Raw genomic sequence first — 55,364 nt, 5'->3', positions numbered from 1 at the left:
CGCAGAAGATAACATCCGCTTGATGTTGCTCGCATTCTTTGTGAACGCCGATAATCATCTTTTGCGGAACGATGTCCTGCCGAGTGGGTTTCTGTCCTGCAAGCCGCCACACGGCGCGCTGGCAAAGGATAACCCAAAGAAAGGACAGGACATGAAAACCTCCCTTACCACCGGTTTTGTTGCCGCTCTCATCGCTTCTTCTGCTTTTGCGGGCTCGGCATTTGCCCAGTCGACGCAGTACGAGCCATATGCAGAATCCCCGCCGAGCATCGATGATACCCAGGTTGATACAATGTCGACCGGCAGCATCAACGGTGACAGCAACTGGATGATCCGGGATCGCAACATGGCCAATACCGACATCGACGGTACCCAGGACCGCGGCGACTACTACGAAGGTGCGCTCCGTCCGACGAACTGATCGGTTCATTCAAGCCACCGTTCCCGCTCGGGTCGCATTCTTCGAGCGGAAATCGAAAAAGCCGGCCCAACGCCGGCTTTTTTGCGTCTTGGGTAGGAGTACCGTGGACGGAATTGCGAGCATTACTTCGCTGAACGCCAGATGAACCACCGCCTCAGGCGGAGTTCAGCGGGCATTGATACTCTCTGCTCCCAATAGGGTTTGGGGAAGAGAATGTCTGCACTTGTTCGCCACTTCATCAACGTCACGCTGATCTGCGTGAACTTCGCGATCCTCTTCGGTGCGATGGTCGGGAATGCCGGAAGCTGGGCAAGGCGCTCGGATCTCGGCTTCGCTGGCCGGTGCACCGGGTTGTCTCCCTTCTGCGGAGCCCTCCTATGAGGACAAGCGATCATCCCAAAAACTCGCGTTCCGCGCACCTGGCGCCGATGCTGCTGCGCATGACGCTTGCGGCCCTCCTTCTCGTCGGCCCGCTGGCTGCCGTGACCATTCACGCGAAGGCCGATGGTCTGGCACCCAAGCAAGGCGCGGGCTTCGTGCTGTTCGTCAGCTTGCAGCGCCAGTCGATGTCTTGACGCCTGTCGACGGGATGACGTCTTTTGCTTGTCAACGACTTCATCCTATAATGGCCCATGAGCAAGCGAATCTTTTCTCTTTCCCCTCTCCCCTTCATCAGCCCCAGCCCCTACGAGACAGTTGTCTTCGACGATCCGGCTGAAGCCGTGGACGCGCTCACAGAGCTTTATGAACGCAACACCCGCTTCCTGATCGATGCCTTTGGAGCCTTGGCCAATGGCAGTCCGGTGACCGGGCGGTACCGCGCCTGCTATCCCCAGGTCAGCATAGAGACGACGTCGTTCGGTCATGCAGACTCGCGCCTTTCCTATGGACACGTCACGTCGCCGGGGATCTACACCACCACGATCACACGGCCGAAGCTCTTCCGTCACTACCTGAAGGAACAACTCGGGCTGCTGATGAGGAACCACAATGTCCCGATTACGGTGTCGGAATCCGCCACGCCGATTCCGTTGCACTTTGCCTTCGGCGAGGGTGCCCATGTGGAGGCGTCGGCGACCGCCGGGCTTGCCGATGTCTCGCTGCGCGATCTGTTCGACACGCCAGATCTCAACAACACCGACGACCTGATCGCCAATGGCGAATACGACCAGGTAACGGGCGAGCCCGCCCCGCTCGCGCCCTTCACGGCGCAGCGCATCGACTATTCACTGGCCCGCCTCAGCCATTATACGGCGACCAGCGCCGAGCATTTCCAGAACTTCGTGCTGTTCACAAACTACCAGTTCTATATCGACGAATTCGCCGCCTGGGCACGCGAGATGATGGCCAAGGGCGGCGAAGGCTATGATGCGTTCGTCGAGCCGGGCAATCTCGTCACCTATCCGGGAGAGCCCCGCGAGGAAACCGCCCTCGTCGGGCGCCTGCCCCAGATGCCCGCCTATCACCTGAAGAAGAAGGGGCATGCCGGGATCACGCTGGTCAACATCGGCGTCGGCCCGTCAAACGCCAAGACCATTACCGACCATATCGCCGTCCTGCGTCCGCATGCCTGGCTGATGGTCGGCCACTGCGCCGGCCTGCGAAACAGCCAGCGGCTGGGTGATTACGTGCTCGCCCATGCGTATGTCCGCGAGGACCATGTGCTGGACGACGACCTGCCGGTATGGGTCCCGATCCCCGCGCTGGCAGAGGTTCAGCAGGCGCTCGAGGATGCGGTCGAGGAGGTGACGGGCTATGAGGGCTTCGAACTCAAGCGCATCATGCGCACCGGAACGGTCGCGACAATCGACAACCGCAACTGGGAACTGCGCGACCAGCGCGGCCCGGTGAAAAGGCTGTCGCAGTCGCGGGCGATCGCGCTCGACATGGAATCGGCGACGATCGCGGCCAACGGCTTCCGCTTCCGCGTGCCGTACGGCACCCTGCTCTGCGTTTCCGACAAGCCGCTGCACGGTGAGTTGAAACTGCCGGGCATGGCGACCGCCTTCTACCGCACCCAGGTCAGCCAGCACCTGCAGATCGGCATCCGCGCCGTGCAGAAGCTCGCCGCGATGCCGGTGGAACGCCTCCATTCGCGCAAGCTCAGAAGCTTCTACGAGACCGCGTTCCAGTAAATTCGACAGACGTCGAGACTATTCCCTGACCGTGTCCCGCAGGTGGTCGAGCGCCTTGCGCAGCTTGTCGACCACCTCGTCCACCTCCGAACGGCTGATGGTGAAGGCCGGCGAGGCGAGCATGCGGTCGCCGGTAGCCCGCATGATCAGGCCGTTTTCGACGCAGTGGTTGCGCACCAGCGTGCCGATGTCGTCGGGCTTGGCATAGCGCCGGCGGGCCCATTTGTCGGCCGCCAGTTGCAGGCCACCCATCAGCCCGACGCTCTCGGCCTCACCCACCACCTCATGGCTCTCCAGGCTTTTCCAGGCGGCGGCGAAATAGGGCCCGATGTCGTCGCGGATACGTTCGACCAGCCCCTCTTCCTCGATGATGCGCAGGTTTTCCAGTGCCGCCGCGGCACAGACCGGATGCCCGGAATAGGTGAAGCCGTGGTAGAAATCGCCGAGCTCCTCCACCATCACGTCCGCCACCCGGTCGCTCACCATCACGCCGCCGATGGGCAGGTAACCGGAGGAGAGCCCCTTGGCGATCGGCGCAAGATCGGGCTCCACCCCGTAGTGCTGGTATCCGAACCAGGAGCCGAGCCGTCCGAAGCCGCAGATCACCTCGTCGGAGACGAGCAGGATGTCGCGTTCGCGGCAGATGCGGGCGACCTCGGGCCAGTAGGTCTCCGGAGGTATGATCACACCGCCGGCGCCCTGGATCGGCTCGGCGACGAAGGCGGCGACACGATCTTCCCCAAGTTCGTCGATCTTCTGCTCCAGTTCGCGGGCCACCTTCAGGCCGAACTCAGCCGGCGAAAGATCGCCGCCCTCCGCATACCAGTAGGGCTGACCGATGTGGTGAATCCCTTCGATCGGCAGGTTGCCCTGCTCGTGCATCCACTTCATGCCACCGAGCGAGGCACCGGCGACCGTCGAGCCGTGATAGGCGTTGCGGCGGGCGATGACCTGCGTCTTCTCCAGCTTGCCAAGCGCCTTCCAGTAGACCCGCGCCATGCGAAACCAGGTGTCGGAGGCTTCGGAGCCGGAATTGGTGAAGAAGACGCGGTTCAGCTTGCCGCCGGCATGTGAGGCGATCTTCTGCGCAAGCAGGATCGTCGGCGGTGTCGTCGTGCCGAAGAAGCTGTTGTAATAGGGCAGCTCGCTCATCTGGCGATGAACCGCCTCGGCGATCTCTCGCCGCCCATAGCCGACATTGACGCACCAGAGGCCGGCAAAGGCATCGAGGTATTTCTTGCCGGTGCTGTCGAAGATATGCACGCCCTCGGCCCGCTCGATAACCCGCGTGCCTGCCGCATTGAGCTTCTTCATGTCCGAGAAGGGATGCAGGTGGTGGGCGGCATCGATGGCGCCGAGATTGGAGAGGACTGTGGCAGAGGTCATTGGGGTCTTCCGGAGGCAAGATTGTCTGCCCAAGTCTTATCGGCTACGAACGAAGCTTCGCAACTCCCTTCTGAAGACTTCCCATGACCGCCGAGAATGCCCCTCCCCGCATCGAAATCCTGCTCGTCGGCATGAATGGTGACCTGCGCGGCAAGCAGATCCCGCTGGAGGCGGAAAGGAAGGTTTGGGATGGCACTGTCCGGCTCCCCTCCTCGACGCAGTCGCTCGACATCTGGGGTGACGACAATGACGACATCACCGGACTGTCCCTGTCGATCGGCGACCCCGACGGTATCTGCCTTCCGGACCGTCGCAGCCTCGCGCCCATGCCGTGGGCACCGCAGGGGTCACAGCAAGTGCTGTCAACGATGCACGAGTTGGACGGCAGCCCGAGCTTCATGGACCCGCGCGCCATCCTTGCCGCCCTGCTTCAACGATATGAGGAACGCGAGCTCACGCCAGTGGTGGCCACCGAGCTGGAATTCTATGTGGTGGAGGGCGACTGGCGCGAGACCGGCAGGCCGCGTCCGCCGGAAAGCCTTGCATTCCGCGGGGAGCCGAACGGCTTTCAGCTCTACGACATGAGCGCGGTCAATGCGCTGGACAGTTACCTGCAGACCGTCCGCTCATGGGCGAAGGCGCAGGGCCTGCCTGCGGACGCCACCACGGCCGAGTTTGGCCCGGGCCAGTTCGAGATCAACCTCCTGCACCGGCCGGATGCCCTCGCCGCCGCCGACGACTGCGTCTATCTCAAGCGGATTGCCGAACAGGCGGCGAAGCGCCACGGCCTGAAATCCACCTGCATGGCAAAGCCCTATGCCGAGCATGCCGGCTCGGGCCTGCATGTCCATGCGAGCATCATCGACCGCGACGGAAACAACATCCTTGATGCCAAGGGCGGCGAGCCGGCGCTCCTCAAATCCGTCTGTGCCGGAATGCTGGACACGATGCGCGACGCGCAGCTGATCTTCGCGCCTTTTGCCAATTCCTATCGACGTTTCCAGCCGGGATCCTTCGCGCCCGTCGACATCGACTGGGGCTATGGCCACCGCGGAACGGCCGTGCGCATACCTGACAAGGACGGGCCGGCAGCGCGTATCGAGCACCGGGTCGCCGGCGCCGATGCCAATCCCTATCTGCTGCTGACTGCCATATTGGGAGGAATGCTGCTTGGAATCGAACAGACGCTCGACGCGGGCCTGCCAACCGAACCCGGCCAGCCGGCGCCGGGCAATCGCCGCCTGACGCATGACTTCCTCACCGCTGTCGAAGACTTCGCCGCATCCGCCTTCATTCGCGACGTCTTCGGCGAACGCTACCAGAAGCTCTATGCGGATACGAAGCGGAAGGAGGCGCTCACCTACCTGCGCACGGTCTCCGATTTCGACTACCGCACCTATCTGCCGCGCATCTGAAGGGTCAGATGCCGCTTCCCGCCTCTTCCTGCTCAAGTTCGCCGGGTTCGCGAGGCACGAGAACCTTGAGCTCACCGGCGTGGATGCGCAGCTTGACGTCACGGTCCATGGGCAGCAGTTCCCCGTCGATGACGCAGCGGACGTCCTTTCGTTCGCGCGGGAAGTGCAGCTCGACCTCGGTGGTGGTCATGGCCGTGACAGATTCGTTCTCCTTCAGGCGGCCCCGCAGGATGTCGTAGGCGAGTTGGGCCACGCCCGCTGGCGTCAGCGGGTCGGCAATGTAGAAGCCGAGATGGCCGCCCGTCACATCCGGCGCTACGAGCAGCGGGTCCTGGCCGAACTCGTTGTTCGACACGGAAATGGCGGAGACCTTGCGGTGCCCTAACTTCCCTTCGGCATTAAACTCCACCTCGAATTCCGGGGGATTGAACATCACCCCCAGCACGGCCCGCGTGCTGGCGCGGATCTTCCCGAGACGTGACCCAAACGTCATGGAATTCCGGTAACGGACCATGCGTGCGTGAAGACCGGCGGAAAACTGATGGATGAAGCTCCTGCCGTTGGCGCTGGCGATATCGACATTCTCGATCTTCCCCTGCGCCAGGACGTCGAGGACGTCCCAGATATCGAGCGGCAGCTTGAGGGATCGCGCGAAGAGGTTCATCGTCCCGGCCGGAACGATGCCGAGTGTCAGGCCATTGCGCCAGGCAATGTCGGCTGCCGCGGAAATGGTGCCGTCGCCGCCTCCGGCAATCAGTCCCTCCACCTCTGGGATCGCCGCCACGCGCTGCATCGTCGAAACGACATCCTTGCCGGAGACGACATGGCACTGGATCTGATGACCGGCGTTCTTGAACGTCTCGGCCGCCCGGGCGCAATAGGCGTCCATCTCGGTGGTCTTGAAGGTTCCGCCATCGCGGTTGAAGACGGCAACAAGGTTCATCTGGCGCTTTCGCTCTGCCTGCAGGTCAGCCCGCCGAACAACGAGCCATGGCAAAAATGGTTGCTCTGCTGCTCCTTCGCCAGCAGATGCCGGCAGATTTCCGGTGACTGAGGCGTTACGGAGTTGGCAAGAATATCCGCTCAGGCAGCTGCCGGCTGGGTCGCCGGCTCCGGCTTCACGACCGTCTTCTCACCGTTTCGGCAGAGGACGTGCCGTTTGCCCCAGGCGTGCAGTGCCGCCACCACAGGCTCGAGACTCTGCCCCAGCGGAGTCAGGGCGTAATCGACCCGCGGCGGCACCACCGGAAAGATGGTGCGGGTGATGAGCTCCGCCTCCTCCAGTTCCCGCAACTGCTTAGTCAGCATGCGCTGCGTGACCGAGGGAATGCGGCGGCGCAGCTCGTTGAACCGCAGCGTGCCGTCGGTGAGGAGGTGATAGAGGATCACGCCCTTCCACTTGCCGTCGAGGAAGCTCAGGGTCGATTCCACCGGACATCCGGGGAAGTTGCCGGTCAGCTTGGCGCGGGGACGGGACATCGACAGTATCCTTTTCGGTACTATGTGGCGGAAATGTGCATTCTTGCGGTTCGGGAGCATAGGCTGCAACTATGGAGCACGCAATCAACGAACAGGGAGAGCCGCATGCGCGCCGTCGCCTTCAACAAGCCCCAACCCATCGACGCGGATACCGCGCTCATCGACATCGAGCTGCCTATGCCCACAGCCACCGGCCGCGATCTCCTGGTCGAGATCAGGGCGGTTTCCGTCAACCCGGTGGATACGAAGGTCCGGGCCTCGGCAGCGGTGGAAGACGGGCAATACCGGGTGCTGGGGTATGACGCGGCGGGGGTGGTCAAGGCAGTCGGAAGCGAGGTCACCCTCTTCAAGCCCGGTGACGAGGTCTTCTATGCAGGTGCCGTCAATCGGCAGGGCACCAATGCGGAGTATCACCTCGTCGACGAGCGGATCGTCGGCAGGAAACCTGCAAGCCTCAGCTTCGAGGAGGCTGCCGCCCTGCCGCTTACCGCCATCACGGCCTATGAAGCGATGTTCCACCGCATGAAGGTGCAGGACCCGGTTCCTGGTGCGGCCAATGCAATCCTCATCATCGGCGGCGCTGGCGGCGTGGGATCCATCGCCATCCAGCTCGCCCGTCGCCTGACCGATCTCACCATCATCGCGACCGGATCACGCCCGGAGACAAAGGTCTGGATCAGCGAGCTTGGGGCTCATCATGTGATCGACCACAGCGATGCTCTGGCGCCCCAGGTGGAGGCATTGGGCATAGGTTCGCCCGCTTTCGTCTTCTCCACCACGCAGACGGAAAAGCATGTGGCCGACGTCCTGGAACTGATCGCGCCGCAAGGGCGGTTCTCGCTGATCGACGATCCGAAGGAGCCGATGGACCTGCGTCCATTCAAGCGCAAGTCGCTCTCCATCCACTGGGAGATGATGTTCGCCCGTCCGGTCTGGCAGACGGCGGACATGATCGAGCAGCACAAGCTGCTGAACCATGTGGCAGACATGGTGGATGCCGGCGATATCCGCACCACGCTGAACGAGACCTATGGTGTGATCAATGCGGCGAACCTCAAGCGCGCCCATTCGATGATCGAAAGCGGCCGGACGAAGGGCAAGATCGTCCTATCCGGCTTCTAGCCCCGTTCACGGACCGGCGGCAGCTTCAGCGCGCCGCCGGTCTTGACGGCCCGGATGGAGAAATTCGACTGGATGTCGGTGACCTGCGGCAGGACCAGCAGTTTCTCCGTCAGCAGGCGCTCATAGGCTGCAAGATTCTCGACCACGACCTCAGCCAGGAAATCCGACTGCCCGGAGATCATGTGGCAGGCAATCACTTCCGGAATGTCGATCAGCGCCTGCTCCAGCGCCTGCGCATTTTCGCGCGTATGGCGGATCACCTTGAAGGAAACGAAGACCGTCAGTTCCAACCCGATCGCCTGCCTGTCGATGTCGGCGCGGTAACCACGGATGATGCCGCCTTCCTCCAGCATGCGCGTCCGCCGCAGGCAGGGCGAAGGAGAGAGGTTTACGCGTTCGGCGACTTCTACATTGGTTGCCCGGGCGTCCTGCTGCAGGGCCTCGAGAATGCCAAGATCGAACTTGTCAATTTTTGGCATGTTCGTCCGTTTTACCCCATCTTCTTGGCGCATCATGCCAAGTTCTTGCCATTCCCGGCGCGATTTAGCAAGGACGGGCCTCCTCTAACGGAGCTATGATCCGCCGTCGTCGTTGCAGAGGAAGACCGTGATGGCAGTGATCGAACGCCCGCCTGCATCCACATCGACGATGCTCGGTGCGGGAGCAGCCCTGTCCGTCGTCGGCATCTGGGCAACCTGGCTGATTTCGATGCGCTACAGCAGGGGCGGCATGCTGACGCCGCTCGACCTCAGCCTGCTGCGCTTCGGCATCCCGGCGCTCGTACTTTCGCCATTTCTCCGCCGCACCGGGCTCTGGCCCCGCAGTGCCGGCACCCTACCGCTGGTCCTGATGATCGTCGGCGCAGGCGCGCCCTTCTTCCAGGTTGCCGCATTCGGACTGCACGCCACTCCGGCCTCCGCCGCCGGCGTCCTGTTGCCGGGCACCATGCCGCTCGCCACCGCGCTGATCGGAATGCTGGTGCTGGGGGAACGGCCAGATCGCCTGCGCAAAATCGGCATGCTGGCGATCCTTGCGGGCGGGCTGATGCTTCTCATCGGGACGGCATCCGGCGCGGCACTCACCTGGCGAAGCTATCTCGTCCTGCCGTTCGGCGCGGTGCTGTGGGCTGTCTACACGCACGCCTTCCGCCGATCTGGACTCGGCGCCTTCGAGGCCGGCGCTCTGATCTGTTTCTGGTCGACCGTGATCAACCTGCCGCTGATCCCATTGATGGGCTCGAATCTCTTGGTCGCTCCCGCCTCGGAGATTGCGCTGCAGCTCGTGCCGCAGGGCCTGCTCTCAGGTCTGCTCGCGACTGTCCTCTACGGGATCGGCGTGCGGATGCTCGGTGCGACGAAAGCGGCGGCCTATACCGCCGTCACGCCCGTCGCCGCAGCGATCGGCGGAGCCGTCTTGCTAGGCGAAGCAGTGGACGCACTGACGATCGGAGCGACATTCGTCACCGGCCTCGGCGTCCTCCTGTCGACCGGATTGCTGTCGCGGCGACGCGCGTGAAGCCACGTCGCCGCATTTAAGATCAGGCCTGCAGCACGACGACCCGGTCGCCGACCTTCACCCGTTCGTAGAGATCGATGACGTCGTGGTTCATCATCCGAACGCATCCGCTCGACATGGCGTAGCCGATCGTCTGCGGCTGGTTCGTGCCGTGGATCCGGAAGTGCGTGTCGTTGCCGTTGCGGTAGAGATAGATAGCCCGTGCGCCGAGCGGGTTGTTCGGCCCGCCCGGCACGCCCCCAGCGTATTTCAAGTTCTTTTCCGGTTCCCGGCGGATCATGTTCGGGGTCGGGGTCCAGGTTGGCCATTCCGCCTTGCGACCGACATAGGCACTGCCGGCGAGGGCGAGGCCTGCTCGACCGACGCCGACGCCGTAGCGCATCGCCTGCCCGTTCTCCATCACATGATAGAGGCGGCGGGCGGGCGTATCGACCACGATAGTTCCCGGCTTGTGGCTGGTTTCATAGGCGACGACCTGGCGGCGAAGCTCGGGCTTGATCTTGTCCAGCGGGACGCGCTTCAGCGGAAAAGCCTCATCTGGCAGAGCCGCATAATTGGCCTGGTGATCCACGCCGCTGGAGGCGCATCCGGTGACGAAAAGCGGCAGTCCGAACAGAAACCCGCGGCGGGAGATCGACATGAATCGTGTCCTCAATGTGTCGGTTTGATGGCACGAAACTACGGAGTTTATGGTTAATGAAGCGTTAGTGTCACGGCGAAGTGATACCGCCCACCGCCTGCGCGCACCCACGCGCAAGCTGCTTGTTGAGAGAAACGTCCGGCGAGTTCAGTTCCACTGCTCGCTACGCCATTCCCATGGCGTGACATTGCCGTCCTTGTCGGCATCGGCGCTGTCGTAATGGGCCTTGGCATGGGCGATGAACTCCGCCTGTGTGACGGTGCCGTTGCCATCACTGTCCATCTGGCCGAAGCGCTCTTCCTTGGCCGCCTGACGCTCAGCCTGGCGCTGCTGGTTCCACCCGTATTGCGGCCCCATGCGGACGCTCATGTACTCGTCCTTGGTCACCTCGGCATTGTCGTCGGCATCCATGGCCGCGAACACGCCTTCGGCTGCGGAGGCAGCCTCTTCGGCGCTGATCGTGCCGTTGTGGTCGGCGTCGATCATGGCGAAGCGGCCGCGGCCGGGCATCATCTGGCCACCGCCCCACCCCATCCCCATGCCCCAGCCTGACCCCATGCCCCAGCCCTGGTTCATTCCCCAGGCAGGGCCGCCGCCCCAACCGGGGCCACCGCCGCCATAAGGCTGTGCCGATGCCGCGCTCGCAAGCAACGAGACGCCAAGTACCAAAGCGATTCCTGCCTTCTTCATTTTCCTGCCTCCTGCGATAGGAATTTTCACCACTTCGATGGTCCTTGTCGGGCCATCACAAGTCTATCCTTATGCCGCTGCAGGCCAGAAACATTGAGTCAGGTCAATTGCGGTCCTGGGTTTTTCGTCGTTGGCGATCCTGCGTCTCGCAAGCAGGAAGCCTGAGACCTGGAAAACGCGGCGTAGGTGACGAGAGTAAAGGGAAGTCCTGTCACATGCTCGGATAGACCGGTCCTTCACCGCCCTGCGGCGGCACCCAGTTGATGTTCTGGTTGGGATCCTTGATGTCGCAGGTCTTGCAGTGGACGCAGTTCTGGGCGTTGATCACATAGACCTCCTCGCCATCCTTCTCGACCCACTCATAGACGCCGGCCGGACAGTAGCGGGTCGACGGACCGGCATAGACGCCGAGCTCGGAGCGCTTCTGCAGGTCCATGTCCTTCACCTGCAGGTGGACCGGCTGGTCCTCCTCATGGTTCGTGTTGGACAGGAAGACCGAGGACAGGCGATCGAAGGTCAGGACCCCATCCGGCTTAGGATAGGTGACCGGCTTGTGCTTGGCAGCCGGTTCCAGGCTCTCGGCATCGGTCTTGCCGTGCTTCAGGGTCCCGAAGAAGGAAAAGCCGAAGATCTGATTGGTCCACATGTCGATGCCGCCAAGCCCGACACCAATGGCTGTGCCGAACTTCGACCACAGCGGCTTGACGTTGCGCACCCGCTTCAGATCCTTGCCGATGTCGCCGTCGCGCCATTCGTTCTCGATCTCGACCACCTCGTCATTGGCGCGGCCGGCGGCGATCGCAGTTGCGATCTTCTCCGCCGCCAGCATGCCGGAGAGGACGGCGTTATGGCTGCCCTTGATGCGGGGCACGTTGACCATGCCGGCGGAGCAGCCGATCAGCGCACCGCCCGGGAAGGAGAGCTTCGGCACCGACTGGTAGCCCCCCTCGGTGATCGCACGGGCGCCGTAGGAGATGCGCTTGGCGCCTTCAAAGGTGCCGCGGATCGCCTCGTGCGTCTTGAAGCGCTGGAACTCCTCGAAGGGATAGAGATAGGGGTTCTTGTAGTTCAGGTGGACGACGAATCCGACCGCTACGAGATTGTCGTGCAGGTGGTAGAGGAAGGAGCCACCACCGGTCTTGAGCCCAAGCGGCCAGCCGAAGGAATGCTGGACCAGACCGGGCTTGTGGTTCTCCGGCTTCACCTCCCAGAGTTCCTTCAACCCGATGCCGTATTTCTGCGGCTCGCGGTCCTTCTGGAGATCGAACTTCGCGATCAGCTGCTTGGCGAGCGATCCGCGTACACCCTCGCCGATCAGCACGTACTTGCCGTGCAGTTCCATGCCGCGGGTGAAGGCAGGGCCGGGTTCGCCGTTGCGCTCGATACCCATGTCACCGGTCGCCACGCCACGCACAGCGCCGTTCTCGTCGTAAAGCACTTCCGTTGCGGCGAACCCCGGATAAATCTCGACGCCAAGCGCTTCCGCCTTCTCAGCAAGCCAGCGACAGACAAGACCGAGCGAGACGATGTAGTTGCCATGATTGTTCATCAGCGGCGGCATGAAGGCGTTCGGCAACCGGATCGAGCCCGCCGGCCCCAGGAAGAGGAACTGGTCGTCGGTGACAGGCGTGGTGAAGGGATGCCCCTCCTCCTCGCGCCAGCCGGGCAGAAGCCTGTCGATGCCGATCGGATCGACCACGGCGCCGGACAGGATATGGGCGCCAACTTCCGCCCCCTTCTCGAGCACGACCACGGTGAGGTCGGGATTGACCTGCTTCAGGCGGATCGCCGCCGACAGCCCCGCCGGACCGGCACCGACGATCACCACGTCGAATTCCATGCTCTCGCGCTCGGGAAGTTCCATTTGCTCGCTCATCACCTACTCCGCTTTGCCGGCTCCACTCCGGCACCTCGTTGTCTGACAACTCCATTGGCAAAAGCCACAGGGATTGTCGACCTCCAAAGCGATACGCCACCGGATTTGCGAAGGGGTGCCGCTTACCTTTACGTGAACGTAAGAATAACAAGGAGCACCCGAAAATCAAGTTGCAGGCACAGAGGCGACGATCCGATCTTGCCGAACGGAGCCGCGCTGCTAAGACGCCCCTCATGGCCTCCAACGAAGTCGACGGAATGACCCTAGCACAGTCCACAACCCTGACACCCCTCGAACTCCACCGCCACCTGAGCAAACTTCATCCGGAACTGACGGTCCTTTCCCCCCAGGATCTCCAGGGCCGGCATCCGGGCGAGCATTCTGGAAATTTCGGCGCCGGGGTGATGGTTCAGCCGGCGACGGTGGACGCGGCAGCCGCACTCGTCGGCTGGTGCGCGAAGAACGATGTCGCGATCGTCCCGCAGGGGGGCCTCACCGGGCTGGTGGGCGGCAATGTCAGCGTCGCCGGAGAGGTCATCCTGTCCACCGCGCGTCTCAACCGCATCCTGGCGATCGAGCCGGAGGAAATGACGGCGACGGTGGAAGCCGGGGTTACGCTGGAAGCCCTGCAACAGGCTGCGGCCGAACATGGGCTCACGCCCGGCATCGACCTCGGCTCGCGCGGCTCGGCGACGATCGGCGGCATGGTGTCGACCAATGCCGGCGGCATCCTCGCCTTCCGCAATGGCGTGATGCGCCATCAGGTGCTGGGGCTGGAGGCGGTCCTGCCGTCTGGGGATATCTTCTCGGACCTGACGCGTGTCGTGAAGGTCTCGGCCGGCCCGGACCTGAAACAACTCTTCATCGGTGGTGAGGGCGCCTTCGGTCTCGTCACGAAGGTGGTCCTGAAGCTGGAGCCGCAGCGCCCGTACCGGGCGACCGCGATGCTGGGCGCTGCCGATGCCCGCACTGCATTGTCGGTCATCCGCCATCTCCGGACCCTGCCGGGCGTCACCCTTGAGGCAGCCGAGATGATGTGGCCGCGCTATATTCGCGATCATGCACGTCTCAAGGGTCTCGATCTGTCATGGCTCGAAGAGGACGCCTCGGCACTGCTGGTCGAGATATCGGGAGAAAGCGTCGATGCCGCCGCGGCCACCCTGGAGGATCAGCTTGCGGAGCTTTGGGAGCCGCTTGACCTCAAAGGCGGCATCGTCGCCAAGTCGCTCGACCAGGCGCGGCGCTTCTGGGACATCCGCGAGGATTCCGGCTTCTACTATGCCGAGATCCCCGAAGCCGCCTCCTTCGACGTCTCCGTTCCGCCAACCCGTCTCGACGCCTAATGTCGCCCAGTTGGAGAGCCGGCTGAAGGCGATCGATCCCACCTATGCGGCCTATGTCTATGGCCACATCGCCGACGGCAACCTGCACCTGACTCTGATCAAGCGCGGCCCGCTGCCGGACGAGGAACTGCGTGCCGTTGAAAATGCGGTCTACACCGGCATCCGGGAAGCCGGCGGTAGTTTTTCAGCCGAGCACGGGGTGGGCCTTGAAAAGCGCTACGGCTACGAGACCTTCACCTCGAAGGAGAAGCAGGCTCTGGCCCATACGCTCAAGCAGGCGCTCGACCCGAAGGGCTTGTTCAATCCGGGCAAGGTGCCCTTCTGAGGGCACTGTTCACCGGTCACCGGGCGCGGTCGTTCCCCTTGCCGAACTTCTTGGGACCGCCACCCGCCTTGCCCTTGGAACCGAACGGCTTGCCCGCGGTATCCTTGCCGGCAGCCTTGCCCTTGAACGGCTTGTCGCCGAACGACTTGCCGGAACCCTTCTTCTGCGGCTGCCCAGTTGTATCGCCGCCACGGGCAGGCTTGCCCTTGCCGAAGCTCGCCTTCGGCTTCGGATCACCCCAGACTTCGTCATCGACGCTGCGCATGTCACGCGGCGCGTCAGCGGACCTACCCTTCGGCTTCCAGTCCCGGGCAGGCGCCTCGCCAGAAGGTCTCTCGCGGAACGGCTTCTCCCGCCGGGGCCGCTCGGCGGCATCGCCATCACCCGACTTTTTGCCCTTCCAGGGCTTGTCCATCCGCGGGCCATCACGGCGCGGGGCCTCGTCGTCGCCTCGGGTAAACTTGCTGAAGTCCGGCGCCCGCTCCAGGCGGGTGACGCGGATGCCGCGGTCCATCATCCGGTCCTTGCCGAGCTTCGCCATGAAGCGTTCGGCATGGTCGGCGGCGATCTCTACATAGGTCTCGTCCGCCTGCATCTTGATCGCGCCGATCTCGTTCTTGGAGAGATCACCGTTGCGGCAGATGGTGGGGATCAACCAGCGGGGCTCGGCGCGCTGCTTTCGGCCGACCGACAGCGAGAACCAGACGGCGGGACCGAAGTCGCCGCGCGGCGTCAGCGGACGAGATGCGGGATCACCGGCCTTTCCTTCACGACCTTTGCGGGCGCCTGGATCAAGCGAGACCGGCAAGAGGTCTTCCGGCGCGGCATTCTTTGCCCGGTGCAGGTTGACGAAAGCGGCAGCGAGCTTTTCCGCGCCATAGGTTTCCACCAGACGGGCAATCAGTTCCTGCTCTTCCTCACGCGGCGCCTCGTCGAACACCGGATCGGCCAGAAGGCGCTCCTGGTCGCGCGCAATCACCTCGTCGGCAGACGGAGGATGCGCCCAGGTTGGCGTCACATCGGCGCCTGCCAGCAGGCGCTCTGCCTTGCGACGCTGGTTGACCGGCACGATCAGCGCGCTGACGCCCTTATTGCCGGCACGGCCCGTGCGGCCGGAGCGGTGCAGCAGCGTTTCGGAATTGGTCGGCAGGTCGGCATGGATGACGAGGTCGAGGCCCGGCAGGTCGATGCCGCGGGCGGCGACGTCGGTGGCGATGCAGACACGGGCGCGGCCGTCGCGCATCGCCTGCAGCGCGTGCGTGCGTTCGTTCTGCGTCAGCTCGCCGGAGAGCGCCACGACGTCGAAGTTGCGGTTGTTGAAGCGTGCCGTCAGGTGGTTCACCGCCGCGCGGGTCGAGCAGAAGACGATGGCATTCTTCGCATCGTAGAAGCGCAGCGCGTTGATGATGGCGTTCTCGCGGTCGGACGGAGCGACGAGCAGTGCCCGATACTCGATGTCGGCATGCTGCTTCTCCTCGGCCGTGGTCGAAATGCGCACCGCATCGCGCTGGTAGCGCTTGGCAAGCTTGGCAATCCCCGACGGCACCGTCGCGGAGAACATCAGCGTCCGCCGGCCCTCCGGTGCTGCGTCGAGGATGAATTCCAGGTCCTCGCGAAACCCGAGGTCGAGCATCTCGTCGGCCTCGTCGAGCACCGCGACCCGAAGCTCCGACATGTCGAGCGCATTGCGGCGGATGTGATCGCAGATGCGGCCGGGCGTGCCGACGACGATATGCGCACCGCGCTCCAGCGCCCGCCGCTCGCTGCGGATGTCCATGCCGCCGACGCAGGAGGCGATCACCGCCCCGGTCATTTCGTAGAGCCAAGCCAGTTCGCGGTTCACCTGCATGGCGAGTTCACGGGTCGGCGCGATGACGAGCGCCAGCGGTGCGCCAGCGCGTTCGAAGCGCTCACCGTCGTCCAGCAGCGTCGGCGCCATGGCGATGCCGAAGGCGACCGTCTTGCCCGAGCCCGTCTGGGCCGAAACCAGCGCATCGGAGGTCTGCAGCGCCGGGTCGAGCATGGCCTGCTGGACGGGGGTGAGCGTCGCATAGCCGCGCTTCGCCAATGCCTTGGCGATCGCCGGAACGGCGCCTTCGTGATCAGTCATCTTCTTGGTCTTTCGGAATGTTCGGGCGCCGTGGCGCGTAGCTGCAACTCTCGCAGCCAGACATGCCGCGTTTCCTAGTGGCAGACGCGGCAAATGTCAAAGACCGCCAAAGGAGTGGCGCTACACCTCAGGGGTGCCGGCGGATCAGCGATTGTGCCGTGTAGACGAGGATCGCGAGCCCGATCGCCCCCAAGAGAGCCACGCCAAGAAGCACGATAACGTCGATCGGCCCGCCGATGTCGCGGAAGTGGGAGTCCGTCACAGCCTGGACAAACAACACGGCGGCGATCGCACCAATCGGCATGGAGAGCTGCGCCATCAGGAACTTGCGCATCGAAAGCGCCCGGTCCCGCACCAGCACGTAGAGGTAAAGAAGGGTAATGACGACGGCTGCCAGCACCAGGATCCAGAAAAGCACCGGGCCGAACATCTCCTGAAAGACCGCCAGCATGGTTTCAAGCGTCATGTCCTGCATTGTCGCCTCCCCTCAAGCCTTGCCACGCAGCATGGCATTGTAGGTGGCCTTCAACGCCACCTCCTTCATCAGCCAGCTGATCCACAGCTCCTCCAGCGGGGCTATGATGCCCGGGAAGGAGGGGACCAGGTTGTTGTTGTAGTCGAACTCCACGAGCATGGCCCGGCCGACGCGGGTGATCAGCGGGCAGGACGTATAGCCGTCATAGGCGAGCGTTCCCTCCCTGCCCTCGATCGCCGCCGCAAGGTGATCCTCGACGACCGGGACCTGCCACTTGACGCTTGCCGCCGTCTTGCCCTTCGGAACGCCGGCCACGTCGCCGATGGCGAAGACCTCCGGGAAGCGGCGGTGGCGCAGGGTCTTCTGGTCGACCTCTACCCAGCCCTGGTCGGTCCACTTGTCGGACCAGGAGAGGCCGGACTGGCGGATGACGTCCGGCGCCCGCTGCGGCGGGATGACGTGCAGGTAGTCATAGGCCATCTCGGCGGTTCCCGTCGCACCGCTTGCATCGGTGGTGGCGAAGGTCGCGACCTTGCGGCCGGGGTCGATCGCCTTCAGGGTGTGGCCGTAATGCGTGGCGATGCCGCGCTGGCCGAACAGCATGCGCACCTTTTCCGAAACGATCGGCACGCCGAACAGCGTCGTTTGCGGCGCGGCATAGTGCATCTCGTACTTGCCCTGACCGACCGTGCGGCTGGCAATGTCCTCGATCAGGAAGGTGTGCTTCAGCGGGGCGCCGGCGCACTTCATCTCGGTCGTCGGGCGCGTGGAGATGGCAACACCGCCCTCTTCGGTGAACCTGGAGGCGGCAGCCCAGGTCTTCGCCGCATATTCCGGCCCGGCATAGAGCGCACCAATGCCATTCGTGCCGACGAGATCGAGCGAGAAACCCGCGATCGCCGCGTGATCCAGCACGAGGCCGGGCGCCACGACGAGGAAGTCGTAGGGGAGCGTCTGGCCGCCCGCTGTAGCCACGGTTTTGGCCACGGGATCGATGGCAGCGGCGGCCTCGGCGACCAGCGTCACGCCCCGCGGGAGCCAGTCAGTGGTCTCCGAAACCGTGTAGGAGGCGGGCTTCAATCCAGCGGCCACCAGGGACAGCCCCGGCTGATAGAGGTGTTCCTTGCGGCCGTCGATGAGGGTGATCTGGGCGCCCTCCAGACGACGCACCAGCCGGTTGGCAAGTGCGGTCCCGGCCGCACCGGCGCCGATGATGACGATGCGTGCCGTGGTTCGCTGCGTCTGCGCGTACCCCGATCCCGTGACCGCCGTCGCCGCAATCCCGGCCGCAACTGCGCCAAGAAAGGCGCGCCGGCTCGCCGTGATTTGCCATTCGTTGTCCATCGTCACCCCGATCTCCCTGTCCGTCACTCCCTCGCCGGAAGACGGCGCGCACCATACCGGCGAGTTCCAGCTTTGAACCTTCGCCTGAATCTATCGAGCCTCGGGAACATTTGCGCTTTGACCTGGATCATTTTCGCCGCGCCGGGCCTTTTCGACGCCCGCTCGCATCGCTAAGTTCGCTGCGCATTCACAGCATTGGAAGGACATCACCATGGATCTCGGACTGGCCGGCAAGCGCGCGCTCGTTCTCGCCTCCTCACGCGGCCTCGGCCTCGGCATCGCCCGGGCACTTGCAGACGAAGGCGCGCATGTGCTCCTCTGCGGCCGCAGCGCAGACAAGCTGAAGGCCAATGCGGAGGCCATCAACGCCGCCGGCAAGGGCAAGGCCGACTGGGTGGAGGCGGACCTTGCCGATGCGCACTTCGTCGATGCGATGCTGAAAGCCGTCCACGAGAAGCTCGGCGGCATCGACATCCTCGTCAACAACACCGGCGGCCCGACGCCAGGCATGGCCGAGGAGATGGATGCGGAAAAGCTCTACAACTTCTTCCAGTCCATGGTCGTCCGGGTCATCACGCTGACCAATGCGCTTCTGCCGCTGATGAAGACGCAGGGCTTCGGCCGCGTCCTCACGGTCGCCTCCTCCGGCGTCTTCGAACCGATCCCGAACCTGGCGCTCTCCAACACGCTGCGCGGAGCCCTCGTCGGCTGGAACAAGACGCTGTCGGCCGAGGTCGCTTCCTATGGCGTCACCGCCAACATGATCCTGCCCGGCCGCATCCACACCGACCGCATCGACGAACTCGACGGCGCCAATGCGAAGCGCCAGGGCAAGTCCGTCGAGGAAATCCGCGCCGCCTCCGTCAAGTCGATCCCCGCCGGACGTCTGGGCAAGGTGGAGGAATTCGCCGCCGCCGCAGCCTTCCTCTGCTCGGTGCCGGCGAGCTACGTCACCGGAACGATGCTGCGCGTGGATGGCGGCGCCTCAAAGTCGATCTAGGGCTTTCCCAGTTCCGCGCAGGGTTTCCTGCGCGGACTTGATGAATATCAAGACCTTGCAAAATCTCTGGAATCCGGCCTCGTCTCTGCTAATGTGGGTGCGACAAATTGCTCCATGGGAGGGAAGCTTGGAGAAGATCAGGAACTGGATGGTCGCGGCAGGGCTTGCGATCATCGTCGTCGGCCTCGCCTGGGTCGGCCATGGTACGGGCATCATCCGACTGCCGGCGACAGGATTCATGAGCGAACTCAGCGTCTGGACGATCAACGGCTCTCTGGTCGTCGCCTTCGGGCTGATCGTGCTGATCGGCTCGTGGAAGCTCTTGCGCGACGAACCGCGCGGCCCCGGCTTCGGCGACGACCAGTTCCTCGGCGAATCCTGATCCGTCCTGCGGGAGGACGCCGCCCATGAAGCGTCTCGGCATCGTGATCGGCGCCCTCGCCATCTTCATGGGCCTCCTCTGGATGGCCCAGGGCAGCGGCATCTTTCCCTATCCGGCCTCGAGCTTCATGATCGACCAGTCGCCCTGGATCCTCTACGGCGCGATCCTGGCGCTGGCGGGAATGGTGCTGGTATGGTGGGCGCGGCGGTAGAGGTCCCACTTGTGCAGCTACGAGATGCACGGCTTGTCGCTCAGCTTCGGCGACCGGATCCTTGAGGACATGAACCATCTCGTTCTGCCGTAGATCCGGGAGATCGATGGCGAGGAGCGCTTCAAGGTCATCGGGCTGGTGGAGGAGAAGCTGTTCACCGGCATCTTCGTCTGGCGGGCCGAGTTTCCTCGCTTCATCTCCGTGAGAAGGAGCAACACAGGTGAAGAACGAGCCTATCATTCTTCCGGCTGATCCGGCCGACCCCGAGGACTTCGACGTTACAGCCGAAGCATTGGAACGGGGTCAGCGAGCACGCCTCATCCGCCAGACGCGGACCGAGCTTGGCCTCTCCCAGTCGGCTTTCGCCACCCGATTTCGAGTCCCGGTCGGCACATTGCGTGATTGGGAACAGGCTCGCGTCACTCCTCCGGATTTCGCCATTGCCTATATCCGGGTGATCAGGCTGCACCCGGACATGGTCGCGACGGCCGTCGCCTAGCAGATCGCCCGGCGTCGCTGGTTATCTATCTGCCACCAGTCCCGGCAGGTCCTCGATCAGCGAATCCCGTACCACGAAGCTGATCGGTTCGTCGTGCGGCTTTGCATCGACCAGAAGCCGCGCGAACACGAGCTCTCGCCCTTCCCTCTCCGCCCAGCCGACGAACCAGCCGATGGGACGGTCGCTCCTGGGCTTGCCGTTCGCGTCGCGCATCCGGCCGCTGCCGGTCTTGCCGTGGATCACCCAGCCGTCCGCCGCCTCGAAGCGCGGGGTGATCGCCTGCGTCATCGCCACCGCATGATCCGAGATCGGCAGTTCCCGTTTCAGGAAGCGGCGGAGGAAATCCACCTGCTCGTCCGGCGAGATCTTCAGCGACGACATCAGCCAGGACTCCGTCAATCCGTCCAGCTTCCCAGGCCCGCCGGAAACGTCCGCGTTGCCATAGGCGAAGGTCTTCACGTAGTCGCCGAACCGGTCTTCGCCGAGACGGCGGGTGATCTCCTGGGAATACCAGACGATCGATTCCCGCTCCCAGCCGGTCGGGTCGAAGGCCTTCTTCACCCGCGCCGGACCGCCGAACTTCGCCTGGTAGTCCCAGCGCGGCGTCGTCTCGTCGGTCAGAATGCCGGCGTCATAGCCCATCATGGCCAAGGGCAGCTTGAAGGTCGACATTGGATAGATCCGCTCATCGCAGGTCCCCTGCCGGTGAAGCGCCTCGCCGCTTTCGGCGTCCAGCACCACCGTGCAGCGGATGGGATCGGCGGCGGATGCCGGCCCTGTGGCAGTAGATGCGGCAAAAATGCCCATGGCAGCAGCCGGGAGGCCGCGTCTTTCCAGGATCATGATATGTCTCCCGCGATGTGAACGGGCCATTTCTAGGGCCCGTTGCGGGAGCGCCGCAAACGATGATAACTGGCGGGAGCCATAAGAAAAACTGGGGCATTGCATGGTCCGGCCGCATCTTCCGCTGAACGCGTTGCGCGCCTTCGAGGCCGCCGCCCGCCACCTCTCCTTCACCCGTGCGGCGATCGAGCTCTGCGTCACGCAAGCGGCCGTCAGCCATCAGGTGAAGCTCCTGGAACAGCGGCTGGGCGTCACGCTCTTCCGCCGCTTGCCGCGCGGACTGATGATCACCGAAGACGGCTTGGCGCTCCTGCCAACGCTGAAGGAGAGCTTCGACCGCATGGCCGACATGCTGGAGCGGTTCGAGGGCGGGCACATGCGCGAGGTGCTGACGCTCGGCGCCGTCGGTACCTTCGCCGTCGGCTGGCTCCTGCCGCGCCTTGCCGGCTTCCGCGCCCGCCATCCCTTCATCGACGTGCGCCTCTCCACCAACAACAACCGCGTCGATATCGCCGCCGAAGGCCTCGATTACGCGATCCGTTTCGGCAACGGCGCCTGGCACGATACAGAGGCGCAAGCGCTGTTTGCGGCGCCGCTCTCGGCGCTGTGCGTGCCGGCGATAGCCGCCCGACTTAAGACCCCGGAAGACATTAGGCGCGAGACGCTGCTCCGCTCCTACCGCGCCGACGAATGGCCCGGCTGGTTCGAGGCCGCCGGCGCCCCCGCCCCGGCGATCACCGGGCCGGTGTTCGATTCCTCCGTGCTGATGGTGGAAACGGCCCTGCAAGGCACCGGCGTCGCCCTCGCCCCGCCGCTGATGTTCTCCCGCCACCTTGCCTCCGGTGCGCTGGAACAGCCCTTCCCCGTCTATGTCTCGAAAGGCAGCTACTGGCTGACGCGGCTCAAATCCCGCACCCCGACGCCGGCGATGAACGCTTTTGCCGACTGGATGGCGGAGATGGCGGCGGCGACAAGGGCGGCGGGCTAGGCGCTCCTCCCTTGCCATGCCGCCGCGCCTGTGCGATCAGGCGCGCTCGATTTCACCGGGGCGCGGCAGGCGTCCTTTGGCGTTCCGGGCTGATGCTCCGGGTTCAACGATCACGACTGGACGAGGAGCACCGCCATGGCACGGGCGCTGGGGCTGGATTTCGGCACGACCAACACCGTCATTGCACTGGCGGAAGGCGATGGGGCCACGCAGTCCATGCCGTTTGCGAGCAGTGCCGGCACCACCGACACGATGCGCACGGCGCTCTCCTTCATGAAGGACAGGCAGCTCGGCGCGCAGGCGCTGAAGGTCGAGGCGGGACAGGCGGCGATCCGCGCCTTCATCGACAACCCCGGCGACTGCCGCTTCCTGCAATCGATCAAGACCTTTGCGGCAAGCCCGCTCTTCCAGGGCACGCTGATCTTCGCGCGCCGCCACCAGTTCGAGGATCTGATGGAGATCTTCCTGCGGCGGCTTTCCGCCTATGCGGGCGAGGCCTGGCCGGCAGAGGTCTCGCGCATCGTCGTCGGCCGTCCGGTGCAGTTCGCCGGCGCCAGCGCCGACGCGGATCTGGCACTCGAGCGCTATAACGCGGCGCTGACGCGGCTAGGCTTTCCGGAGATCGCCTACGTCTACGAGCCCGTCGCTGCGGCCCATTACTTCGCCCAGAACCTGCAGAAGGACGCCAATGTCCTGGTGGCGGATTTCGGCGGCGGTACGACCGACTATTCGCTGATCCGCTTCGAGCGCCATGCAGGCAGGCTTTCCGCCACCCCGATTGGCCATTCCGGCGTCGGTATTGCCGGCGACCAGTTCGACGCGCGCATGATCGAACACCTCGTCGCGCCGGAGATCGGCAAGGGAAGCCAGTTCAGGAGCTTCGACAAGGTGCTCGACGTGCCGAGCAACTACTACACGAGCTTCTCGCGCTGGAACCAGCTGTCGATCTTCAAGGGATCGAAGGAGTTCGCAGACCTGCAATCGCTGGTGCGCTCGGCACTGGAACCGGAAAAGCTCGAACTCTTCATCGATCTCGTCGAGCATGACGAGGGCTACCCGCTCTACCAGGCGGTGTCGGCGACGAAGATGGCGCTTTCGGGGATGGAAGAGGCGGAGTTCAGCTTTGCGCCGCTCGGCAAGGCCGGCAGCAAGACCGTCCGGCGCCGCGACTTCGAGAACTGGATCGCCGACGACCTTTCCCGCATCGAGGCTGCCCTCGACCAGGTCCTGGTCGAGACAAACACGGCGCCTGCGGCCATCGACAAGGTCTTCCTCACCGGCGGCACCTCCTTCGTGCCGGCCGTGCGCGAAATCTTCAACCGGCGTTTCGATGCGGGCCGGATCGAAAGCGGCGGCGAGCTTCTGTCGATCGCCCACGGCCTGGCGCTGATCGGAGAGAGTGGCGAGATGGCGCGATGGGCCGCTTGATGCTTCCCCCGCCCCTTCCGCTTCGCTAGAGTGGCCTGATGATCCAGGCGAAAGACCTCCAGCCCCAGGAACTCTCCGCACTTCTGCATTTCTATGCGGATAGCGGCGTGGAATGGCTGCTGGAGGATGCGCCGATCGACCGCGTTGCGGAGTTTGCGGCGCAGAAGGTGGCCCGCGAGCAGAGCAGGGCTTCGCAGCCCGCTCCCCAACAACGGGCCGACCGGCAACAGCCAGCACGCGCTGCCGCAGCGGCCCAACCGCTCAATCCGCCACCCGTCGCCATGCCGAACGTCGATGCGGTAGCCGCCGCGCAGCGGGCGGCGGAAGGTGCTTCCTCGCTTGCGGAACTGAAGGCGGCGATCGAGCGCTTCGACAGCTGCAACCTCAAGAACGGCGCCCGTTCCACCGTCTTCGCCAGTGGCGACCCCGCCGCGCGTATCATGGTCATCGGCCCCATGCCGAATGCCGACGATGATCGCGATGGCCTGCCCTTTTCCGGCCGTACGGGGCAGTTGCTCGACCGGATGCTGGCAGCCATCGGACTGTCGCGGGAGGCGGTGCTGCTCACCAACATCATTCCGTGGCGCCCGCCCGGCAACCGGATGCCCTCGCCTGCTGAAACTGCGATCTGCAAGCCCTTCATCGAACGCCAAATTGCCTTGGCCGAACCTGATCACGTACTGCTGCTCGGGAATTTTCCTGCCCGCTTCTTCTTCGGAGAAACGGGTACGATCCACAACCTGCGGGGGGAATGGCGGGAGGTGACGGTAGGCGGCCGCTCCGTCCGCGCATTTGCAACGCTGCATCCGCAGGACCTGCTAGGCGCCCCCGCGACGAAAGCGCTTGCATGGCGCGACCTCCTCATGTTTTCGCAGGCGATCACGCGCGGCTGATGCCGCGGGATTATCAATGTTAACGGATTATGAAATCTGCCATGCAATCTGCGCATGGCAGCGCTCTCTTATGTCGCATTGTCGAATCGATGCTGCGCCGCAATATTGGGACTGTCTTGGGAGGAACCACAGAATTAGGAACCAAGGCAATGATGACTCGTGCCCGCCCCATCCATTCCGGCTTTGAAAGCCTTCGCGCTGCCGGCATGCCGCAACGCTCCACGCAAGGCTACCATCGCTTCGGCTCCGCCACCAATGAGCAACTGACGGCGCGCGCCATCGGCCGGATGGACAAGATCACCCGACCGTCCGCAATCTTCACGGATTTCCGCGAGCGCTGAACCGAGCCGAGGAAGGAACCAGGATCATGAGCCAGCTTCACCCGATCCGCGCCCTGCGCGAAACGTTCGAAGGCATCAGCACCGCCGTCAGTGCCGCCCGCGAATACCGCCATGCCGGTGCCGTCCGTCGTGGCGACGCCCGCCCCGCCAATGCGGCGACGGCCTGCATTCCGCTTTAACCCGCGATCAGCCGGGCGGCGCTGAGGCCTTGCGCGCCGCCTTGCGCTCCAGCCCGAGCCGCCGCTCTCGATAGACGATGAAGATCCCGGCTGCCACCGTGATTGCCGTACCGATCATCATCGGCGCAGTCGGCACGTCGTCGAAGATGACGAAGGCGATGGCAATCCCCAGGATGAAGGACGTGTATTCGAACGGCGCCACCGCCGATACGTCCGCATGCCGATAGCTCTCAGTCAGGAATATCTGGGCGATCCCTCCGCAGATGCCGGCCGCGATCAGCAGTATTGCCTGGTCCCCCGTCAGCGCCGTCCATCCGAAGGGCAGGCTCAGCAGCGACAGCAGCGCGCCTGACAGCGAGAAATAGAAGACGATGGTCGGCGTCCGCTCCGTCTTCACCAAATGGCGCACCTGCACCATGGCAAGTCCGCTCAGAACCGCGCCCGCCAGCACCGCCGCCGCACCCAAAGCCTGGGTGGACCCGAAACCTCCCTCGCTGAACAGCGTCAACTTAGGCCAGGATACGATCAGCACGCCCACCATGCCGGCAACCACGGCGCTCCAGCGGTAAAGCCGCACCTGCTCGCCCAGAAGCAGCGCTGCGAAGACCACCGCCATCAGCGGTGAGGCATAGCCGATCGCGATCGCCTCCGGCAGCGGCAGGTGGACAAGACCGTAGAAGCCGAAGACCATGGACATGACGCCGAACAGGCCGCGCTTGAAATGGCCGAAGGGCTGATCCGTATGGACGGCCGTGCGCAGGTCGCGTCGCCAGGCAAGGTAGGCGATGATCGGAATCAGCGCGAAGGCGGAACGGTAGAAGGTGATCTGCCCGGCCGGGACGCCACTTCCGGCAGCCTTGATGCAGGTCTGCATCAGCACGAAGATCGCGACGGAAATGATCTTGAACATGATCCCGCGCAGGGAATTGCCCGCATCAACGGTCATCTGGCATTCTCGGGCATTGCAAACTCGACGGGGACATGGTGGCGGGTGCAACCGAAACTATCGGAGTACGGCTAAGATCAAAGCGAATAATGCCGAATTCCCATCAATGTTGCTGATGGGTGCTTACGCCGGCGCCCCCAGTAAAGCCTCAGCCCCTGCGACGCATCTGTCTGCGACCGATCGGAAGGTGGCACGAACACTGCCCAAGTCGCTGTGATCGGCCGTAAGCAAGGAACAAAGGCTTCTCCACCGATGTTCGTCAATCGGCAAAGGAGGATGAGCCATGAAAATGATTGTCTTGATGCCGGCAACTATCGCTTTGATAGCTGCCACCCACAGCTCCAGCTTCGCCGACTGCCCGGAAACGACCGGCTCGGTCAGCACGGAGCAGCAAGCGGGCATCGCAAAGGACGGAACCCATGCACCCCTGGAGGGCGATGCCGGTCAGGTGAAGACGGAATCTTCGACCGGTACGACGACTACCAGCAAAGAAGCTCTTCCGGAAACGGCGGCAAAGGACGGCAGGGACATGCCGATGGGAGAAAGCAGCTCTCTCGCCACGTCCGGGCAAGATGTCGCCGCCCAGCAGGAAGGCGAGAAAACTGCCGCTGCCACCGCGGCGCAGGAAGCCTGCGATTGATACGAATAGATCTCACCCGCCCCAGACCGTGCGTCTGGCGGCGGGTTCATTCCAGCTGCCGAGCGTAGTTGGTTCCCCCACCTCAAGTGCTGCCGGAACCTTCCGGTGGTAGAGAAAATCCTCACGACCATTTCCGGATAGACTTCGTCTCGGCACGCTTGCACTTCAAAGAAGCTGCAGCCGTTAGGATCGTGTTAGCAACCCATTGATATCGTGGCGCCGTCTCGCTCACCGAAGGACCCGCGCTTGCCCTATTCTGCAGACCTTCCGAACCGCGCGGCGGAATCCTTGAGCGGTGAGGCTGGTTATGGGCCGATTCAGGTTCGGTCGCGTTCGCAGGCCTGCTGCGCAGGCCTCTCGTTTTTCAAGCACGCATAGGAACCCTGTACTTATGGGTACATCCGATACCAAGACGGTTGAACTTGCCAACTACCGCCCGACCGATTTCGTCCTGGAACGCGTCGACCTCACCTTCGAACTCGACCCAACCAACACCAAGGTCGATGCCAGGCTGATCTTCCATCGCCGCGATGGCGCCGATCCGGGCGCGCCGCTGGTGCTCGATGGCGACGAGCTGAAGCTTTCGGGCCTGCTTCTGGACCAGAACGAGGTTCCGGCAGGTCAGTACGATGCCACGCCGCAGAGCCTGACGATCCGGAACCTGCCGGAAGCCGTGCCCTTCGAGATCACCGTCACCACCTTCATCAATCCCGAAGCCAATACCCAGTTAATGGGGCTTTATCGGACCAACGGCGTCTATTGCACGCAGTGCGAGGCTGAAGGCTTCCGCCGCATCACCTATTTCCCCGACCGCCCGGATGTGCTGGCGCCCTATACAATCACCATCATTGCCGATAAGGCCGCGAACCCGCTGTTGCTCTCGAACGGCAATTTCCTCGGCGGCGGCAACTATGACGAGGGCCGGCACTTCGCCGCCTGGTTCGATCCGCATCCGAAGCCTTCCTACCTCTTTGCGCTGGTCGCCGGTGATCTCGGTGTTGTCGAAGACACGTTCACCACCATGTCCGGCCGCGACGTGGTGCTGAAGATCTATGTGGAGCACGGCAAGGAGCCGCGCGCCGCCTATGCCATGGATGCGCTGAAGCGCTCGATGAAGTGGGATGAGGAGCGCTTCGGCCGAGAATACGACCTCGACATCTTCATGATCGTCGCCGTCTCCGACTTCAACATGGGAGCGATGGAGAACAAGGGGCTCAACGTCTTCAACGACAAGTATGTTCTTGCCGATCCGGAGACGGCCACCGACCAGGACTATGCCAATATCGAGGCGATCATCGCCCACGAATACTTCCACAACTGGACCGGCAACCGCATCACCTGCCGCGACTGGTTCCAGCTGTGCCTGAAGGAGGGCCTGACGGTCTACCGGGACCATGAGTTCTCCGCCAACATGCGCTCGCGCGCGGTCAAGCGCATAGCTGAGGTGCGGCACCTGAAGTCGGAGCAGTTCCCGGAGGATGCCGGACCGCTCGCCCATCCGGTGCGGCCGACGAAATACCGCGAAATCAACAACTTCTACACCACCACCGTCTACGAGAAGGGCTCTGAAGTCACCCGCATGATTGCCACGCTCCTCGGGGCGGAGGGCTTCAAGAAGGGCATGGACCTCTATTTCGAGCGCCACGACGGCGACGCGGCCACCGTGGAAGACTTCGTCAAGTGCTTCGAGGACGCGAACGGCCGCGACCTTTCGCAGTTCTCGCTCTGGTACCATCAGGCGGGCACGCCGATGGTCTCCGCCTCGGGCGCCTATGACCCCGCCGCCGCCACCTTCACGCTGTCGCTCGAGCAGATGATTCCGGCAACACCGGGTCAATCCGCCAAGGAGCCGATGCACATTCCGCTCTCCTTCGCGCTGATCCTCGACAACGGATCCACGGCGACGCCCATTGCCGTGGCAGGCGGAGAGGTGACGGGCGACGTCCTGCACCTGACCGAGCGCAAGCAGACCTTCACCTTTTCAGGGGTTTCGTCGCGGCCGGTCCTGTCGCTCAACCGCGGCTTCTCGGCGCCGATCAACCTGCATCTCGACCGCAGTACCGATGATCTGGTGCATATCGCGCGCCACGACAGCGATCTCTTCGCCCGCTGGCAGGCGCTGAACGACCTGATCCTCCCCGTGCTCATGCAGGGCGCCCGTGATATTCGCGACGGCGGCACGGTCACCTGCCCGCCGGCCGTTATATCCGCGCTGATCGAGATTGCCGGAAACGACGCGCTGGAGCCTGCCTTCCGGGCCCAGGTCCTGGCGCTGCCGAGCGAGGCGGATATTGCCCGTGAACTTGGTAGCAACAATGACCCGGACGCCATCCACTCAGCTCGCACGGCCGTCCTGACCGCAGTCGCCAAGACCGGAAGCAAGGTGTTCCAGCACCTCTTCGACACAATGAAGAACGGTGCCGGTTTCAGCCCCGATGCTGCGAGCGCCGGCAGGCGCGCACTTCGCAACAGCGCACTCGGCTACCTGACCTATGCCGAACAGTCGCCGGTCCGGGCCGCAGAGGCCTTTGCATCGGCCGATAACATGACGGATCTCGTCCAGGCATTGTCCGTGCTGGCCCACCGCTTCCCGGACACCGACGAGGCCGACGCCGCGCTTGGCGCGTTCGTGACGCGCTTTGACGACAACCCGCTCGTCATCGACAAGTGGCTTTCGGTGCAGGCGACCATACCGGGCGCCGGCACGCTCGATCGGGTAAAGGCGCTGATGGAAAACCGTCACTTCGTCGCCAGCAATCCGAACCGCATGCGCGCGCTCGTCGGCAGCTTCGCCTTCTCCAATCCTACGGGCTTCAACCGGGCCGATGGCGAGGGCTACCGGTTCCTGGCGGAGCGGATCCTCGCGATTGATCCGAAGAACCCCCAGCTCGCGGCTCGCCTCCTCACATCCATGCGTTCATGGCGCTCCCTGGAGCCAGTGCGGGCGGATCACGCCCGGGCGGCCCTCTTGACAATCGACCGCAGCGCCCAGCTCTCCAGCGATGTCCGCGACATCGTCGACCGCATGCTGAAGGGTTGAACCTCTTCCCGCTACAACCTCTGATTCCGCCGGAGAATCCGGCCGAATCCAAGATTTAAAAATGTCTTAAACAACCTCTGGACACGGCGAATCACTCGTGATTCATTAGGTCAGATTCGGGCGAGCGGCGCGCCGGATTTCCATGAGGGGACTTATGAAAACGATGGCGGACGTGCGGCGGGACACCGCCGGCGATGGATGGTTGCGTCTCAAGATTCCGGGGCGTGATGGGGCATCCCGGCTCTTCTCGGGCCGGCCCAACCTGACGGTGACGCCGATATCGCGTCAGATGCCGCGCGTCGAACTGGTCCTGAAGCGCTCTATCCCGCTCCTCATCCTCGCCTTCCTGGCGGTGGTCGCAACCTCGCGCAGCCTGGGCCTGGTCTCCGAATACGAGCGGCTTCAGGAAGGCGCGCGGGACGCAACGGCACTGGTTGCCGCTACCGCCGTCGCGGCCTTTGCCGGACATGACGCCGCGCTGAGCGCCGGCGACCGCGCGGCTGCCGAGGCGCAGCTGGCGAAATTCCTGACCGCCGACCGTCTTCATCCCGATGCCTTCCTTCTCCTGGTCGATCCTTCCGGCAAGATCTTCGGCGGCATCAGCGCCGGTACCTATGTCGGGCGCCAGCTGACGTCGCTTCTTCCAGAAACTGCGGCCCAGCGTCGGTTCGTCGGATCAGGCCTGATCGAGACGACCATTGGCGAGGACGCACACTATGCGGCGATCCAGCCGCTTGGCGACAATGGCGCGCTCATCGTCGTGGCCCGTTCGCTTGCTCCGATACAGTATTTCTGGCGGCACGAAGTGTCGCTCAACGTGACGCTGTTCACCTGCATCTCCGTAATCCTGCTGGTCATCCTCTATGCCTATTACATGCAGGTGAAGCGGGCACGGGAGGCGGACGAGACCTTCCTCGAGGCCAATCTGCGCATCGAGACCGCGCTGTCGCGCGGGCGCTGTGGTCTGTGGGATTTCGACGTCGCCAACCGCCGTCTGTTCTGGTCCGGCTCCATGTACGAAATGCTCGGCTATCCGCCCGCCGGCAATGTCATGTCCTTCGCGGATGCGGCGCGGATGATGCATCCGACCGACGGCAATCTCTATGCGCTCGCACGCGCCATCAGCCGCGGCAATGCCAAGCAGGTCGACCAGATCTTCCGCATGCGCCATGCCGCCGGCCACTATGTCTGGATGCGCGCCCGCGCGCAGGTGGTGCGGACCGCCGCCGGCCGCACCCATGTGATCGGCATTGCCATGGACGTGACCGAACAGCACCGGCTGGCACAGCGTTATGCGGAGGCCGACCAGCGCTTGGCCGATGCCATCGAATGCACCTCGGAGGCCTTCGTGCTTTGGGACAAGAACGACCGGCTGGTGATGTGCAATGCCCACTTCCAACAGGCCTACGGGCTTCCGGACAAGGTGCTGGTTCCCGGCACCGAACGCTCCGTCGTCAAGGCCGCCGCAGCGCGACCGGTGATCGAGCGGCGAATTGCCGATGCGGACCAGAACGGGCTGTCGCGCACGACGGAAGTTCAGCTTGCCGACGATCGCTGGCTGCAGATCAACGAGCGCCGCACCCGCGACGGCGGCATGGTCTCGGTCGGTACCGACATCACCCTCATGAAGCGCCAGCAGGACCGGTTGCGCGATTCCGAGCGCCGCCTGATGGCGACCGTCGGCGATCTTTCCGCCTCGCAGAAGAAGCTGGAGAAGCAGAAGGAAGAGCTGTCGATCGCCAATGCCAATTATCAGGCGGAGAAGGAGCGCGCCCAGGCGGCCAACAAGGCCAAGTCGGAATTCCTCGCCAACATGTCGCACGAACTGCGCACGCCGCTCAACGCCATCCTTGGATTCTCGGAAATCCTCGTCAACGAGATGTTCGGGCCGGTCGGCTCGCCGAAGTACAGCGAATATGCCCGCGACATCCATGACAGCGGCAAGCACTTGCTCAACCTGATCAGCGATATCCTCGACATGTCGAAGATCGAGGCCGGGCATATGAAGATCCAGTGCGAGGCAATCGACCTCGTGCCGCTCATTGAAGAGAGCCTTCGCCTCACCGCAATCTCCGCCCAGGAGAAGAAGATCACGATCGAGCAGTGCCTCTCGGACGATCTGGAAATGGTCGGCGATCGCCGTGCCATGAAGCAGGTGATGCTGAACCTGCTCTCCAACGCCGTGAAATTCACCGACGAGGGCGGCAGGATCATCGTGAGGGCCCGCCGTTCCGAATCCGGCTTCCTGCTGACGATCGCCGATACCGGCATCGGCATCCCGAAGACGGCACTTGCAAAGATCGGCCAGCCCTTCGAGCAGGTGCAGAGCCAGTATGCCAAGAGCAAGGGCGGTTCGGGGCTCGGGCTCGCGATCTCCCGCTCCCTGGTCGCCCTGCACGGCGGCAGCATGCGGATCCGATCCTGCGTCGGCAAGGGCACGGTGGTGTCGCTCAGCGTTCCGGAATGCGCGACCTTCGCAGTCCCCCGCCCGGCGATCAGCTGACGAGCTTGCGGAAGATCCCGCGAACCGCCTTGGACAGCCGCTTCACCTCTCCCTCCAGCGTCCGGATATCGGGGCAGTCTCCTGCCCTCGAAACCCGCTCCACCAGTCCGGCAGGGGCCTCCTTAGGAGAGAACGGCCCGTCGATGCAAAGCCGGATTATCTGCGAGAGTTCGGTGAAGAGGCGGAGCGCCTCTCGTACCGTCGCCAGGTCGTCGGGCGGCAGCATCTCGTTGCCAAGTGCCTCCAGCGCCTGCATCGTGCTCATCTCGTTGGTGTCGATCGTGAGCCCTCGAGCCGGCGCAACCAGCCGCAGATACTGGGCGATGAACTCGATATCGATGAGCCCGCCGGGAACCAGCTTCAGGTCCCAGATGTCGCGCGGCGGCTTTTCCTGCTCGATCAGGTCGCGCATTTCGCGCACATCTGTCGCGATCTTCTGTTCCTCACGCTGCCGCGAGAGCGTTTCGGCGACGACAGCGCAAGCCTCGTCCACCAGCCCGCGATCGCCGCAAACCATCCGAGCCCGGGTGAGCGCCATGTGCTCCCAGGTCCAGGCTTCCTCCTGCTGATACTTGCGGAAGGTCCGGATACGAGTTGCGACCGGTCCCTTGTTGCCGGACGGCCTCAGCCGCATGTCCACCTCGAAGAGCACGCCCTCGGCCATGGGTGCCGAGAGCGCCGCGATCAGGCGCTGTGTCAGACGGGTGAAGTAACGCGTGCTGTCGAGTGGCTTTGCGCCGTCGGATTCCCCGGCCTCGTCGTCGTAGTCGTAGAGCAGGATCAGGTCGACGTCGGAGGCTGCCGTCAGCTCGAAGCTGCCGAGCTTGCCCATGCCCATCAGCGCCACCCGGCCGCCCGGATAACGACCATGCGCCGCCTCGATTTCGCGCTCCACAGCAAGCAGCGCCTGCTCGATCAGCAGGTCGGCGAGATCCGTGAAGGTCCGCCCCGCCTGAATGCCGTCGATCGCCCCGGTGAGCAGGCGGATGCCGATCAGGAACCGTTGCTCGGCCGCGAAGATCCGCAGCCGGTCCAGCTGTTCCTCGTAGTGGCGGGCGGCCGTCAGAAAGGTGCGCAGACGTTCGGAAAGATATTCGCGCGTCGGCAGTTCCGCCATCAGGCCGGGATCGAGCATGCCGTCGAAGACATGCGGGCGCGACGAGATGATGTCGGCCAGCCGCGGCGCCGAGGACATGACGGTGACGATCAGCGAGAGCAGCGCCGGATTGTTGCCGATCAGGGAAAAGAGCTGGATGCCGGCGGGCAGGCCGGAGAGGAAACTGTCGAAGCGAAGCAGCGCCTCGTCGGCGCGGCTGCTTTCCCCGAACGCCTTCAGGAGATCCGGCGTCAGCTCCGTCAGCCGCTCGCGCGCCTCCACCGACTGGGTGGCGCGATAGCGGCCGTAATGCCAGGTGCGAATGACGCGGGAAATGTCCGCGGGCCGCTCGAAGCCGAGCGAGGCGAGCGTCTTCAGCGTCTCCGGATCGTCCTGCTGGCCGGTGAAGACGAGGTTTCCTTCGACGCCAGAGAGCTTGGTCTCCTGCTCGAACAGCCGCGCATAGCGCTTCTCGACCGTTCGCAGCACCGTCTCCAGCCTTGCCGAGAAGGCGGCCGTATCGGAAAATCCCAGCATGAAGGCGATGCGCTTCAGCTCCGCCTCGCTATCCGGGAGGCGGTGGGTCTGCTCGTCGCGCACCATCTGGATGCGGTGCTCGACGTCGCGCAGGAACCAGTAGGCTTCGGTCAGTTCGGCGGCAATTGCCGGGGTGATCCAGTTCGCCTCCGCCAGCATCTCCAGCGCAACCTCGGTCTGCCGGGTCCTGAGCGGCGGCATGCGACCGCCGGCGATCAGCTGCTGGGTCTGGGCGAAGAATTCGATCTCGCGAATACCGCCGCGGCCGAGCTTGACGTCATGCCCCTTGACGGCGATCGCGCCATGACCCTTGTGCACGTGGATCTGGCGCTTGATGGAATGGATGTCGGCAATCGCCGCGTAATCGAGATATTTGCGGAAGACGAAGGGCACCAGCTGGCGCAGGAACCATTCGCCGGCCTCCAGGTCGCCCGCCATGGCGCGCGCCTTGATGAAGGCGGCGCGTTCCCAGTTCTGGCCGCGGCTCTCATAGTAGAGCAGCCCTGCCTCCACCGGCACGGCAAGGGGCGTCGAGCCCGGGTCGGGGCGCAGGCGAAGATCGGTGCGGAAGACGTAACCGTCGGCCGTGCGCTCCTGCAGGATGCGCACCAGCCGGCGCATCATCCGGCCGTAAATCTCCGAACCGTCCAGCGGGTCCGGCAGGATACCACTTTCCGGGTCGAAGAAGATGACGAGGTCGATATCGGAGGAATAGTTGAGCTCGTAGCCGCCGAGCTTGCCCATGCCCAGCACGATCAGCCCTGAGCCGATGCTCGGCTTCTCCGGATCCTTCAACGTCAACTTGCCGCTTTCGTGGCCGCCGAGCAGCAGGTGGTCGATCGCGGCCGCCACCGCTGCATCCGCGAGGAGCGTCAGCCAGCGGGTCGTGTCGCGGGCGGTGAAGAGCCTGGCGAGATCCGCCAGTGCCACCAGGAAGGAGACGCTCCGCTTCAGCGTACGGAGTGCCGTCATCACCTCCGCTTCAGACGGGGTCCTGCCCTCCCTCGGCTTCCAGCAGTCGCGGGTCTCGGTCACCAGCCGCTCCAGCGTCGGCTCCAGCGGCTCCGTCACCGCAGTCGCAAGCAGATGTGGAGAGACCGTTGCGGCCTCGCGCAGATAGGGCGAGAGGGAGAGTGCGGCGACCAGGAACGACCTCAGCGCGCCATCACTGGCGATGACCTCCGCCAGCGCCGCCTCCTGCTTCGCAAGGTCCTTCAATTGCGACGTGACGGTCTTCGCCTCGGTCTGGCTCTGCGGCCGGATGACCTCTGCGGCGACGTCCTTCAGATAGGTTGCAGTCTCTCCCACGGCGTCCTCCCTCGACGACCCTCTTCTTAGGGCCTGAACGGCGGGAATACCATGGTGGCCGTCAACCCCGGCGCATTCTCCCGCTCGGGATGGGTTGCAGAAAGCCTGAGCGATCCGCCATGCAGGTCCATCACCGCCTCCACCAGCGAAAGCCCGAGCCCGGTGCCGGGCTTCGATCGGCTGGCATCGAGGCGTACGAAGCGCTTCGTCACCTCATGGCGCTTGTCCTCCGGCACGCCTGGGCCGCTGTCGCAGACCGAAAGCCGCGGCGAGCCATCCTCGAGCCTCAGCACCAGCCGGATCTCGCCTGCCCCCTTCCCCTCGCCACCATACTTGATGGCATTGTCGAGCAGGTTGAAGATCGCTTGGCCGATCAGTTCCCGATTTCCCTTGACCCTCACGCCCGGTTCGATCGCGGTTTCCAGCTTCAGGCCCGCTTCTTCGGCGACGGGCTCGTAGAGTTCGCAGCTGTCTGCGGAGATGGCGGACAGGTCGACCTCGCTCATCTCGGCGGCGATCGATCCCGCCTCGACGCGGGAGATCATCAGCAGCGCGTTGAAGGTTCGGATCAGTTGGTCGGACTCCGCAATAATCCCCTCCAGTGCCACGCGGCGGCTTTCCGGTTCCTCGTCTCCCAGGGCATCCGCCGCCTTGTTGCGCAGCCTCGTCAGCGGCGTCTTGAGGTCATGGGCGATGTTGTCGGAGACCTGCCGCAAGCCCTCGTTCAGCTTCTCGATGCGCCCCAGCATCGCGTTGAGCGATTCTGACAGCCGATCGAACTCGTCGCCCGAGCGGCCAACCGGCAGGCGCTGCGAAAGATCGCCGGCCATGATCTTCTGGCTTGCCGCCGACATCCGGTCGATCCGCTTCAGCGCATTGCGGCCGATCCCGAACCAGATGAACAGCGCACCGATCCCCATGATCGTCAGCGCCAGCATCAGCGCGCGGCGGACAATGCCGCGGAACCGGCCCGGTTCGCCGAGATCCCGGCCGACCATCACCCGCAGGCCGTTCTCCATCACCACGACATTGGCGATTGCCATGTGCTCGCGCTCCGCGCCCGCTTCGGAGAAGGGCTTGTAGGCGAAGGGAAAGCGGGTCCAGCCCTGCTCGTCGAGCACCCCCGGCTGCAGCGAGGCGACGTTGCCGGCGAGGATTTCGCCGTTCGGCCCGGCGACGACGTAGAGATTGGCACCGGGCTGACGCGCCCGCCGCTCCATGAGCCGCAGCATGCCGTTCAGTCCGCCGCGCTCGAAGGAACGCTGTATGTCGGCCACCTCTTGGACGAGGTTCTCCCTCGTCTGCTGCGCCAGAATCCGCTCCGACATCGCCGTCACGTAGACGACGAGGAATGCGGCACAGATCGCGAAAAGCAGGATGTAGAGCGCAGACAGCCGCACGGCCGTCGAACGGAACATGAGACGAAGCCGGGTCAGCACGGACTCACGCCTCGTCCTTGATCATGTAGCCGGCGCCGCGAATCGTCTTCAGGAGCGGCCTGTCGAAGTCCTTCTCGATCTTCGAGCGGAGCCGCGACACATGCACGTCGATCACATTGGTCTGCGGGTCGAAGTGATAGTCCCAGACATGTTCCAGCAGCATGGTGCGGGTCACCACCTGCCCGGCATTCTTCATCAGGTATTCGAGAAGCCGGAATTCGCGCGGCTGCAGGAGGATATCCCTGCCCGCACGCTTCACCTCATGGGACAACCGGTCGAGCTCCAGGTCGCCGACGCGATAGACCATGTCCTGCTCGGGCTTGCCCTTGCGGCGACCGAGCACTTCCACGCGTGCCAGGAGTTCGGAGAAGGCATAGGGCTTGGGCAGGTAGTCGTCGCCACCGGCTCTCAGGCCGGTCACCCGGTCATCCACCTGACCGAGGGCGGAGAGGATCAGCACCGGCGTCTCGACGCCACGCTTGCGCAATTCGCTGATCACCGACAAGCCGTCGCGGCGCGGCAGCATCCTGTCGATGACCATGACGTCATAGCTGTTCTCGCTGCCCATGAAGAGGCCGCTCTCGCCGTCGCTTGCATGGTCGACGACGATGCCGGCCTCGCGGAAGGCTTTCGTCATGTAGGCGGCCGCTTCGAGGTCGTCTTCAATCACCAGAATCTTCATGTGCGGCACCATAGCGTCGGCGGCGCCGTTTGCACCATCGGATTCACGGGGATCGGCGTGGCGGGCGGGGGCGTCCATCTTCGCTCCTTGACTGCAGACCGGCGGAGGAAATGAAAAGGGGGCGCCGACGTGACCGGCGGCGCCCCTTCCTGATGCCGATTGGGAGGATCAGCCTTCGTTGATCGGGAGCGCGATGAAGCGGCTGCCACGATCGGACTCAACCTGGAACAGCGCGCGGCTGCGCCCATCGTTGCGGGCCTGCTCGATGACCTTCTCGATGTCGGCGGCAGTCTTCACGGACTGGTTGTTGACCGAGACGATCTTCTCGCCGGCACGCAGGCCGCGACCTGCCGCTTCAGACTCCGGATCGACTTCGACGACAGAGAGACCTGCGCCGTCCTCGGCAGGCGCTACCGTGATGCCAAGGCTTGCCAACGCCTGCTCCGTCGAAGGCGCGGGAGCTTCCGGTGTCTCCGTATCGGCGCTTGCGGATTGCTCGCTGGCCAGGTTGCCCAGTGTCACTTCGAGGTTCTGGGACTTGCCGTCACGCCAGATAGCGATATCGACCTTCGCGTTCGGATTCATGGCGGCGACCTTGCGCGCGAGATCGCGAGCATCCTTGATCGGATCGCCATTGAGGGCGGTGATCACGTCGCCTTCCTTGATGCCGGCCTTCTGACCCGGCGAACCTTCCTGCGGAGCAACGACGAGGGCGCCCTGCGCCTCAGAGAGGCCAAGCGATTCGGCAATGTCCTTGTTGACCGGCTGGATCTGCACGCCGAGCCAGCCACGCTCGACCTTGCCGTCCTTCATCAGTTCCGTCACCACGTCGCGGGCAACCGAAGCGGGAATGGCGAAGGCGATGCCGACATTGCCGCCCGAAGGTGAGAAGATCGCCGTATTGATGCCGATGACCTCACCCTCGAGATTGAAGGCGGGACCGCCGGAATTGCCGCGGTTCACGGCCGCATCGATCTGGATGTAATCGTCATATGGACCAGAGCCGATGTCACGGCCGCGGGCCGAGATGATGCCCGCCGTCACAGAACCGCCGAGGCCGAACGGGTTACCGACCGCCACGACCCAGTCGCCGACGCGCACCTTCGTGTCGTCCGCGAAGTTGACATAGGTGAATTCGCGATTGGCATCGACCTTCAGCACCGCAAGGTCGGTGCGGCTGTCGGAGCCGATCAGCTTGGCGTCGAGTTCGGTGCCGTCATCCAGTACCACCGTATAGGCGGCACCGTCGGCGATGACGTGGTTGTTGGTGACGAGGTAGCCGTCCTCGGAGATGAAGAAGCCGGAGCCTTGGGAGGTCGGGCGCAGGCGACGCGGACCGTTGCGCTCGCTGCGGTCGCTGTCTGGACCGTCGCGGAACTGCGGGCCACCGAAATCGCGGAAGAACCGCTTCAACGGGTGATCGTCCGGCAGGTCCTCAAAGCCCTGGCCGCCAAAGTTGAAGGAGAAATTGCTGTTGTCGCTGGCCGCCTGGGTTTCCGACTGGACACGCACCGACACGACGGCCGGCGAGACGGCGGAGACGACGTCGGCGAAGCTGGGAGCCTGTGGCGCCTGAACCTTGACGGGATCGGCGAACGACTCGATGACCTGTCCGGGGACGCCGGTCGACAGCATCACCGCGGTCAGCCCGGCGACCGTCGAGGTCTTCAGCACGGTCTTCAGCGAGGGGCGTCCGAATTTGCTGTTGAGCATTGTGAGTACCTTCTTCTCTTCACTGTGTCTGTTTCCGGGAAGCGCCCGGAAGGCGGTGGATGCGAAGAGATATAGGAAGGCTCACCTTAACTGCAGGTGTCAGGCGGATGAAAACTTCGTAATGTTGGGGCTGGCTAGCGCCTGTCGAGAAGCTCGTCGATCCGGGCCTGCTCCTCGGCCGAAAGAGGAGCCGGCGCGCGTGCCCTGAGGCGCCCGCGGGCCATCAGCACAAGCACGATCCCGCCGATGCCGAGCAGCAATGCAGGAGCGGTCCACAGAAGCATGGTGCGGAGGGAAAAACGCGGCTTCAGCAGCACGAACTCGCCATAGCGGGAGACGACGTAGTCTATCACCTCTTCGTCCGTGTCACCCTGCTGCAGCCGTTCACGCACCAGGACCCTCAGGTCCCGGGCCAGTTCCGCATTGGAGTCGTCGATCGATTGGTTCTGGCAGACCATGCAGCGCAGGTTCGCCGAGAGGTTTCTCGCCCGCTCCTCGAGCACAGGATCGGCGAGGATCTCGTCGGGATTGACCGCGAGCGCCGGAAGGGGGGCGAGCAGGATGAGGAGGACGAGGAGAAACTTGCGGATCATTCCGCCGCCTCCATCGCCGGGCGGACGGCACGGGCGCGGCGCGTCGGGGCACCCACCCGCAGCCGCCGGTCGGAGAGCGAGACGAAGCCGCCAATCATCATGATCAGCGATCCACCCCAGATGCAGAGGATGAAGGGCTTCCACCAGATGCGCACCACCATGCCGCCACCGGCGATCGGGTCGCCCAGCGAGACGTAGAGCTGACTGAATCCGAAGGTGACGATGCCGGCTTCCGTCGTCGGCATGCGCCTTGCGGTATAGAGCCGCTTCGACGACCACGTATCTGCCACCACCACGCCTCCTTGGCTGATGGTGAAGTGTCCCTGTTCCTCGGTATAGTTCGGACCAACCGCCTCGCGCATGCCGTCGAAGACGAGCGAGTAGCCGCCGGCTTCCGCCGCCATGCCCTGCTTCATCTCGACAACCGTTTCCGTCTCATATGTCGTCACCATGACGATGCCGAGGACGGTCACGCCGAGGCCGAAATGCGCCAGCGCCGTCCCGAAGGCCGACCGCGGCAGGCCGACCAGCCGACGCCAGGCGACGTTGAACGGCAGCTTGCCGAAGTTGGCGCGATACCAGAGGTCGGCCAGTGCACCGAACATCCCCCAGAAGGCGATGGCGAGGCCGAAGACAGCCATCACCGGGCCGCCGTTCTCGATGTAGTAGAGGGTCAGGCCTGCCACCAGCGCCAGTCCGGCGGCGACGTAGAGGCGCTGCAGTGCGGCGAGCAGGTCGCCCCGCTTCCAGGCGAGCATCGGCCCGAACGGAACGGCGATCAGCAGCGGGATCATCAGCAGCCCGAAGGTCATGTTGAAGAATGGCGCCCCGACCGAAATCTTCTCGCCGGTCAGCGTTTCCAGCACCAGCGGATAAAGCGTTCCGATCAGGACCGTCGCCGTTGCGACCGTCAGGATCAGGTTGTTGAGGACGAGCGAACCTTCGCGAGAGATCGGCGCGAAAAGGCCACCGGACTTCAGCATCGGTGCCCGCCAGGCGAAGAGCGCAAAGGCACCGCCAATGAACAGCATGAGGATTGCCAGGATGAAGATGCCGCGCGTGGGGTCCGTGGCAAAGGCGTGAACCGAGGTCAGCACACCCGAGCGGACAAGGAAGGTGCCGAGCAGCGACAGCGAGAAGGTCATGATCGCCAGCAGCACGGTCCAGATTTTCAGCGCCTCGCGTTTCTCCATCACCAGCGCCGAGTGCAGAAGCGCGGTGCCGGCGAGCCAGGGCATGAAGGAGGCGTTTTCGACCGGGTCCCAGAACCACCAGCCGCCCCAGCCGAGTTCGTAATAGGCCCAGTAGGAGCCCATCGCGATGCCGGCAGTCAGGAAGGTCCAAGCAGCCAGCGTCCACGGACGCACCCAGCGCGCCCAGGCCGCATCGATACGGCCCTCGATCAAGGCCGCGACCGCGAAGGAGAAGCAGACGGAAAAGCCTACATAGCCGAGATAGAGGAGCGGCGGATGCACCGCCAGTCCCGGGTCCTGGAGGATCGGGTTAAGGTCCTGGCCTTCGGCAGGCGCCGGACTGAGGCGGGCGAAAGGATTGGATGTCAGCAGGATGAACAGCGTGAAGGCGGTAGCGATCCAGCCCTGCACCGCCAGCACATTGGCATGCAGCGTGTCGGGGAGGTTGCGCCCGAAGAAGGCGACGAGGGCGCTGAAAAAGACCAGGATCAGCAGCCAGAGCAGCATCGAGCCTTCGTGGTTGCCCCAGACGCCGGAGAACTTGTAGACCAACGGCATCATCGAGTGGGAATTCTCCCAAACGTTCTTCACCGAAAAGTCGGAGGCCGCATAGGCCCAGGTCAGAGCCGAGAAGGAGAACAGCACCAGCAGGAACATCAGGATCGAACCGACCGGCGCCAGCGCCATCATCGCCGCATCGTTGCGGCGCGCGCCGATCAACGGCAGGATCGACACGATCAGCGCGGTGGCGAGCGCAAGGACGAGCGCATAATGTCCGACTTCGATGATCATTGCGTCGCCGCCTCCCCGCCGTGCTGCCAGACCCCCTGCTCCTTCAGGCGGTCGGCCACTTCCTTCGGCATGTAGTTCTCATCATGCTTGGCCAGCACAGAATCCGCAACGAAGGAGTGGGTCGCAGCGTCGAACGCGCCTTCGGTCACCACGCCCTGTCCCTCGCGGAACAGGTCGGGCAGGATGCCCGTATAGCTGACCGGCACCGTGTTCGAGCCGTCGGTTACCGAGAAGCTTACCGTAGAACCCGCACCACGCTTGACCGATCCCTCGGCCACCAGGCCGCCAAGGCGGATGCGCGTGCCCGGAGAAACCTCCGTGGTGGCGAGATCTGCCGGCATATAGAAATAGGCGACCGACTGGCTGAAGGCGAACATGACCAGGAGGACGGCGGCGAGGATGAAGCTCATGCCGCCGGCGATGATGGTGAGACGTTTCTGTTTGCGTGTCATTGCGTCGCTCCTTCGACGGCCAGGCCAACCTCGCGGGCAAGCGCAATCAGTTGCTGCCCCTCGCTGCCTTCCGCCGGGAATGTCTTCAAGCCGCTCTTAAGCGCTTCCTCGGCCTTTTCTTTGTCGCCGAGCACGGAATAGGACCGCACCAGCCGGAGCCAGCCTTCCAGGTTGTTCGGATCGTCCTGCAGGCGGGCCGCGAGGCTCTCCACCATGCCGCGGATCATGTTCTGGCGATCGCCTTCGGACATCTGGCCCGCCGCAGCCATGTCGTCCGCGGATGGCCCGTTCGTCGCTTCCGCCGCCTGCGGGGGCGTACCGCCGGTCGCCGCGATATGCTGCCGGATCAGGTCCATCCAAGGCGCGTCGGGCGGAGAAGCTTTGGCAATCGCCTCGAAGGCCGCGCGTGCCTCGTCGCGGCGGCCGGCCTGCTCCAGGCCGAGACCGACATAGAAGCGGGCGCGGGGATTGTCCGGCTGAAGGCGCAGGCTCTCCTCGAAGGCGAGGCGCGCATCCTCGGTGACGATGCCGTCATTGGCGGCAACGAGGGTCTCCCCCAGCCCGTCAAGCCGCTCCGGGCTGGTCCCAAGCAGCCGCATGGCATTGCGGAATGCGAGTTCCGCATCGCCCAGCCGCCTGGCCTTGAAGTAGATCGGCGCCAGCAGGTCCCAGCCCGCACCGTCCTTCGGGTTCTCGGCCAGGTGCCGTTCGGCCTTGGCGACCAGCAAGGCCATGTTCTGGCCGGGATTCTCAAGTCGGGCGGCAAGCGGCTGGTCCGGGAGCTGCGGATTGCCGAGCAACAGATAGAGGGACAGTCCCACGGCGGGGACGAGAAGGGTCACCGCTGCGCCTGTTGCGGTCAGGCCGGTACGGCCGGCGGGAGCTTCGCTCTGGCTCTCCGCCTCTCCGGCAGCCGACAACAGCCGGCGGCCGATCTCGGCCTTCGCATACTCGGCCTCTTCCGCGGAGATCAGGCCCTGCTCGCGATCGCGCTCGAGTTCGGCCATCTGATCTCTATAGACGGCGATCTCTCCGGCGCGATCGGGAATTTCGGATTTGGCGCCGCGCGCCAGCGTGACGAGCAGGACGGCCGCGACGGCGGCGGTCAGGACAGCGAGGATGATCCACAAGAACATAATGGTCCAAATACTGGAACCGGGCTGCCTTTCCAACGGCAAAGCCGGTCATGACACAGATTTGAGGCGTTTGGCCGCAAGTTGCTTGTGCCCCTGATGCACCCGTAGCGCGATTCCGGCCATGACTTATGTCAAATTCTTAGATGAGCGGGGTCCAGCTGCCGTCCTTGTTTCGGCAGGCCGCACCGCGTGCGATCGCCTGCCGTCCGCTGGCAGTCAGCGTGTGCTTGTACTGCCGGCAGTTCTGCGAACCAACCTGGTAGGGAGCAGCCGCGACAACCTGTCCGCTGACATCCCTGCCGCTCCAGGTGACAGGCTGGCCGACCGCCGCCGCTTCCAGTGCGCGATATTCGGCTTCCAGTGCCCTTGCCCTGTCGCTATTGCTGATCTCGACGCCGCTGCGGCTGACGATGCCGCCCTGCAATGCAGCGATATAGGTCGTCGAACCCGAGGACCTGGACGGAAGCAGGCTGCCGCCGCTTCCGGATGTAGTCGAACATCCGGCAATGACTGCCAGACCAAGGAACGTCGCACCAATCTGCAAACTTCTGAGACGCATGTGTTCAGCACCGGTTGGAGTATTTCCCGCATCGAGCCAGGGCGGCGATGCTCGCCGGGACCCGCCAAGGGGATATGGAGCCTTTGTCCGCGTCAGGCAACATCCTTCGTCACCGACGGCAACAGAAGTGTTGCGCGCAGGCCACCCTTTTCGCTGCGCTGAAGCTCGAAGCTGCCCTGGTATTCGCCGGCGATCTCGCTCACGATCGAGAGCCCGAGGCCCGCACCGGGCCGGCTCTCGTCGAAGCGGCGGCCACGCTTCGTCGCCTCGCCGAGCTGGCCGGGCTCCAGTCCCGGTCCATCGTCCTCGACCACCACTTCCAGCCAAGTCCGGCGGATCGTGTCCGCCGGTTCGCCGGCCGGAGGTCCGGCTGCCGCAGCGACCCTGAGCCAGACGCCGGTCCGGCAGAAGCGGGCGGCATTCTCCAGCAGGTTGCCGACTGTCTCCTCGACATCCTGCTGCTCCATCGCGAGAACAGCGCCAGGAGAGACCGAAAGGTTGAATTCCCTCTCCGGGTTGAGGCGGCGCATCACGCGGACGAGCCTCTCCAGCACGGGCTCGACCTCCGTGCGAACCAGCACGGATTCACGCTGTGCTGCAATACGCGCCCGGTTGAGATAGGATTGCACCTGCGCCTGCATGGCTTCCGCCTGCGACCTCATCAGTTCGCCCTGCGTGGCCTCGAGCGAGCGGGCCTCGTTCAGCAGGACGGCAAGCGGGGTCTTCAGCGAATGGGCGAGATTGCCGACCTGCATGCGGGCACGGTCGACGATGCGGCGGTTGCTCTCGATCAGCGCATTGATCTCGTTGACGAGCGGCAGGACCTCGCGCGGAAACTCCCCTTCAAGACGCTCCGCGTCGCCACGGCGAATCCTTTCCAGTGCGCGGCGTGCCCTGTCGAGCGGCTGCAGGCCGAAGAGGATGGCGCCGCCATTGACGACAAGGCTGCCGAGACCGAACACCACGAGGGCAATGTAGAGGCTACGGTTGAAGGTGGCGATGTCCTCTTCCATGGCGTCGAGGTTCCCGGCAACGCGGAAGCGTGCCGCCCGCCCCTGGCTGTCGAGCACGACCTCTGTCTCGGCCACCAGCACATTGTTTCCGAAGGCGTCGACCACAGGATAGAAGCGCTCATAGCGGTTGTTGAAGGGAACGTTCAGGATGCTCGGGACGGCAATCTTCGAAACGCCCAGGGACGGCGAGGAAAGCGGCGCGGCGGCGAAGGTCCCGAGCGGTTCGATGATCCAGTACCAGCCGGTTTCCGGCTGGGAATAGCGCAGGTCGCCCAGTTGCGGGTTACCGGCGAGGTTGTTGCCCTCGCCGATCGAAACCGAATTGATGACGTTGTAGAGTTGCGCCCGCAAGAGGTCGGTGAAAGCCCGTTCGGCAGACTGACGGTAGAGGGCGGAAATCACGAGGGCGATCACCACCAGGGCCAGTCCGGACCAGAGGGTGGCGAGAAGGAGAACGCGGGCGGTAAGGGAACTCGGCCCGGTCATGGCGTCAGCTGACGTCGGTCGGGGCTTGCATCCTGTAGCCGAGGCCGCGCACCGTCTCGATCAGGTCCACGCCGAGCTTCTTCCTCAGCCGCCCGATGAACACCTCGATGGTGTTGGAGTCGCGGTCGAAATCCTGATCATACATGTGCTCGACTAGTTCCGTGCGCGACACCACCTGGCCCATGTGATGCATCAGATAGGAGAGCAGCCGGAATTCGTGGGAGGTGAGTTTCAGCGGCATGCCGTCGACGCTCGCCTTCGACGCCTTGGTGTCGAGACGGACCGGCCCGCAGATGAGTTCGGAGGACGCATGTCCGGCGGCGCGGCGGATGAGGGCGCGCACGCGGGCCAGCACTTCCTCCACATGGAAGGGCTTGGCAACGTAGTCGTCGGCGCCCGCATCGATGCCGGCCACCTTGTCGCTCCAGCGATCGCGCGCCGTGAGCATCAGGACCGGCATCCGCCGGCCGTCCGTGCGCCACTTCTCCACTACGCTTATTCCGTCCATGACGGGCAGGCCAATGTCGAGGATGGCGGCATCATAGGGTTCCGTGTCGCCGAGGAAATGTCCCTCCTCGCCGTCGAACGCCTGGTCGACGACATAACCCGCCTCCTTCAGCGCATCGGTCAGCTGCCGGCTCAGATTGACGTCGTCTTCAACTACGAGAATGCGCATGGACTGCCCCACCCTATGCGACGATCGCGGATCGCCGCCCCTGTCATTACATCGGCACCCGCACTGTTACCTTGCGCGGCCTCTCATTGCCATTGCCCTGGACGAGAACGGTGACGACGCAGGTCTGGCCGTCGGAGGATGGCTGTGCCGACAGAAGCTGGCCGCCCGTCTCGCTGACGACGCGGCTTGCTGCCGCGCCGCAGTCGGCGGCGGCCAGGATGAAGTAGTCCCCCGCTGCCGGGGCTTCGAAGGCAGTCAGACCGGCAAGGCCGGCGATGAGCATCGCAGGTATCGGCAGTCGCGCCATCGTGTTGCTATCCATCGTCAGGGCGGATCGAACAGATCCAATGCATGTGATGGATTATGTAACCAAGCACGCCTGAATGGCAAATGAATGCGAAGAAAGGGATGAATCCGGGCCTGCCGCACGCAGCGTCACGACGCCTGCCGAAGGGCTTCCACTTCCGCTGCAAGCTGATCGAGAAGGCACTGGAAGAACCGCCGCGCCTGCTTCAGGCGCCATGCGTCCGCCACCGGATCATAGATGATGTCGCAGAGGGAGACGACGACGCAGGACGCCGCCTGTGCCAGAGGTCCGGCGCCTGCTTCGCGCAGGATCTTGAGTGCCAGTGCGTACATGCGCCGGTAATTATGCGCCTCGCGAGCCTCGGCCAGCCAGGCTGTCATCCGCTCCGTCATCGAGCCCCCTTTTCTCGTCCGGGCATCAAACCCCGGATCTGGAGAAAGGGTCCGCACTTATGGAGGCGTCGTGGACCTGTGGTTATGGAAGGGTAAAAAACAGGGGGGAGCCCGGAAAGGTTTCGATTACCTTCCCGGAGCCGATGGCGCTCATCGCCGCCCAATGGCGGTGCTGGCGGAGATGCGTCCATAGATCGACAAGGCGCCGCCCAGCGCACCGCCAAGCGCAATCGCAAGGTCGGCCATGTCGTCCTGCACGTCGGGCGCCAGATCCACCCCCGCCACCTGTGCAATGGAGGCCGCTACCGCGATCAGCGCGCCCCATACCGTTTTCGACTGGTACCAGGTCTTCATTCCGTCCATGCTCTGTCTCCTTCTAGGTTTGAATGGTGGCGGTCGCCGCAATCCCGAGCGGCACCGCCCGGCCCAGTTGGCGAACCCGTATGGTCACCGCCGGCAGCGGCTGGCCGAAATCGGTGATCTGCTCGTCGAGGCTGTAGAGGAGTTGCGGGGCCGCGAGGTCCGCCGAACGCCGCACGGTGGAACCGTCCAGAATGTCGACGCGGTAGCGCTCCTCCGGCTCGTCGAGCGGAACATCGGCGGCACCCCAGTCGTCCGCCTCCACCCTGCCCCGACGGATCCAAGACAGCAGCAGGTCGCCATTGGCCAGTCGGCGGGCGCCCAGGTGCACGGGCGAGAGCGGTGTCTCCGCCCTGATCCCGCCCTGGAAGGGCAATGGCCCCACACGGCCACCGCCGGCCCCGCTGCCTTCGGCAATCCAGTTCAGCATGCGGCCACGTTCCTCTGCGGCAAGCCCGAGCGACGCGACCGCCTCGTCCAGCAGCACCACCGGCGAACCCGCCGGCGCGCCCTCGGACATTGCGTCCTCCGTTCCTGCCAGTCCGCGCAGCAGCCTTGCGAGCCGCCAGCGTCCAGGCGCCACTTCCTGCGCCTCAAGGAAACTGACGATCTCCCATGTCCCGCTCGCTGCCTTCACCGCCAGCCGGTTCTCGCCCGCCAGAACCGCTTCCAAGGAGGCAGACGACAGGCCGCCGAAGAAGAGGTCGAGCTCAATCCTCGACGCATGGTCGAAGCGCCCCGATATGGTGCCGGACGCAAGCGGCGCCGTGAGCCGTCCGATCCGCGCCGGCCGGTCGAGCACTGCACGCAGCCCATATCCGTCCGTCGTCGGCGACGAGGACAGCATGATCCGTTGCCAGGGACGCGCATGGCCTGCCGCCCGGGCGAAGCTCTCCCCGGGACCGGAGGAGAAACGCGCCAGGTCGAGAAGATGGAGGATCGGTGCAAACGCGTCCGAACCGGTGTCCCCACCTCCCGGCCCCGGCGTCTCCTGGACGGGTGCGGCAGGCGCGGAGGTTGCGTGCTGGCGCGCCTCGATCCGGCGCACCGGCCCTTCCTCCACGCGCGAAACGAGAAACGTCCCGCCAGCCTGCGGCAACGTGATCGGATCGCCTGGCTGGAGGCCGACGTCCGCCGGGGACAGCGCGAAGCTCAGCGTCCGTCGCGACACCCACTGATCGCGGACGGCAGCCTCCGCTGCGGAAAGCGCTGCCTCCTCGGCCAGGACGGACGGCAGGTCATAGCCGAGCACCCGGTTGCTCGCCGTCCGCGTCCGCCGGGACCGGGCGCTCGCCTGCTCGTAGTTCAAAGCGGGATTGTAGGAACCGATCACCATTTCGGCGGCGAAGTCGCTGTCATGGCCGCGGGTCTCGCTCCACAGCGGCTGATCCTCGACATCGGCGAGCACATCGATGACGGCTGGCGGAAGGCTCGCAGCGCCTCGCGACCGCAACCTGAGCCGCCCCGCTTCCTCGATCGCGTCGATCCTGAAGACATCGAGCAGCGGCGCGAGCAGGGCACGTGCCGAGGTCACCTCCGCCTGCACATAGCCGATGGGGTCACCGCTCACCGCCGATACGTCGAAATCGTGAAAACCATGATCCGCCAGGACGGAAGCGATCGTATCGGCCAATGTCACCGCGCCCAGCCTGCCATTCAACCAGTGGCCACTTCGCCAGTTGCCGCCGTCGCTCCAAACCGAAAGATCGGCGGGAAAGGCAGGATAGGGGCGCGCGTCCCAGGTCCAGACGAAGACACGGTCCGGGTCGACCGGTCCGGTGTCTTGCCCCTGCCAATGCCGGTGATGTGCCTCCAGGAAGCGCCGCTGCATGGCATCGGACCGGGCGAGACTCGAAAAATGCGGGGCGGTACTTTCGGCCGATTTCGGATCGACGAAGACATTCGGCTGGTTGGCCCCCTTGTCCACCGCCGGGCAGCCGAGTTCGGTGAACCAGATCGGCTTCATCGCCGGTTGCCAGCCGGTCGGCTGCGCCACCTCCTCGCCGCCGAGGCGATCATGATGAGAATTCGACCACCAGCCGGCCAGATCTTTGGGCCGGAACACCCAGGGCTTGCCCGCCGCCCCGTCGGTGATCGGCGTCCGAAGGCGTGCGGCTCGATCCGCATCGCTCGCATAGTACCAGTCGAAGCCTTCCCCCGCCGCGATTTGCGCCCCCATTGCCTCGTCGTCCTCGGCGAGACGGAACCCCTCGGGATTGGCGCGTGCGAGATCCTCGTCGCGCCAGTCGGCAAGCGGCATGTAGTTGTCGATGCCCACGGCATCGATCGCCGGCGACGCCCAGAGCGGGTCAAGGTGGAAGAAGACGTCGCCGGAGCCGTCCTGCGGGTGATAGCCGAAATACTCGCTCCAGTCGGCGCCGTAGGTCAGCTTCGCCTGCGAGCCAAGCATCGTCCGGACATCCTCCGCCAGTTGCACCAACTGCTCGACGAAGGGGAACCGCCCGGCCTCGTCGCGCAACTGAGTCAGCCCGCGCAGTTCCGAGCCTATGAGGAAGCCATCAATGCCGCCGGCTTCGGCCGCCAGTCCGGCATAGTGCAGCACCATGCGCCGGTAACCGTCCGCGTCTTCGGCGAAGGCCGCCACCTGGCTTCGCGCCGCCGCCGTTCGGTCGGTCGTGCCGGGCAGGCCGGGTGCGGGATGGCAGGTGATGCGGCCGCGCCAGGGGTAGCTCGCCTGCTCCGCGCCTCCATGCGGATCGGGAAGGCCGTTGCCTTGCGGAACGTCCATCATCAGGAACGGGTAGAGATAGACCTCCAGTCCCCGCGCCTTGAGGTCCGCAATGGCCTGGAGCAGGCTATCGTCGCTCGGCGTGCCGCCATAGGCCGGACCGCCCCCGTGCCGGCTGACGGTATGGGCATCGGCGCGCGTGAAACCGGCGACCGACCAAGGCGAGCTTTCGTCGTCCCGGTGCGGCACCTCCACACCCGGCAGGATCCGGCAGTGGCCGGCCCTCAAGTCCGTCCCGAACCAACTGACGACCAGCGCCACCCGCTCGAGGTTCGGGCAGAGCGCCGTCAGCTCGTCGATCGAGGCCTGCCAGTCAGTCGCCGCTGTCAAGGTATGGCGGTTCATGATCCGGGCGCTGCCCTCGCCCGTCTTCTCCGTCACCTGCACGTTCGCATAGCCGTGCTCGGTCGCGCCGGGAATGATCGTGACCGCACGAATCTGCCGCTCCAGCGCGCCGACCGGACGCAGCACCTCGAACTGCAGCAGCGGAATACGGTTGCCGAACGGATCGAGCGGCAGGCGATCGAAGACGACATAGGCGAGGCCGCGATAGGCAGGCGCGTTGCCCATGCCCTGTTTTGCCTCGATCAGCGGATCGGGCAATTGGTCCTCCCCGCCCCGATAGACGCGCATCTCCACGCCCGTCAGGTCGATCTCGCGACCGTCCGCCCACACCCGCCTGATCCCGGCAATCTCGCCCTCGCACAGCCCGATGGCGAGGTTGGCGAAGTAGCGGAAGCTCTCCACCCGCGGACCGCTCGCCTTGCCGCCGGAGCGTTCCCGCCGCACCTCTTCCTCGAAACGCGTCGCCCAGATCAGTGTGCCGCCGATCCGGGCCGACCCGTAGACGCGGCTGATCGGCGCGCCCTCGTCGGCACCCGGAATGCGTGCAGTCGCCAGCCGCGCTCCAGAGATCGTCCGGCCACCATTGATCAGCGCGCGATCCACATGGCTGCCGGCCAGCCCGCCCGCCGCGCGCCCAAGCATCGCGCCCACAGGACCGAAGACACCGCCGAGCGCCGCGCCCGCCGCCTGGAAGAGAATAGTGGCCATGGAAGCCCCTTGCGGCACCCGCTGGATGCGCGGCTAGATTGTGATAGGGTGATGATGTTCGGGAGCAGAAGCAGCGAGCGCCGCGCCAGCCGGCGCGCCGGTGAGGACGGGCCCCACCGGCCTCGGCAAGGGCCTTGCTCTCGAACCTGGAGGTAGTGCTATGAAGCTCACCCCGATTGGCATTGCGCTTACCTTGAGGAAAACCCGGACGGGCTGGTCGATAGCCGTCCGGGTATACTTCCCAAAGTAAGTCCAAGGTGGGCGAGGTTACCGCCTCGCTCACCACTCCGGAATATACGCCAAGCCGCTCGTTTTTTCAATCCACGGGCGCAACTGGAAACCGGTGCACCGCCACGATCCGCCGGCGCCATGACGGCACCAGCGCCGAGCAGATCACCGCCGCCTGCTCATAGGCATGGATGAAATGCCGTGGCCCTGCCTGGATGCCCGCATGCTTTGCCGCGCAGTCCGGCCGCCAGCGGAAGAGCAGCAGGTCGCCCGGTGCGGCGGCGTCCATCGGCAGCGCCGGGCCGAACAGCCGCAGCCCCGCCTCCAGCAGCCGCTCCTCGCCGCTGCGCTCGGCCCAGTCCGGCGCGTAGGCCGGCACGGCCTCCGGTTCGTTGCCATAGAGTTCCCGCCAGATGCCGCGAACGAGGCCGATGCAATCGCAGCCGACCCCTTTCGTGGCGCCCTGGTGGCGATAGGGCGTGCCTATCCAGCTCTCCGCTAAGGCGACGATCCGCGCGCCCTGGCCGGTCATGAAAAGATGGCCCCGCCATCGTGACGTCCTTCGCCGGCCGCATAGGAATAGGCGAAGTCGCTGCCCGGAACGTGCGGAAAGCCGCGGAAGTTGACCTGGTTGGCAAAGCGGTCGCGGCAGGTGGCGAAGGTCTTGTCGCAGCCGGCGGTGATGGTGAACGCCTGCCCCGGCGTCAATACGTCCCCGGGCGCCCCTTCCAGCGGCAGCCAGAAGGAAAGCTCCCGCGCGCCGTCCGGCAGCCGGCGATCGCCCTCGACGTCGATCCGCCGCCCGTCGGCGAGCGACAGGACGCCGAGGCGGAAAAATCCTTCCGCGAACCCGTCCAGTCCGCCGACGCTGATCGTGCTCGCGTCCGTGACCGCCAGAACGCTGCCGCTCCCCTGCCAGGCAGACAGATCGACCCGGCACCGCCCGTCGCCGAACTCGGCGTCGCAGCGGCGGTTGTAGACGCGCCCCTGCGGCTGTGCGAGGCGATGGGCCATGCTGCGAAGCTCGGCGGAAAAGGCCTCGCCCGCCCGGGTCACCTCTCCCACCTCGCGCATGTCGAGCAGCATGTGCGCCTCGGGCGCGTCCCAGTTGACGAGGAAGCGCTCCACGCGCGCTCCGTCATAGAGCCCGGCAGCCAGGGCCTCCTCGCGGATCACCTCGCTCGAAAAGCCGCCCGCCACTTCGTCGACGCTCGCCGCCAGCCCGGTCGCGGTCTCCACCTCGCTGCCCGCAAAGCCGCTGGCGGCCAGGAAGAGCGTGCCGTCGAAGGCAAGGTCGTGGTCGTGGTCGGTGAAGCCGAGCACTGCGCCATCGCGCCGCGTCACCCGCCAGCAATGGCAGGTGGTAGTGGCGTCGCCCGCAAGATGCGCGGCAAGTTCCTCGGGTATGCTCCTCATGGCAGGATCTCCGTCAGCGGAATGGTCGGAATGCGCCCGGCATCGAAATGACTGAGATCGACCTCGATCCGGTCGGTGTCGAAGCGGACCGGCACGTCGAACTCGAACCCCGCCCGCACCACCGAACCCGTCGCCGGTATCTGTCCTGGCACGAAGGTAACCATGCCCGCCACGGCATCCACCGAATAGTTCGCCGGCGCCACCGCGACGCCATCGACCGAGACCTGCACCGTCCCCGCCACCGGCTTGGCGATCCGCCGCACCCAGCCTGTGCCCCCGTCGCCGTAGGTCTTCACCAGCGGAAAACTCGCCGTTGTCCCGTCGCCGGTGCCGATCTGCTGGTCGCCGGCGGAGACCACCGCACCCGGCGCGCAGGATTTCCAGTCCAGCGGGTCGCGGAAGCGAAAGCCGTGCAGCCGTCCGCGGCGCGCCTCGAAGAATTCGAGCACCGCATAGAGATCGGCAACAGACTTGATGCCCGACCCCGCATCATAGCTGCGACGCGAATCCCGCCAGCGGGCATTGCGGTTCTCCCGCCCGTTGGACAGGTTGACGATATCGGTCCGCCGCACCGGGCCGCCGCTCGTACCGAGCGCCAGCCGCAGCGGAAACTGCACCTCGTGAAATCCCGTCATCGCAGATCCTCATTTTCGTGGGCTCGAAAGATCGCTCTCGCCCTGCCCCGCTACAGCCCGCGCTGCCCGCGCCCGACGCTTCTTGCCAGCATGGCGGCGAGCTGCCCCTCGCTCTTGCGGAAGCTCGCGGCATCCGTCGCGGTCACGTTGAAGACGATCTGCGTCGCCGCCCCGCCACCGCCCGCCGCGACGCCCAGGACGCCATCCGGTCCGCGCCTCAGCGGCAGGATCGCCTCCGGCCCCGCCTCGCCCATCAGGCCGAGATCGCCCCCCATCGGAAAGAAGCTGGGGCTGCGCACCACGCCGCCATCCGCGAACGGCACAACCGATCCCATGAAGCCGCCGATCGCATTGCCGAGCGCCCCTTCGAGCGGCTTCAGCGCCGCCGAGAGCGCAATATCCGTCAGCCGGTTGCCGAGCCCCCGCAGCACATCCTCCAGCCCCTTGCCGCCGACCGTCGCAGAGCGCAAAGCCCCCGTCAGCGCCGCCCCGAACCGCTGCGACCGCGCCTCCAGATCCGCCATCACACGCGAAAGTTCCTCCGCCTCGCCGAGGGTACCGGCAAGCGAAATGTCATCGTCTTCCATGGGATTACCTTTCGTGGACGCAGGCGTGATCCGGCTGCAGGGACGTTTTTCGTCGTTTCGAACACCGGTGGCGCGAACCGGAAGAAGGTCGCTACCCGCTGGATGATGGGGAAGCCGTCCTGGGCGTCCGCGAGTTGGACAATCCAGTCTCCAACTACCCGGACAGGAAACGCTGATCGCAACACTGATGGGAACGAAGTTACGTTTAGTAGGTTTCTTCAGTATGGCTGCGAAGAGACCCGACACATCGACCCGAGCCGAGCGTCTTTCCTACGAGGACCGGCATCGACAACTCCTCCAGCTCGCACGAGGCATGGTCGGCGAAGAGGGAACAGACGAGCTCACCCTTGCGCGCCTCGCCGAGCGAGCAGGTGTCTCGAAGCCTGTCGCCTATGATCATTTCCGCAGGCGGATCGATCTCCTGCTTGAACTCTATCGCTGGATCGACATCGAGAAAATCGATGCCTTTCGCGAACGCATGGCGGGCAGCAAGATTGGCACTCGGGAAACGGTCCAGGAACTGGCACGGGCCTATATCGATTGCGCGAGCGACGTCACCGGCGAGTTTCAAGCGGTCGGCGCGGCCCTCGGCGGAACGCCGGAAAAAGCCTCGGTCTTCGCCGATCTGCTTGAGAACAGCGTTCGGATGTTCATCGCCGTCCTCCGTCCGCATGTCGCTCTCGCTCCTTCCGAACTCGAAAGGCGTTGCCGAGCCTTCGTTGCTGCTGGGGAATGTCTGGCGGCGGATGTCGTCATTGGCAGGAGCTCGTCCGCCGACGCCACCGCCACGTTCGCCGCCGTTATCGCAGGCGGCACCGGTCTCGAACGATTTACCCCATCCGACTGCACCGGAACTCAGAAAGGAAAGATATGAAAGTCCTCAGATTTGAACCGGCTGATGCCATATTCGAACGCTCGCCCGGGCAGGACGCCGACATCTTTGCCGCGAACCTGGCGGATCAGCGGCAGGGGGGACCGGTCACGGTCGGGTATGGAAAGTATGGCCCCGACCAGGTCATGGAGACCAATATCGTCGTCGACGACGTCATGGTGGTCCTGGAGGGAAGGGTTTCGGTCGAAGCCAATGGCGAGACCCTGACCGCGGGTTCCGGCGAGATCATCTACATGCCAAAGGGCAACGCGGTCGTCATCCGCTCCCACGCAGAAGGCGCGCTTACCGCCTATGTGACGTATCCTCACTGGTCCGAAGCGGAATAGTACTTCGTTACCGACCTCAATGACCGAGATGCGGGCGGCAGGCTGCCCTACCTTCTCGGTCAACAAGTCCGCTTTGTGCCGCCACCGGGCGATGACCGTCAGCATTGCGCCAGAAGGGGGACATCAACTGCTTCAAGAGTGGAGGTTGAAATGGCGCCGAGTTTGGACAGTCATCCAGGTGCTTTTCCCACCATCTATGTGTGCGCCCTTTTTTAGCCTAAGCTCATAAATAAGCCTGATTTCTGAAAGATAGCGCATTTGTGCAGCTCAAGGTCCGTCAGGCGGTCATCAGAGAGCATCATCATCCTACTCTCGTCGATGGTCTTACTTGAGCATGTCGAATACCGCGTTGATGGGGCCGATCGCCCTTTTCTCTGCAGGCCTCCTGGTGAGCGGCTGCTCCGGCGGATCGGGCGGATCCGGCGATGGAGGTTCCGGGAGTTCATCGCCACCGGCGGTCGCAGCTCCAGCACCGGTTTCGCCCAGCGCGCCCGCACCCGCTCCGGCACCCACCCCGCCTTCACCCTCGCTCTCCCAAGGTGATTGGACATCAGGCGGCGTGACCATCAATCCGG

At 64.5% G+C, this 55,364-nt stretch carries 56 protein-coding genes (1 of these 56 running past the window's edge); 24 read left to right on the top strand and 32 right to left on the bottom strand.

Annotated elements, in window-relative coordinates; translation table 11 throughout:
- Positions 1-19: 19 nt before the first annotated feature.
- From NT26_RS04655 to amn, 4 genes are all read left to right on the top strand, one after another.
- Positions 20-421 (top strand): hypothetical protein, encoded by a 402-nt coding sequence (locus NT26_RS04655; protein WP_152338572.1) that lies wholly within the window; start codon positions 20-22, stop codon positions 419-421.
- 213 nt (positions 422-634) lie between these two features.
- A complete protein-coding gene (locus NT26_RS22660) occupies positions 635-802 on the top strand; it encodes a hypothetical protein (protein ID WP_156157125.1) in 168 nt (55 codons plus the stop codon).
- Positions 799-996, top strand: a complete 198-nt coding sequence (locus tag NT26_RS04650) for a hypothetical protein (protein WP_052637652.1) — start codon at positions 799-801, stop codon at positions 994-996. Before NT26_RS22660 ends, NT26_RS04650 begins: the two co-directional genes overlap by 4 nt.
- A gap of 57 nt (positions 997-1,053) precedes the next feature.
- On the top strand, positions 1,054-2,556 hold the full coding sequence (amn, locus tag NT26_RS04645) for an AMP nucleosidase (protein ID WP_052637651.1): 1,503 nt from the start codon (positions 1,054-1,056) through the stop codon (positions 2,554-2,556).
- Positions 2,557-2,574: 18 nt separating this feature from the next.
- Here amn and NT26_RS04640 read toward each other — a convergent pair whose 3' ends face one another.
- Positions 2,575-3,942: an aspartate aminotransferase family protein gene (locus NT26_RS04640; protein WP_052637650.1), complete on the bottom strand. Its 1,368-nt coding sequence runs from the start codon at positions 3,940-3,942 to the stop codon at positions 2,575-2,577.
- A gap of 83 nt (positions 3,943-4,025) precedes the next feature.
- On the opposite strand from NT26_RS04640, the gene NT26_RS04635 reads away from it, so the two are divergent.
- Positions 4,026-5,357, top strand: coding sequence for a glutamine synthetase family protein (locus NT26_RS04635; RefSeq protein WP_052637649.1), 1,332 nt, complete (start codon positions 4,026-4,028; stop codon positions 5,355-5,357).
- A gap of 4 nt (positions 5,358-5,361) precedes the next feature.
- On the opposite strand, the gene NT26_RS04630 is transcribed toward NT26_RS04635, so the two are convergent.
- Together NT26_RS04630 and NT26_RS04625 are read right to left on the bottom strand one after the other, a co-directional pair.
- Entirely contained in the window at positions 5,362-6,300 is a 939-nt protein-coding gene (locus NT26_RS04630; protein WP_052637648.1) for a diacylglycerol/lipid kinase family protein, read from the bottom strand.
- 140 nt (positions 6,301-6,440) lie between these two features.
- Positions 6,441-6,836 (bottom strand): winged helix-turn-helix transcriptional regulator, encoded by a 396-nt coding sequence (locus tag NT26_RS04625; RefSeq protein ID WP_052637647.1) that lies wholly within the window; start codon positions 6,834-6,836, stop codon positions 6,441-6,443.
- Positions 6,837-6,941: 105 nt separating this feature from the next.
- Between NT26_RS04625 and NT26_RS04620 the strand changes: the two genes are divergently transcribed.
- Positions 6,942-7,958, top strand: a complete 1,017-nt coding sequence (locus NT26_RS04620; RefSeq protein ID WP_052637646.1) for a zinc-binding alcohol dehydrogenase family protein — start codon at positions 6,942-6,944, stop codon at positions 7,956-7,958.
- On the opposite strand, the gene NT26_RS04615 is transcribed toward NT26_RS04620, so the two are convergent.
- Positions 7,955-8,437, bottom strand: a complete 483-nt coding sequence (locus tag NT26_RS04615) for an Lrp/AsnC family transcriptional regulator (protein WP_052637645.1) — start codon at positions 8,435-8,437, stop codon at positions 7,955-7,957. The two genes, NT26_RS04620 and NT26_RS04615, sit on opposite strands and share 4 nt — an antisense overlap.
- A 130-nt stretch (positions 8,438-8,567) precedes the next feature.
- Here NT26_RS04615 and NT26_RS04610 point away from each other — a divergent pair, with 130 nt between their 5' ends.
- Complete coding sequence (locus tag NT26_RS04610; RefSeq protein ID WP_052637644.1) at positions 8,568-9,473, top strand: DMT family transporter; 906 nt, start codon at positions 8,568-8,570, stop codon at positions 9,471-9,473.
- Between the two features lie 22 nt (positions 9,474-9,495).
- Here the strand turns inward: NT26_RS04610 and NT26_RS04605 are convergent, their stop codons facing one another.
- The 3 genes from NT26_RS04605 to NT26_RS04595 form a co-directional block, all read right to left on the bottom strand.
- Positions 9,496-10,113 carry a L,D-transpeptidase gene (locus tag NT26_RS04605; protein WP_052637643.1) on the bottom strand — a complete coding sequence of 206 codons (618 nt, stop codon included), beginning with the start codon at positions 10,111-10,113 and terminating at the stop codon, positions 9,496-9,498.
- A gap of 147 nt (positions 10,114-10,260) precedes the next feature.
- On the bottom strand, positions 10,261-10,803 hold the full coding sequence (locus NT26_RS04600) for an EF-hand domain-containing protein (protein ID WP_052637642.1): 543 nt from the start codon (positions 10,801-10,803) through the stop codon (positions 10,261-10,263).
- Positions 10,804-11,014: 211 nt separating this feature from the next.
- Positions 11,015-12,679, bottom strand: coding sequence for an electron transfer flavoprotein-ubiquinone oxidoreductase (locus tag NT26_RS04595; protein ID WP_052637641.1), 1,665 nt, complete (start codon positions 12,677-12,679; stop codon positions 11,015-11,017).
- A 233-nt stretch (positions 12,680-12,912) separates the two neighbouring features.
- Here NT26_RS04595 and NT26_RS04590 point away from each other — a divergent pair, with 233 nt between their 5' ends.
- Positions 12,913-14,022: an FAD-binding oxidoreductase gene (locus NT26_RS04590; RefSeq protein WP_280136224.1), complete on the top strand. Its 1,110-nt coding sequence runs from the start codon at positions 12,913-12,915 to the stop codon at positions 14,020-14,022.
- A complete protein-coding gene (locus NT26_RS23255) occupies positions 13,958-14,347 on the top strand; it encodes an FAD-binding oxidoreductase (RefSeq protein ID WP_280136223.1) in 390 nt (129 codons plus the stop codon). The genes NT26_RS04590 and NT26_RS23255 overlap by 65 nt, the downstream gene beginning before the upstream one ends.
- A 16-nt stretch (positions 14,348-14,363) precedes the next feature.
- Here NT26_RS23255 and NT26_RS04585 read toward each other — a convergent pair whose 3' ends face one another.
- The 3 genes from NT26_RS04585 to NT26_RS04575 form a co-directional block, all read right to left on the bottom strand.
- Complete coding sequence (locus tag NT26_RS04585) at positions 14,364-16,457, bottom strand: DEAD/DEAH box helicase (RefSeq protein ID WP_052637640.1); 2,094 nt, start codon at positions 16,455-16,457, stop codon at positions 14,364-14,366.
- A 127-nt stretch (positions 16,458-16,584) separates the two neighbouring features.
- Positions 16,585-16,932: a DUF5368 domain-containing protein gene (locus NT26_RS04580; protein ID WP_052637639.1), complete on the bottom strand. Its 348-nt coding sequence runs from the start codon at positions 16,930-16,932 to the stop codon at positions 16,585-16,587.
- A gap of 12 nt (positions 16,933-16,944) precedes the next feature.
- Positions 16,945-18,276 (bottom strand): NAD(P)/FAD-dependent oxidoreductase, encoded by a 1,332-nt coding sequence (locus NT26_RS04575; RefSeq protein ID WP_052637638.1) that lies wholly within the window; start codon positions 18,274-18,276, stop codon positions 16,945-16,947.
- Between the two features lie 211 nt (positions 18,277-18,487).
- Here NT26_RS04575 and NT26_RS04570 point away from each other — a divergent pair, with 211 nt between their 5' ends.
- The 4 genes from NT26_RS04570 to NT26_RS04550 all read left to right on the top strand — a co-directional run bounded on the left by NT26_RS04570 (position 18,488) and on the right by NT26_RS04550 (position 20,368).
- On the top strand, positions 18,488-19,276 hold the full coding sequence (locus NT26_RS04570; RefSeq protein WP_052637637.1) for an SDR family oxidoreductase: 789 nt from the start codon (positions 18,488-18,490) through the stop codon (positions 19,274-19,276).
- 127 nt (positions 19,277-19,403) lie between these two features.
- Positions 19,404-19,658, top strand: coding sequence for a hypothetical protein (locus NT26_RS04565; RefSeq protein WP_052637636.1), 255 nt, complete (start codon positions 19,404-19,406; stop codon positions 19,656-19,658).
- Positions 19,659-19,683: 25 nt separating this feature from the next.
- The gene (locus NT26_RS04560) at positions 19,684-19,869 is read left to right on the top strand and encodes a hypothetical protein (protein WP_052637635.1); all 186 of its coding nucleotides are present in this window, start codon (positions 19,684-19,686) and stop codon (positions 19,867-19,869) included.
- Positions 19,870-20,089: 220 nt separating this feature from the next.
- Positions 20,090-20,368, top strand: coding sequence for a helix-turn-helix domain-containing protein (locus tag NT26_RS04550; RefSeq protein ID WP_052637633.1), 279 nt, complete (start codon positions 20,090-20,092; stop codon positions 20,366-20,368).
- 21 nt (positions 20,369-20,389) lie between these two features.
- Here NT26_RS04550 and blaOXA read toward each other — a convergent pair whose 3' ends face one another.
- The gene (gene blaOXA / locus NT26_RS04545; RefSeq protein WP_052637632.1) at positions 20,390-21,211 is read right to left on the bottom strand and encodes a class D beta-lactamase; all 822 of its coding nucleotides are present in this window, start codon (positions 21,209-21,211) and stop codon (positions 20,390-20,392) included.
- A gap of 103 nt (positions 21,212-21,314) precedes the next feature.
- On the opposite strand from blaOXA, the gene NT26_RS04540 reads away from it, so the two are divergent.
- The 5 genes from NT26_RS04540 (at position 21,315) to NT26_RS22655 (ending at position 25,040) form a co-directional block, all read left to right on the top strand.
- Complete coding sequence (locus tag NT26_RS04540) at positions 21,315-22,199, top strand: LysR family transcriptional regulator (protein ID WP_052637631.1); 885 nt, start codon at positions 21,315-21,317, stop codon at positions 22,197-22,199.
- 135 nt (positions 22,200-22,334) lie between these two features.
- Positions 22,335-23,627: an Hsp70 family protein gene (locus NT26_RS04535; protein ID WP_052637630.1), complete on the top strand. Its 1,293-nt coding sequence runs from the start codon at positions 22,335-22,337 to the stop codon at positions 23,625-23,627.
- Between the two features lie 38 nt (positions 23,628-23,665).
- Positions 23,666-24,520 (top strand): uracil-DNA glycosylase, encoded by an 855-nt coding sequence (locus tag NT26_RS04530; RefSeq protein WP_052637629.1) that lies wholly within the window; start codon positions 23,666-23,668, stop codon positions 24,518-24,520.
- A 149-nt stretch (positions 24,521-24,669) separates the two neighbouring features.
- Positions 24,670-24,861: a hypothetical protein gene (locus NT26_RS04525; protein WP_052637628.1), complete on the top strand. Its 192-nt coding sequence runs from the start codon at positions 24,670-24,672 to the stop codon at positions 24,859-24,861.
- 26 nt (positions 24,862-24,887) lie between these two features.
- On the top strand, positions 24,888-25,040 hold the full coding sequence (locus NT26_RS22655; protein WP_156157124.1) for a hypothetical protein: 153 nt from the start codon (positions 24,888-24,890) through the stop codon (positions 25,038-25,040).
- A 7-nt stretch (positions 25,041-25,047) separates the two neighbouring features.
- Here the strand turns inward: NT26_RS22655 and NT26_RS04520 are convergent, their stop codons facing one another.
- Entirely contained in the window at positions 25,048-25,986 is a 939-nt protein-coding gene (locus NT26_RS04520; protein WP_052637627.1) for a DMT family transporter, read from the bottom strand.
- A gap of 283 nt (positions 25,987-26,269) precedes the next feature.
- Here NT26_RS04520 and NT26_RS04515 point away from each other — a divergent pair, with 283 nt between their 5' ends.
- The 3 genes from NT26_RS04515 (at position 26,270) to NT26_RS04505 (ending at position 32,169) form a co-directional block, all read left to right on the top strand.
- Positions 26,270-26,626: a hypothetical protein gene (locus tag NT26_RS04515; protein ID WP_052637626.1), complete on the top strand. Its 357-nt coding sequence runs from the start codon at positions 26,270-26,272 to the stop codon at positions 26,624-26,626.
- Positions 26,627-27,017: 391 nt separating this feature from the next.
- Entirely contained in the window at positions 27,018-29,666 is a 2,649-nt protein-coding gene (gene pepN / locus NT26_RS04510) for an aminopeptidase N (protein ID WP_052637625.1), read from the top strand.
- Positions 29,667-29,829: 163 nt separating this feature from the next.
- Positions 29,830-32,169, top strand: coding sequence for a PAS domain-containing sensor histidine kinase (locus NT26_RS04505; protein WP_052641866.1), 2,340 nt, complete (start codon positions 29,830-29,832; stop codon positions 32,167-32,169).
- Here NT26_RS04505 and NT26_RS04500 read toward each other — a convergent pair.
- From NT26_RS04500 to NT26_RS04410, 19 genes are all read right to left on the bottom strand, one after another.
- On the bottom strand, positions 32,162-35,110 hold the full coding sequence (locus tag NT26_RS04500; protein ID WP_052637624.1) for a bifunctional [glutamine synthetase] adenylyltransferase/[glutamine synthetase]-adenylyl-L-tyrosine phosphorylase: 2,949 nt from the start codon (positions 35,108-35,110) through the stop codon (positions 32,162-32,164). The genes NT26_RS04505 and NT26_RS04500 overlap by 8 nt on opposite strands.
- Positions 35,111-35,136: 26 nt before the next feature.
- Positions 35,137-36,546, bottom strand: a complete 1,410-nt coding sequence (locus tag NT26_RS04495) for a sensor histidine kinase (protein WP_052641863.1) — start codon at positions 36,544-36,546, stop codon at positions 35,137-35,139.
- Positions 36,547-36,553: 7 nt separating this feature from the next.
- Positions 36,554-37,243: a response regulator transcription factor gene (locus NT26_RS04490; protein WP_280136233.1), complete on the bottom strand. Its 690-nt coding sequence runs from the start codon at positions 37,241-37,243 to the stop codon at positions 36,554-36,556.
- 156 nt (positions 37,244-37,399) lie between these two features.
- Positions 37,400-38,944: a Do family serine endopeptidase gene (locus NT26_RS04485; RefSeq protein ID WP_052637623.1), complete on the bottom strand. Its 1,545-nt coding sequence runs from the start codon at positions 38,942-38,944 to the stop codon at positions 37,400-37,402.
- Positions 38,945-39,078: 134 nt separating this feature from the next.
- Entirely contained in the window at positions 39,079-39,537 is a 459-nt protein-coding gene (locus NT26_RS04480; protein ID WP_052637622.1) for a cytochrome c-type biogenesis protein, read from the bottom strand.
- On the bottom strand, positions 39,534-41,522 hold the full coding sequence (locus NT26_RS04475; protein WP_052637621.1) for a heme lyase CcmF/NrfE family subunit: 1,989 nt from the start codon (positions 41,520-41,522) through the stop codon (positions 39,534-39,536). Before NT26_RS04475 ends, NT26_RS04480 begins: the two co-directional genes overlap by 4 nt.
- Complete coding sequence (ccmE, locus tag NT26_RS04470) at positions 41,519-41,974, bottom strand: cytochrome c maturation protein CcmE (protein WP_052637620.1); 456 nt, start codon at positions 41,972-41,974, stop codon at positions 41,519-41,521. Before ccmE ends, NT26_RS04475 begins: the two co-directional genes overlap by 4 nt.
- The gene (gene ccmI / locus NT26_RS04465) at positions 41,971-43,110 is read right to left on the bottom strand and encodes a c-type cytochrome biogenesis protein CcmI (RefSeq protein ID WP_052637619.1); all 1,140 of its coding nucleotides are present in this window, start codon (positions 43,108-43,110) and stop codon (positions 41,971-41,973) included. Before ccmI ends, ccmE begins: the two co-directional genes overlap by 4 nt.
- A 139-nt stretch (positions 43,111-43,249) precedes the next feature.
- Positions 43,250-43,669 carry a hypothetical protein gene (locus NT26_RS04460; RefSeq protein WP_052637618.1) on the bottom strand — a complete coding sequence of 140 codons (420 nt, stop codon included), beginning with the start codon at positions 43,667-43,669 and terminating at the stop codon, positions 43,250-43,252.
- A 92-nt stretch (positions 43,670-43,761) separates the two neighbouring features.
- Positions 43,762-45,168: an ATP-binding protein gene (locus tag NT26_RS04455; RefSeq protein WP_052637617.1), complete on the bottom strand. Its 1,407-nt coding sequence runs from the start codon at positions 45,166-45,168 to the stop codon at positions 43,762-43,764.
- A 4-nt stretch (positions 45,169-45,172) separates the two neighbouring features.
- Positions 45,173-45,844, bottom strand: a complete 672-nt coding sequence (locus tag NT26_RS04450; protein WP_052637616.1) for a response regulator transcription factor — start codon at positions 45,842-45,844, stop codon at positions 45,173-45,175.
- Positions 45,845-45,890: 46 nt separating this feature from the next.
- Positions 45,891-46,151: a hypothetical protein gene (locus tag NT26_RS04445; protein ID WP_052637615.1), complete on the bottom strand. Its 261-nt coding sequence runs from the start codon at positions 46,149-46,151 to the stop codon at positions 45,891-45,893.
- 128 nt (positions 46,152-46,279) lie between these two features.
- Positions 46,280-46,543: a hypothetical protein gene (locus tag NT26_RS04440; protein ID WP_052637614.1), complete on the bottom strand. Its 264-nt coding sequence runs from the start codon at positions 46,541-46,543 to the stop codon at positions 46,280-46,282.
- 150 nt (positions 46,544-46,693) lie between these two features.
- On the bottom strand, positions 46,694-46,906 hold the full coding sequence (locus NT26_RS04435) for a hypothetical protein (RefSeq protein ID WP_052637613.1): 213 nt from the start codon (positions 46,904-46,906) through the stop codon (positions 46,694-46,696).
- 13 nt (positions 46,907-46,919) lie between these two features.
- Positions 46,920-50,705: a baseplate multidomain protein megatron gene (locus NT26_RS04430; RefSeq protein WP_052637612.1), complete on the bottom strand. Its 3,786-nt coding sequence runs from the start codon at positions 50,703-50,705 to the stop codon at positions 46,920-46,922.
- A gap of 316 nt (positions 50,706-51,021) precedes the next feature.
- Positions 51,022-51,465: an NlpC/P60 family protein gene (locus tag NT26_RS04425; protein WP_052637611.1), complete on the bottom strand. Its 444-nt coding sequence runs from the start codon at positions 51,463-51,465 to the stop codon at positions 51,022-51,024.
- Positions 51,462-52,349 (bottom strand): DUF2163 domain-containing protein, encoded by an 888-nt coding sequence (locus tag NT26_RS04420; RefSeq protein ID WP_052637610.1) that lies wholly within the window; start codon positions 52,347-52,349, stop codon positions 51,462-51,464. Before NT26_RS04420 ends, NT26_RS04425 begins: the two co-directional genes overlap by 4 nt.
- A complete protein-coding gene (locus NT26_RS04415) occupies positions 52,346-52,984 on the bottom strand; it encodes a DUF2460 domain-containing protein (RefSeq protein WP_052637609.1) in 639 nt (212 codons plus the stop codon). Before NT26_RS04415 ends, NT26_RS04420 begins: the two co-directional genes overlap by 4 nt.
- A gap of 50 nt (positions 52,985-53,034) precedes the next feature.
- Complete coding sequence (locus tag NT26_RS04410) at positions 53,035-53,571, bottom strand: phage tail tape measure protein (protein WP_052637608.1); 537 nt, start codon at positions 53,569-53,571, stop codon at positions 53,035-53,037.
- Between the two features lie 223 nt (positions 53,572-53,794).
- Here NT26_RS04410 and NT26_RS04405 point away from each other — a divergent pair, with 223 nt between their 5' ends.
- On the top strand, positions 53,795-54,445 hold the full coding sequence (locus NT26_RS04405; protein WP_052637607.1) for a TetR/AcrR family transcriptional regulator: 651 nt from the start codon (positions 53,795-53,797) through the stop codon (positions 54,443-54,445).
- Positions 54,442-54,789: a cupin domain-containing protein gene (locus NT26_RS04400; RefSeq protein WP_052637606.1), complete on the top strand. Its 348-nt coding sequence runs from the start codon at positions 54,442-54,444 to the stop codon at positions 54,787-54,789. The genes NT26_RS04405 and NT26_RS04400 overlap by 4 nt, the downstream gene beginning before the upstream one ends.
- Before the next feature lie 324 nt (positions 54,790-55,113).
- Here the strand turns inward: NT26_RS04400 and NT26_RS23085 are convergent, their stop codons facing one another.
- Positions 55,114-55,356: a hypothetical protein gene (locus NT26_RS23085; protein WP_172974122.1), complete on the bottom strand. Its 243-nt coding sequence runs from the start codon at positions 55,354-55,356 to the stop codon at positions 55,114-55,116.
- Between NT26_RS23085 and NT26_RS04390 the strand changes: the two genes are divergently transcribed.
- On the top strand, positions 55,349-55,364 hold the start of the coding sequence (locus tag NT26_RS04390) for a S8 family peptidase (protein WP_052637604.1). 2,195 nt of this gene lie beyond the right edge of the window; the window shows 16 of its 2,211 coding nt (coding positions 1-16); it begins with the start codon at positions 55,349-55,351; its stop codon lies beyond the right edge, outside the window. The two genes, NT26_RS23085 and NT26_RS04390, sit on opposite strands and share 8 nt — an antisense overlap.

Source organism: Pseudorhizobium banfieldiae, assembly GCF_000967425.1.
Lineage (GTDB): Bacteria > Pseudomonadota > Alphaproteobacteria > Rhizobiales > Rhizobiaceae > Neorhizobium > Neorhizobium banfieldiae.
This window is presented reverse-complemented; position numbering and strand designations above follow the sequence as displayed.

Coding starts and splice junctions, on each gene's coding strand:
- NT26_RS04580 (WP_052637639.1), bottom strand. CDS start 16,932: ATGCAGGACATGACGCTTGAAACCATGCTGGCGGTCTTTCAGGAGATG.
- NT26_RS04605 (WP_052637643.1), bottom strand. CDS start 10,113: ATGTCGATCTCCCGCCGCGGGTTTCTGTTCGGACTGCCGCTTTTCGTC.
- pepN (WP_052637625.1), top strand. CDS start 27,018: ATGGGTACATCCGATACCAAGACGGTTGAACTTGCCAACTACCGCCCG.
- NT26_RS04530 (WP_052637629.1), top strand. CDS start 23,666: ATGATCCAGGCGAAAGACCTCCAGCCCCAGGAACTCTCCGCACTTCTG.
- NT26_RS04430 (WP_052637612.1), bottom strand. CDS start 50,705: ATGGCCACTATTCTCTTCCAGGCGGCGGGCGCGGCGCTCGGCGGTGTC.
- NT26_RS04410 (WP_052637608.1), bottom strand. CDS start 53,571: ATGGAAGACGATGACATTTCGCTTGCCGGTACCCTCGGCGAGGCGGAG.
- NT26_RS04650 (WP_052637652.1), top strand. CDS start 799: ATGAGGACAAGCGATCATCCCAAAAACTCGCGTTCCGCGCACCTGGCG.
- NT26_RS04460 (WP_052637618.1), bottom strand. CDS start 43,669: ATGCGTCTCAGAAGTTTGCAGATTGGTGCGACGTTCCTTGGTCTGGCA.
- NT26_RS04560 (WP_052637635.1), top strand. CDS start 19,684: ATGAAGCGTCTCGGCATCGTGATCGGCGCCCTCGCCATCTTCATGGGC.
- NT26_RS04625 (WP_052637647.1), bottom strand. CDS start 6,836: ATGTCCCGTCCCCGCGCCAAGCTGACCGGCAACTTCCCCGGATGTCCG.
- NT26_RS04440 (WP_052637614.1), bottom strand. CDS start 46,543: ATGACGGAGCGGATGACAGCCTGGCTGGCCGAGGCTCGCGAGGCGCAT.
- NT26_RS04610 (WP_052637644.1), top strand. CDS start 8,568: ATGGCAGTGATCGAACGCCCGCCTGCATCCACATCGACGATGCTCGGT.
- NT26_RS04520 (WP_052637627.1), bottom strand. CDS start 25,986: ATGACCGTTGATGCGGGCAATTCCCTGCGCGGGATCATGTTCAAGATC.
- NT26_RS04585 (WP_052637640.1), bottom strand. CDS start 16,457: ATGACTGATCACGAAGGCGCCGTTCCGGCGATCGCCAAGGCATTGGCG.
- NT26_RS04630 (WP_052637648.1), bottom strand. CDS start 6,300: ATGAACCTTGTTGCCGTCTTCAACCGCGATGGCGGAACCTTCAAGACC.
- NT26_RS23085 (WP_172974122.1), bottom strand. CDS start 55,356: ATGGTCACGCCGCCTGATGTCCAATCACCTTGGGAGAGCGAGGGTGAA.
- blaOXA (WP_052637632.1), bottom strand. CDS start 21,211: ATGATCCTGGAAAGACGCGGCCTCCCGGCTGCTGCCATGGGCATTTTT.
- NT26_RS04615 (WP_052637645.1), bottom strand. CDS start 8,437: ATGCCAAAAATTGACAAGTTCGATCTTGGCATTCTCGAGGCCCTGCAG.
- NT26_RS04450 (WP_052637616.1), bottom strand. CDS start 45,844: ATGCGCATTCTCGTAGTTGAAGACGACGTCAATCTGAGCCGGCAGCTG.
- NT26_RS04455 (WP_052637617.1), bottom strand. CDS start 45,168: ATGACCGGGCCGAGTTCCCTTACCGCCCGCGTTCTCCTTCTCGCCACC.
- NT26_RS04490 (WP_280136233.1), bottom strand. CDS start 37,243: ATGGTGCCGCACATGAAGATTCTGGTGATTGAAGACGACCTCGAAGCG.
- ccmE (WP_052637620.1), bottom strand. CDS start 41,974: ATGACACGCAAACAGAAACGTCTCACCATCATCGCCGGCGGCATGAGC.
- NT26_RS04485 (WP_052637623.1), bottom strand. CDS start 38,944: ATGCTCAACAGCAAATTCGGACGCCCCTCGCTGAAGACCGTGCTGAAG.
- NT26_RS04570 (WP_052637637.1), top strand. CDS start 18,488: ATGGATCTCGGACTGGCCGGCAAGCGCGCGCTCGTTCTCGCCTCCTCA.
- NT26_RS04420 (WP_052637610.1), bottom strand. CDS start 52,349: ATGAGGAGCATACCCGAGGAACTTGCCGCGCATCTTGCGGGCGACGCC.
- amn (WP_052637651.1), top strand. CDS start 1,054: ATGAGCAAGCGAATCTTTTCTCTTTCCCCTCTCCCCTTCATCAGCCCC.
- NT26_RS04505 (WP_052641866.1), top strand. CDS start 29,830: ATGGCGGACGTGCGGCGGGACACCGCCGGCGATGGATGGTTGCGTCTC.
- NT26_RS04435 (WP_052637613.1), bottom strand. CDS start 46,906: ATGGACGGAATGAAGACCTGGTACCAGTCGAAAACGGTATGGGGCGCG.
- NT26_RS04535 (WP_052637630.1), top strand. CDS start 22,335: ATGGCACGGGCGCTGGGGCTGGATTTCGGCACGACCAACACCGTCATT.
- NT26_RS04425 (WP_052637611.1), bottom strand. CDS start 51,465: ATGACCGGCCAGGGCGCGCGGATCGTCGCCTTAGCGGAGAGCTGGATA.
- NT26_RS04400 (WP_052637606.1), top strand. CDS start 54,442: ATGAAAGTCCTCAGATTTGAACCGGCTGATGCCATATTCGAACGCTCG.
- NT26_RS04575 (WP_052637638.1), bottom strand. CDS start 18,276: ATGGACAACGAATGGCAAATCACGGCGAGCCGGCGCGCCTTTCTTGGC.
- NT26_RS04640 (WP_052637650.1), bottom strand. CDS start 3,942: ATGACCTCTGCCACAGTCCTCTCCAATCTCGGCGCCATCGATGCCGCC.
- NT26_RS04590 (WP_280136224.1), top strand. CDS start 12,913: ATGGCCTCCAACGAAGTCGACGGAATGACCCTAGCACAGTCCACAACC.
- NT26_RS23255 (WP_280136223.1), top strand. CDS start 13,958: ATGCCGAGATCCCCGAAGCCGCCTCCTTCGACGTCTCCGTTCCGCCAA.
- NT26_RS04600 (WP_052637642.1), bottom strand. CDS start 10,803: ATGAAGAAGGCAGGAATCGCTTTGGTACTTGGCGTCTCGTTGCTTGCG.
- NT26_RS04635 (WP_052637649.1), top strand. CDS start 4,026: ATGACCGCCGAGAATGCCCCTCCCCGCATCGAAATCCTGCTCGTCGGC.
- NT26_RS22655 (WP_156157124.1), top strand. CDS start 24,888: ATGAGCCAGCTTCACCCGATCCGCGCCCTGCGCGAAACGTTCGAAGGC.
- NT26_RS04415 (WP_052637609.1), bottom strand. CDS start 52,984: ATGACGGGATTTCACGAGGTGCAGTTTCCGCTGCGGCTGGCGCTCGGT.
- ccmI (WP_052637619.1), bottom strand. CDS start 43,110: ATGTTCTTGTGGATCATCCTCGCTGTCCTGACCGCCGCCGTCGCGGCC.
- NT26_RS04515 (WP_052637626.1), top strand. CDS start 26,270: ATGAAAATGATTGTCTTGATGCCGGCAACTATCGCTTTGATAGCTGCC.
- NT26_RS04480 (WP_052637622.1), bottom strand. CDS start 39,537: ATGATCCGCAAGTTTCTCCTCGTCCTCCTCATCCTGCTCGCCCCCCTT.
- NT26_RS04445 (WP_052637615.1), bottom strand. CDS start 46,151: ATGGCGCGACTGCCGATACCTGCGATGCTCATCGCCGGCCTTGCCGGT.
- NT26_RS04525 (WP_052637628.1), top strand. CDS start 24,670: ATGATGACTCGTGCCCGCCCCATCCATTCCGGCTTTGAAAGCCTTCGC.
- NT26_RS04405 (WP_052637607.1), top strand. CDS start 53,795: ATGGCTGCGAAGAGACCCGACACATCGACCCGAGCCGAGCGTCTTTCC.
- NT26_RS22660 (WP_156157125.1), top strand. CDS start 635: ATGTCTGCACTTGTTCGCCACTTCATCAACGTCACGCTGATCTGCGTG.
- NT26_RS04620 (WP_052637646.1), top strand. CDS start 6,942: ATGCGCGCCGTCGCCTTCAACAAGCCCCAACCCATCGACGCGGATACC.
- NT26_RS04475 (WP_052637621.1), bottom strand. CDS start 41,522: ATGATCATCGAAGTCGGACATTATGCGCTCGTCCTTGCGCTCGCCACC.
- NT26_RS04595 (WP_052637641.1), bottom strand. CDS start 12,679: ATGAGCGAGCAAATGGAACTTCCCGAGCGCGAGAGCATGGAATTCGAC.
- NT26_RS04540 (WP_052637631.1), top strand. CDS start 21,315: ATGGTCCGGCCGCATCTTCCGCTGAACGCGTTGCGCGCCTTCGAGGCC.